At 73.1% G+C, this 56,002-nt stretch carries 54 protein-coding genes (2 of these 54 only partly in view); 17 read left to right on the forward strand and 37 right to left on the reverse strand.

Annotated features, from left to right (window positions below; all coding sequences use genetic code 11):
• A protein-coding gene (locus AB0I79_RS35500; RefSeq protein ID WP_357882815.1) for a VIT1/CCC1 transporter family protein crosses the window boundary here: on the forward strand, window positions 1-693 show its 3' portion. It extends 30 nt beyond the left edge of the window; only the last 693 of its 723 coding nucleotides appear in the window; its start codon lies off the left edge, out of view; its stop codon occupies window positions 691-693.
• Window positions 694-778: 85 nt separating this feature from the next.
• On the opposite strand, the gene AB0I79_RS35505 is transcribed toward AB0I79_RS35500, so the two are convergent.
• The 6 genes from AB0I79_RS35505 to AB0I79_RS35530 form a co-directional block, all read right to left on the reverse strand.
• On the reverse strand, window positions 779-1,405 hold the full coding sequence (locus AB0I79_RS35505; RefSeq protein WP_357882818.1) for a LysE family translocator: 627 nt from the start codon (window positions 1,403-1,405) through the stop codon (window positions 779-781).
• The gene (locus AB0I79_RS35510; RefSeq protein WP_357882821.1) at window positions 1,402-1,941 is read right to left on the reverse strand and encodes a hypothetical protein; all 540 of its coding nucleotides are present in this window, start codon (window positions 1,939-1,941) and stop codon (window positions 1,402-1,404) included. The genes AB0I79_RS35505 and AB0I79_RS35510 overlap by 4 nt, the downstream gene beginning before the upstream one ends.
• Window positions 1,942-1,948: 7 nt before the next feature.
• Window positions 1,949-2,302: a spore germination protein GerW family protein gene (locus tag AB0I79_RS35515; RefSeq protein ID WP_357882824.1), complete on the reverse strand. Its 354-nt coding sequence runs from the start codon at window positions 2,300-2,302 to the stop codon at window positions 1,949-1,951.
• A 58-nt stretch (window positions 2,303-2,360) separates the two neighbouring features.
• Window positions 2,361-3,728 (reverse strand): glucose-6-phosphate dehydrogenase, encoded by a 1,368-nt coding sequence (gene zwf / locus AB0I79_RS35520; protein ID WP_357882827.1) that lies wholly within the window; start codon window positions 3,726-3,728, stop codon window positions 2,361-2,363.
• A 1-nt stretch (window position 3,729) separates the two neighbouring features.
• Window positions 3,730-5,361, reverse strand: coding sequence for a glucose-6-phosphate isomerase (gene pgi / locus AB0I79_RS35525; RefSeq protein WP_357882830.1), 1,632 nt, complete (start codon window positions 5,359-5,361; stop codon window positions 3,730-3,732).
• 108 nt (window positions 5,362-5,469) lie between these two features.
• Window positions 5,470-7,176: an IlvD/Edd family dehydratase gene (locus AB0I79_RS35530; protein WP_357882833.1), complete on the reverse strand. Its 1,707-nt coding sequence runs from the start codon at window positions 7,174-7,176 to the stop codon at window positions 5,470-5,472.
• A gap of 53 nt (window positions 7,177-7,229) precedes the next feature.
• Here AB0I79_RS35530 and AB0I79_RS35535 point away from each other — a divergent pair, with 53 nt between their 5' ends.
• Window positions 7,230-9,527 carry a phosphoketolase family protein gene (locus tag AB0I79_RS35535; protein WP_357882835.1) on the forward strand — a complete coding sequence of 766 codons (2,298 nt, stop codon included), beginning with the start codon at window positions 7,230-7,232 and terminating at the stop codon, window positions 9,525-9,527.
• 39 nt (window positions 9,528-9,566) lie between these two features.
• On the opposite strand, the gene AB0I79_RS35540 is transcribed toward AB0I79_RS35535, so the two are convergent.
• From AB0I79_RS35540 to AB0I79_RS35550, 3 genes are all read right to left on the reverse strand, one after another.
• The gene (locus AB0I79_RS35540; RefSeq protein WP_357882838.1) at window positions 9,567-10,565 is read right to left on the reverse strand and encodes a PAS domain S-box protein; all 999 of its coding nucleotides are present in this window, start codon (window positions 10,563-10,565) and stop codon (window positions 9,567-9,569) included.
• Between the two features lie 140 nt (window positions 10,566-10,705).
• A complete protein-coding gene (locus AB0I79_RS35545) occupies window positions 10,706-11,125 on the reverse strand; it encodes an ATP-binding protein (RefSeq protein WP_357882841.1) in 420 nt (139 codons plus the stop codon).
• 94 nt (window positions 11,126-11,219) lie between these two features.
• Window positions 11,220-11,864 (reverse strand): response regulator transcription factor, encoded by a 645-nt coding sequence (locus AB0I79_RS35550; RefSeq protein WP_357882844.1) that lies wholly within the window; start codon window positions 11,862-11,864, stop codon window positions 11,220-11,222.
• Window positions 11,865-12,228: 364 nt separating this feature from the next.
• On the opposite strand from AB0I79_RS35550, the gene AB0I79_RS35555 reads away from it, so the two are divergent.
• The 4 genes from AB0I79_RS35555 to AB0I79_RS35570 all read left to right on the forward strand — a co-directional run bounded on the left by AB0I79_RS35555 (window position 12,229) and on the right by AB0I79_RS35570 (window position 16,600).
• Window positions 12,229-12,711, forward strand: coding sequence for a cation:proton antiporter regulatory subunit (locus tag AB0I79_RS35555; RefSeq protein WP_357882847.1), 483 nt, complete (start codon window positions 12,229-12,231; stop codon window positions 12,709-12,711).
• A gap of 8 nt (window positions 12,712-12,719) precedes the next feature.
• Window positions 12,720-13,883, forward strand: coding sequence for a cation:proton antiporter (locus AB0I79_RS35560; protein WP_357882850.1), 1,164 nt, complete (start codon window positions 12,720-12,722; stop codon window positions 13,881-13,883).
• Window positions 13,884-13,911: 28 nt separating this feature from the next.
• Window positions 13,912-14,529, forward strand: coding sequence for a pentapeptide repeat-containing protein (locus AB0I79_RS35565; RefSeq protein ID WP_357882853.1), 618 nt, complete (start codon window positions 13,912-13,914; stop codon window positions 14,527-14,529).
• Window positions 14,530-14,695: 166 nt separating this feature from the next.
• Complete coding sequence (locus AB0I79_RS35570) at window positions 14,696-16,600, forward strand: hypothetical protein (protein ID WP_357882856.1); 1,905 nt, start codon at window positions 14,696-14,698, stop codon at window positions 16,598-16,600.
• A 200-nt stretch (window positions 16,601-16,800) separates the two neighbouring features.
• Here the strand turns inward: AB0I79_RS35570 and AB0I79_RS35575 are convergent, their stop codons facing one another.
• Window positions 16,801-17,658, reverse strand: coding sequence for a helix-turn-helix transcriptional regulator (locus AB0I79_RS35575; RefSeq protein ID WP_357882859.1), 858 nt, complete (start codon window positions 17,656-17,658; stop codon window positions 16,801-16,803).
• Window positions 17,659-17,760: 102 nt separating this feature from the next.
• Here AB0I79_RS35575 and AB0I79_RS35580 point away from each other — a divergent pair, with 102 nt between their 5' ends.
• Together AB0I79_RS35580 and AB0I79_RS35585 are read left to right on the forward strand one after the other, a co-directional pair.
• On the forward strand, window positions 17,761-18,363 hold the full coding sequence (locus AB0I79_RS35580) for an NAD(P)H-dependent oxidoreductase (protein ID WP_357882862.1): 603 nt from the start codon (window positions 17,761-17,763) through the stop codon (window positions 18,361-18,363).
• Window positions 18,363-19,355 carry an aldo/keto reductase gene (locus AB0I79_RS35585; RefSeq protein ID WP_357883346.1) on the forward strand — a complete coding sequence of 331 codons (993 nt, stop codon included), beginning with the start codon at window positions 18,363-18,365 and terminating at the stop codon, window positions 19,353-19,355. Before AB0I79_RS35580 ends, AB0I79_RS35585 begins: the two co-directional genes overlap by 1 nt.
• A gap of 64 nt (window positions 19,356-19,419) precedes the next feature.
• Here AB0I79_RS35585 and AB0I79_RS35590 read toward each other — a convergent pair whose 3' ends face one another.
• The 3 genes from AB0I79_RS35590 to AB0I79_RS35600 form a co-directional block, all read right to left on the reverse strand.
• Window positions 19,420-20,421 carry a hypothetical protein gene (locus AB0I79_RS35590; RefSeq protein WP_357882865.1) on the reverse strand — a complete coding sequence of 334 codons (1,002 nt, stop codon included), beginning with the start codon at window positions 20,419-20,421 and terminating at the stop codon, window positions 19,420-19,422.
• Window positions 20,411-21,022 carry a copper resistance protein CopC gene (locus AB0I79_RS35595; RefSeq protein WP_357882868.1) on the reverse strand — a complete coding sequence of 204 codons (612 nt, stop codon included), beginning with the start codon at window positions 21,020-21,022 and terminating at the stop codon, window positions 20,411-20,413. Before AB0I79_RS35595 ends, AB0I79_RS35590 begins: the two co-directional genes overlap by 11 nt.
• A 314-nt stretch (window positions 21,023-21,336) precedes the next feature.
• Window positions 21,337-21,936, reverse strand: a complete 600-nt coding sequence (locus tag AB0I79_RS35600) for a hypothetical protein (protein WP_357882871.1) — start codon at window positions 21,934-21,936, stop codon at window positions 21,337-21,339.
• A gap of 161 nt (window positions 21,937-22,097) precedes the next feature.
• On the opposite strand from AB0I79_RS35600, the gene AB0I79_RS35605 reads away from it, so the two are divergent.
• Entirely contained in the window at window positions 22,098-22,388 is a 291-nt protein-coding gene (locus AB0I79_RS35605) for a hypothetical protein (RefSeq protein WP_357882875.1), read from the forward strand.
• On the opposite strand, the gene AB0I79_RS35610 is transcribed toward AB0I79_RS35605, so the two are convergent.
• The 6 genes from AB0I79_RS35610 to AB0I79_RS35635 all read right to left on the reverse strand — a co-directional run bounded on the left by AB0I79_RS35610 (window position 22,378) and on the right by AB0I79_RS35635 (window position 29,251).
• Window positions 22,378-23,427, reverse strand: a complete 1,050-nt coding sequence (locus AB0I79_RS35610) for an acyl-CoA desaturase (protein WP_357882878.1) — start codon at window positions 23,425-23,427, stop codon at window positions 22,378-22,380. The two genes, AB0I79_RS35605 and AB0I79_RS35610, sit on opposite strands and share 11 nt — an antisense overlap.
• Before the next feature lie 265 nt (window positions 23,428-23,692).
• Window positions 23,693-24,832 (reverse strand): FAD-dependent monooxygenase, encoded by a 1,140-nt coding sequence (locus tag AB0I79_RS35615; RefSeq protein WP_357882881.1) that lies wholly within the window; start codon window positions 24,830-24,832, stop codon window positions 23,693-23,695.
• A gap of 26 nt (window positions 24,833-24,858) precedes the next feature.
• The gene (locus tag AB0I79_RS35620) at window positions 24,859-26,451 is read right to left on the reverse strand and encodes an MFS transporter (RefSeq protein WP_357882884.1); all 1,593 of its coding nucleotides are present in this window, start codon (window positions 26,449-26,451) and stop codon (window positions 24,859-24,861) included.
• A 94-nt stretch (window positions 26,452-26,545) separates the two neighbouring features.
• Entirely contained in the window at window positions 26,546-27,946 is a 1,401-nt protein-coding gene (locus AB0I79_RS35625; protein ID WP_357882887.1) for an FAD-binding oxidoreductase, read from the reverse strand.
• A 67-nt stretch (window positions 27,947-28,013) separates the two neighbouring features.
• Window positions 28,014-28,268 carry a hypothetical protein gene (locus AB0I79_RS35630; RefSeq protein WP_357882890.1) on the reverse strand — a complete coding sequence of 85 codons (255 nt, stop codon included), beginning with the start codon at window positions 28,266-28,268 and terminating at the stop codon, window positions 28,014-28,016.
• 65 nt (window positions 28,269-28,333) lie between these two features.
• Window positions 28,334-29,251 (reverse strand): hypothetical protein, encoded by a 918-nt coding sequence (locus AB0I79_RS35635; protein WP_357882893.1) that lies wholly within the window; start codon window positions 29,249-29,251, stop codon window positions 28,334-28,336.
• 240 nt (window positions 29,252-29,491) lie between these two features.
• Here AB0I79_RS35635 and AB0I79_RS35640 point away from each other — a divergent pair, with 240 nt between their 5' ends.
• A complete protein-coding gene (locus tag AB0I79_RS35640) occupies window positions 29,492-31,189 on the forward strand; it encodes an exo-alpha-sialidase (protein ID WP_357882896.1) in 1,698 nt (565 codons plus the stop codon).
• Between the two features lie 121 nt (window positions 31,190-31,310).
• Here the strand turns inward: AB0I79_RS35640 and AB0I79_RS35645 are convergent, their stop codons facing one another.
• The 4 genes from AB0I79_RS35645 to AB0I79_RS35660 form a co-directional block, all read right to left on the reverse strand.
• Window positions 31,311-32,219 carry a PRC and DUF2382 domain-containing protein gene (locus tag AB0I79_RS35645; RefSeq protein ID WP_357882899.1) on the reverse strand — a complete coding sequence of 303 codons (909 nt, stop codon included), beginning with the start codon at window positions 32,217-32,219 and terminating at the stop codon, window positions 31,311-31,313.
• Window positions 32,220-32,356: 137 nt separating this feature from the next.
• Window positions 32,357-32,899, reverse strand: a complete 543-nt coding sequence (locus AB0I79_RS35650) for a DUF4142 domain-containing protein (protein ID WP_357882902.1) — start codon at window positions 32,897-32,899, stop codon at window positions 32,357-32,359.
• A 164-nt stretch (window positions 32,900-33,063) separates the two neighbouring features.
• Window positions 33,064-34,278 carry an alpha/beta hydrolase gene (locus AB0I79_RS35655; protein ID WP_357882905.1) on the reverse strand — a complete coding sequence of 405 codons (1,215 nt, stop codon included), beginning with the start codon at window positions 34,276-34,278 and terminating at the stop codon, window positions 33,064-33,066.
• 384 nt (window positions 34,279-34,662) lie between these two features.
• Window positions 34,663-34,938 carry a hypothetical protein gene (locus tag AB0I79_RS35660; RefSeq protein ID WP_185106123.1) on the reverse strand — a complete coding sequence of 92 codons (276 nt, stop codon included), beginning with the start codon at window positions 34,936-34,938 and terminating at the stop codon, window positions 34,663-34,665.
• Between the two features lie 112 nt (window positions 34,939-35,050).
• On the opposite strand from AB0I79_RS35660, the gene AB0I79_RS35665 reads away from it, so the two are divergent.
• Window positions 35,051-36,037: an acetylxylan esterase gene (locus tag AB0I79_RS35665; protein WP_357882908.1), complete on the forward strand. Its 987-nt coding sequence runs from the start codon at window positions 35,051-35,053 to the stop codon at window positions 36,035-36,037.
• A gap of 103 nt (window positions 36,038-36,140) precedes the next feature.
• On the opposite strand, the gene AB0I79_RS35670 is transcribed toward AB0I79_RS35665, so the two are convergent.
• Entirely contained in the window at window positions 36,141-36,428 is a 288-nt protein-coding gene (locus AB0I79_RS35670) for an iron-sulfur cluster biosynthesis family protein (RefSeq protein ID WP_357882911.1), read from the reverse strand.
• Between the two features lie 139 nt (window positions 36,429-36,567).
• Here AB0I79_RS35670 and AB0I79_RS35675 point away from each other — a divergent pair, with 139 nt between their 5' ends.
• Window positions 36,568-37,806: a methyltransferase domain-containing protein gene (locus AB0I79_RS35675; RefSeq protein ID WP_357882914.1), complete on the forward strand. Its 1,239-nt coding sequence runs from the start codon at window positions 36,568-36,570 to the stop codon at window positions 37,804-37,806.
• On the opposite strand, the gene AB0I79_RS35680 is transcribed toward AB0I79_RS35675, so the two are convergent.
• The 4 genes from AB0I79_RS35680 to AB0I79_RS35695 form a co-directional block, all read right to left on the reverse strand.
• Window positions 37,803-38,258, reverse strand: a complete 456-nt coding sequence (locus AB0I79_RS35680) for a pyridoxamine 5'-phosphate oxidase family protein (RefSeq protein WP_357882917.1) — start codon at window positions 38,256-38,258, stop codon at window positions 37,803-37,805. The two genes, AB0I79_RS35675 and AB0I79_RS35680, sit on opposite strands and share 4 nt — an antisense overlap.
• Window positions 38,259-38,347: 89 nt before the next feature.
• Window positions 38,348-42,358 (reverse strand): hypothetical protein, encoded by a 4,011-nt coding sequence (locus AB0I79_RS35685; RefSeq protein WP_357882920.1) that lies wholly within the window; start codon window positions 42,356-42,358, stop codon window positions 38,348-38,350.
• Window positions 42,359-42,473: 115 nt separating this feature from the next.
• Window positions 42,474-42,980 (reverse strand): isoprenylcysteine carboxylmethyltransferase family protein, encoded by a 507-nt coding sequence (locus AB0I79_RS35690; protein WP_357882923.1) that lies wholly within the window; start codon window positions 42,978-42,980, stop codon window positions 42,474-42,476.
• A gap of 72 nt (window positions 42,981-43,052) precedes the next feature.
• Entirely contained in the window at window positions 43,053-44,021 is a 969-nt protein-coding gene (locus AB0I79_RS35695; protein WP_357882926.1) for an NAD(P)-dependent alcohol dehydrogenase, read from the reverse strand.
• 59 nt (window positions 44,022-44,080) lie between these two features.
• Between AB0I79_RS35695 and AB0I79_RS35700 the strand changes: the two genes are divergently transcribed.
• A complete protein-coding gene (locus AB0I79_RS35700; protein WP_357882929.1) occupies window positions 44,081-44,734 on the forward strand; it encodes a helix-turn-helix domain-containing protein in 654 nt (217 codons plus the stop codon).
• 264 nt (window positions 44,735-44,998) lie between these two features.
• Window positions 44,999-45,190: a DUF1918 domain-containing protein gene (locus AB0I79_RS35705; RefSeq protein WP_357882932.1), complete on the forward strand. Its 192-nt coding sequence runs from the start codon at window positions 44,999-45,001 to the stop codon at window positions 45,188-45,190.
• Window positions 45,191-45,192: 2 nt separating this feature from the next.
• Here AB0I79_RS35705 and AB0I79_RS35710 read toward each other — a convergent pair whose 3' ends face one another.
• Window positions 45,193-45,717, reverse strand: coding sequence for a hypothetical protein (locus AB0I79_RS35710; RefSeq protein ID WP_357882935.1), 525 nt, complete (start codon window positions 45,715-45,717; stop codon window positions 45,193-45,195).
• Window positions 45,718-45,875: 158 nt separating this feature from the next.
• On the opposite strand from AB0I79_RS35710, the gene AB0I79_RS35715 reads away from it, so the two are divergent.
• From AB0I79_RS35715 to AB0I79_RS35725, 3 genes are all read left to right on the forward strand, one after another.
• On the forward strand, window positions 45,876-46,421 hold the full coding sequence (locus AB0I79_RS35715) for a GNAT family N-acetyltransferase (protein ID WP_357882938.1): 546 nt from the start codon (window positions 45,876-45,878) through the stop codon (window positions 46,419-46,421).
• Window positions 46,422-46,483: 62 nt separating this feature from the next.
• Window positions 46,484-47,257, forward strand: a complete 774-nt coding sequence (locus AB0I79_RS35720; protein WP_357882941.1) for an SDR family oxidoreductase — start codon at window positions 46,484-46,486, stop codon at window positions 47,255-47,257.
• A gap of 58 nt (window positions 47,258-47,315) precedes the next feature.
• Window positions 47,316-47,903: a DUF4142 domain-containing protein gene (locus tag AB0I79_RS35725; RefSeq protein WP_357882944.1), complete on the forward strand. Its 588-nt coding sequence runs from the start codon at window positions 47,316-47,318 to the stop codon at window positions 47,901-47,903.
• A gap of 126 nt (window positions 47,904-48,029) precedes the next feature.
• Here the strand turns inward: AB0I79_RS35725 and AB0I79_RS35730 are convergent, their stop codons facing one another.
• The 8 genes in view from AB0I79_RS35730 to AB0I79_RS35765 are tightly spaced (at most 13 nt apart) and all read right to left on the reverse strand, a layout consistent with a single transcriptional unit that may run on beyond the window.
• A complete protein-coding gene (locus tag AB0I79_RS35730; protein WP_357882947.1) occupies window positions 48,030-49,451 on the reverse strand; it encodes an aldehyde dehydrogenase family protein in 1,422 nt (473 codons plus the stop codon).
• Complete coding sequence (locus AB0I79_RS35735; protein WP_357882950.1) at window positions 49,448-50,734, reverse strand: P1 family peptidase; 1,287 nt, start codon at window positions 50,732-50,734, stop codon at window positions 49,448-49,450. The genes AB0I79_RS35730 and AB0I79_RS35735 overlap by 4 nt, the downstream gene beginning before the upstream one ends.
• 13 nt (window positions 50,735-50,747) lie before the next feature.
• The gene (locus tag AB0I79_RS35740; RefSeq protein ID WP_357882953.1) at window positions 50,748-51,926 is read right to left on the reverse strand and encodes a M20 family metallopeptidase; all 1,179 of its coding nucleotides are present in this window, start codon (window positions 51,924-51,926) and stop codon (window positions 50,748-50,750) included.
• Complete coding sequence (locus AB0I79_RS35745) at window positions 51,923-52,723, reverse strand: ATP-binding cassette domain-containing protein (RefSeq protein WP_357882956.1); 801 nt, start codon at window positions 52,721-52,723, stop codon at window positions 51,923-51,925. The genes AB0I79_RS35740 and AB0I79_RS35745 overlap by 4 nt, the downstream gene beginning before the upstream one ends.
• Complete coding sequence (locus AB0I79_RS35750; protein ID WP_357882959.1) at window positions 52,692-53,606, reverse strand: ABC transporter ATP-binding protein; 915 nt, start codon at window positions 53,604-53,606, stop codon at window positions 52,692-52,694. Before AB0I79_RS35750 ends, AB0I79_RS35745 begins: the two co-directional genes overlap by 32 nt.
• A complete protein-coding gene (locus AB0I79_RS35755; protein WP_357882962.1) occupies window positions 53,593-54,426 on the reverse strand; it encodes an ABC transporter permease in 834 nt (277 codons plus the stop codon). Before AB0I79_RS35755 ends, AB0I79_RS35750 begins: the two co-directional genes overlap by 14 nt.
• A complete protein-coding gene (locus AB0I79_RS35760; RefSeq protein ID WP_357882965.1) occupies window positions 54,423-55,361 on the reverse strand; it encodes an ABC transporter permease in 939 nt (312 codons plus the stop codon). Before AB0I79_RS35760 ends, AB0I79_RS35755 begins: the two co-directional genes overlap by 4 nt.
• Window positions 55,358-56,002, reverse strand: partial view of an ABC transporter substrate-binding protein gene (locus tag AB0I79_RS35765; RefSeq protein ID WP_357882968.1) — the end only. It continues 852 nt past the right edge of the window; the window shows 645 of its 1,497 coding nt (coding positions 853-1,497); its start codon lies beyond the right edge, outside the window; its stop codon occupies window positions 55,358-55,360. The genes AB0I79_RS35760 and AB0I79_RS35765 overlap by 4 nt, the downstream gene beginning before the upstream one ends.

The raw sequence follows: 56,002 nt of genomic DNA on the forward strand, positions 1-56,002 counted from the left end.
CCCGAGCACCACCACAGCCACCGCGACGTGACCGGCGGCTGGCTGCGGCCGGCGGTGTTCGGGGCGATGGACGGGCTCGTGTCGAACTTCGCGCTGATCGCCGGTGTCGTGGGCGCCGCCGGGGCCGGGCAGGGGGCGGTGCTGGCGGGGTTCGCCGGGTTGATCGCGGGCGCGTGCTCCATGGCCGCCGGCGAGTACACCTCCGTGAAGTCGCAGACCGAGCTGATGCGTGCCGAGATCGCCGTCGAGCGGCGGGAGCTGGCCAGGAACCCCGTGGGCGAGCAGGCCGAGCTGGCGGCGCTCTACCGGTCGCGCGGGCTCGACCCGGAGCTGGCCGAGCGGGTGGCCGCGGGGTTGTCGGCCGATCCCGAGCAGGCGTTGCGGGTGCACGTGCGCGAGGAGCTGGGCGTGGACGTCGACGACCTGCCCTCCCCGTACGTGGCCGCCGCGTCGTCGTTCGGCGCGTTCGCGGCCGGGGCGCTGGTGCCGCTGGCGCCGTTCCTGTTCGGGGCGTCCGGGCTGATGGTGGCGGTGGTGCTGAGCGTGGTGGCGCTGTTCGGGTTCGGGGCCGCCGTGGCGGTGATGACCGCCCGGCCGTGGTGGCTGGGCGGGCTGCGCCAGCTCGCCCTGGGCGTGGGGGCGGCCACCGTCACGTTCGGCCTGGGGCACCTGCTGGGGGTCACCGTGTCCTAGTCACGTCGGCTTGGGGCACCCGCTGGGGGCGCGGTTCCCTCGTCACGTTCTGCCCGGGGCACCTGCTGGGGTCACCGTCTCCTGATCACGGGCGGGTGGAGGTGGCCAGCTTGACGCCGAGGCCGATCAGGGCGGCGCCCGTCAGGCCGTCCACCGTCCGCCGGACGGCGGGCCTGGCGAACACCTTGCGCAGGACACCCACCACGTTCGCCACCACCAGGAACCACGCGACCGTGCCCGCCAGCGCCACCCCGCCGAGCGCCGCCACCGAGACTCCCGCCCCGAGGAACTGCGGCACCAGCGCCACGAAGAACAGCGCCGCCTTCGGGTTGAGCACGTTCGTCAGCAGCCCCTCGGTGAACGCCGCCCACGAGCCGCGCCCGCCCGGGTCCGGGACGTCCAGCCGCAGCGCCCCGCTCCCGCGCCAGGCCGCCCGCAACGACCTGACCCCGAGGTAGAGCAGGTACGCGGCCCCGGCCACCTTCACCACCGTGAACGCCACGGCCGAGGCGGCCAGGAGCGCCGCGACACCGGTGGCGGCGGCCACCACCCAGGCGAACACCCCCACCGCGATCCCCGCCGCGGCCGCCATGCCGTGCGCGCGGCCCGAGACGACCGAGCGCCGCACCACCACCGCGAAGTCAGGGCCGGGCGACATCGCCCCGAGCAGTACAACTCCACCGAAAGCCGCGATCTGCGCCATACCTGTCATGGCGGCCACCTTACGAGCACCCGGCCCTCCGGGATCAACGCCGACCGCTCCCACGTCCAGGTCGGCACCGTGATCACCTCGGCGTCGCGCTCCAGCGGGATCGGCGTGTCGAGCAGGGCGGAGTGCGGCGTGAGCGGGAGGCCGCCACGCGGGATGACGACGCTCTCCAGGGGCGTGCGCAGGGCCGGGCCGTCGGGCTCGTCCCGGTCGCTGCGCACCCAGGTGGCCTGGCCCGAGAAAGAGGTGAACGCCAGCGCGCCGTGCGGGGCGGCGCTCGAGTGGCGCAGCATGCCGGCGGGCAGCCAGCCGTGCTGCCCCGGCAGATACGTGATGCCCGAGACGTGCAGCTCGCCCGCCAGCAGCACGAACTCCTCCCCGGCCAGGTAGTGGCCGCGCTCGGGCCGTGCCCAGCCGGGAGGGAAGCGGACGAGGGTGGCCGAGCCGCCCAGCCTCGCCAGCCGGACCGGCAGGTTGGAGCCGGGGACCAGGAAGGGGTGTCCGGGCAGCTCGGCGTCGTCGAGCAGATCGATCAGCACGGTCGCGTCAGCGCCTGCGGCGGCGCTTCTTGAAGATGGTCCGCAGGGTCAGCAGCAGCACGACCGCCACGAGCTGACCTCCGATGACGATCCGGTTGACGTCGACGGCGGGCCGCCACAGGGCGTCGCCGTTCTTGAGCACGAACACGCCGGCCGGCGTGGCGCCGAAGCCGAAGCCGCCGCCGCTGCCTCCTCCCTCCTCACCCTTCTCGCCCTTGCCCTGGCCCTGACCTCCGCCGCCGCCCTGGGCGACCCTGGCGACGGGGATGACGACGATGTCGCCGTGCTGGATCGGCTCGCCGAAGACGCGCTTGACGGTCGCGGCGTCCTTCGACTGTTCCACCAGTCCCATGATGTCCATCCCCCCATCGTCACCCCGGGACGCCGCCCCGTCTAACGCCCCGGTGAGGGGCCTGCGGTCAGTCGAACGTCGTGGAGATCTCGTGCCAGCCGCCCGGCGCGATCTCCGCCGCCGCCTCCGGCCCCCACGACCCCTTCTCGTACGGCAGCGGCGCCTCGTCGAGGCCGAGCACCGGCTGCACGATCCGCCACGACTCCTCCACCAGGTCGAACCTGGCGAACCTGCGCGGATCGCCGCTGACCGCGTCGAGCAGGATGCGCTCGTAGGCCGCCTCCATGGGCCCGAGCACCTTGGTGAAGTCGACGCTGACCGGCACCGGCCGGGCGTGCTGCTTGCCCGGCTCCTTGGCCAGCAGGTCGAACGTCACCCCGGCGTCGGGCTGCAGCCGGAACCGGATGAGGTTGGGGCTCTCGGGCGCGCCGCCGTCGCTGAACATGGTCACCGGCGGCCGGCGCAGCTCGGCGACGACCTCCAGGTCGGTGGTCGGCAGGGCCTTGCCGGAGCGGATGCACCAGGGCACCCCGGCCCAGCGCCAGTTGTCGATGTAGGCGCGCAGGGCGACGAACGTCTCGGTGGTGGAGCCGGGGCGCACGCCGTCGGTGTCGAGGTAGCCGGTGTACTGGCCGCGTACGACGTCGGCGGGGTCGATGGCCTGGACCGCGCGCAGCACCCGCCACTTCTCGTCGAGCTGGGCCCGGGCGTCGGTGGACGGCGGCGGGTCCATCGCGAGGATGGCCAGGAGCTGCAGCAGGTGGTTCTGCACCACGTCGCGGACGGTGCCGTTGGCGTCGTAGAAGGCGCCGCGGTCGCGTATGTCGAAGTCCTCCGCCATGGTGATCTGCACGCTGCGGATGTGGGACCGGTTCCAGATGGGCTCCAGCAGCATGTTGGCGAACCGGAACACCATCAGGTCCTCGACCGGCTCCTTGCCCAGGAAGTGGTCGACGCGGCGCAGGTGGTCCTCGTCGAAGTGGCGCAGCAGCTCGCCGTTGAGCTCGCGCGCCGAGCCGAGGTCGTGCCCGAACGGCTTCTCCACCACCAGCCGCGCGTCGCGGTTGAGGCCGACCCCGGCCAGCCCCTCGGCGACGGCGGCGAACAGCACCGGCGGCACGGCGAGGTAGTGCACGAGGAAACCCTTGCCCGAGGTCTCCTCGCGCAGCCGCTCGAACGTGGCGGGGTCGCGGTAGTCGCCCGTCACCAGCCGCAGGTTGCCCGCCAGCTTCTCGAACGCCGCGTCGCGCACGCCGCCGCAGGCCTCGCGGGCGTGCTCGCGCAGCCCGTCGAGGTCCAGGTCGGTCTTGGCCACGCCGATGACCGGCAGGTCGAGCCGGCTGTCGGCGGTCAAGCGGTAGAGCGCGGGCAGCAACATCTTGCGCGCCAGGTCGCCCGTGATGCCGAACAGGACGAGCGCGCCCGCCTGCTCCATCTCAGACGCGCCTTCCGCGCAGCTCCCGGTACCTGCGGATGAGCTGCTCGGTGGAGGTGTCGGGGAACGTGGCCGGCGGCTCGTCGGAGGTCAGCGCGGGCGCCAGGTCGAGCGCCATCTTCTTGCCCAGCTCGACGCCCCACTGGTCGAAGGAGTCGACGCCCCAGATCGTGCCCTCGACGAACACGATGTGCTCGTAGAGCGCGACGAGCTGGCCCAGCGTGGACGGGGTGAGCTTGGGCGCGAGGATCGTGGAGGTGGGGCGGTTGCCCGGCATCACCTTGTGCGGCACGATCTCGGGCGCGGTGCCCTCGGCGGCGATCTCCTCGGCGGTCTTGCCGAACGCCAGCGCCGTGGTCTGGGCGAAGAGGTTGGCGGTGAGCTGGTCGTGCATGCCCTCGCGGTCGTCGTGGGGCTCGGCGAAGCCGATGAAGTCGGCCGGCACGAGCCGGGTGCCCTGGTGCAGGAGCTGGTAGAAGGCGTGCTGGCCGTTGGTGCCCGGCTCGCCCCAGAAGATCTCGCCGGTCCTGGCCGTGACGGGGGTGCCGTCGGCGCGTACGGACTTGCCGTTGGACTCCATCGTGAGCTGCTGCAGGTAGGCGGGGAAGCGGTGCAGCCGCTGGCTGTAGGGCAGGACGGCGCGGGTCTCGGCGTCGAAGAAGTCGGTGTACCAGATCCCGAGCAGGGCCATCAGCACCGGCATGTTGGCCTCGAACGGGGCCGTGCGGAAGTGCTCGTCGATGGTGTGGAAGCCGGCCAGCATCTCGCGGAACCGCTCGGGCCCGATGGCGATCATCAGGGACAGGCCGATGGCGCCGTCGTAGGAGTAGCGGCCGCCCACCCAGTCCCAGAAGCCGAACATGTTGTCGGTGTCGATGCCGAACTCGGCGACCTTGGCGGCGTTGGTGGAGACGGCCACGAAGTGCTTGGAGACGGCGTCCTCGCCGAGCGCCTCGACCAGCCAGCGGCGCGCGACCCTGGCGTTGGTGAGCGTCTCCAGCGTGGTGAAGGTCTTGGAGCTGACCACGAACAGCGTGGTCGCGGGGTCGAGGCCGGCGAGGTTGCCGGTGATGTCGGCCGGGTCGATGTTGGAGACGAACCTGGCCGCGATGCCGGCGTCGGCGTAGTCGCGCAGCGCCTCGTAGGCCATGGCGGGGCCGAGGTCGGAGCCGCCGATGCCGATGTTGACGACGGTCTCGATCGGCTTGCCGGTGGCGCCCTTCCACTCCTTGGAGCGCACCCGGTCGGAGAAGGCGCTCATCTTGTCGAGCACGGCGTGCACGTCGGCCACGACGTCCTGGCCGTCCACGACCAGCTCGGCCTCGCGGGGCAGGCGCAGCGCGACGTGGAGGACGGCGCGGTCCTCGCTGACGTTGATGTGCTCGCCGGAGAACATGGCCGCGATGCGCTCGCGCAGCCCCGCCCGCTCGGCCAGCGCGGTGAGCAGGCCGACGGTCTCCTGCGTGGCGCGGTGCTTGGCGTAGTCGAGGTAGAGGTCGCCGGCGGACACCGTCATGCGCCGCGCCCGGCCCGGATCCTCCGCGAACAGCTCACGCAGATGCCTGCCCGCCAGCTCCTCGTGGTGCTTGCCCAGGGCCGCCCACTCCTGGCTCTGGGTGATGTCGCCGTTCACGCGTTTCCTCCTCGCGTCGCCAAACCGATCATGCCTCGTTCCATCGTCCCGTAACTGCCTACCCCCCGCGGTTGATTCCGCGCATGGCGGAGCGGACTCTTTAGACGCTCAGTGGGATTCGCGGCCCACGTGGTCACCGCTGGAGCCGGCGAGGAAGTCCAGGTCGGCCCCGCGGTCAGCCTGCAGGACGTGCTCGGTGTAGAGGCGCTCCCAGCCGCGCACGGGCCTGGCGTGCCCGGTCATGACCGGCTCGCGCGCGTTCAGCTCCGCGTCGGGGACGTCCACGTCCAGGCGGCGGGCCGCGACGTCGAGCACGATCGGGTCGCCGGTGCGCACCCTGGCCAGCGGCCCGCCGGCCGCGGCCTCGGGCGCGGTGTGCAGCACGACCGTGCCGTACGCGGTGCCGCTCATGCGGGCGTCGCTGATGCGCACCATGTCGCGTACGCCCTTCTCCAGCAGCTTGGCGGGCAGCGGCAGGTTGCCGACCTCCGGCATGCCGGGATAGCCCTTGGGCCCGCAGCCGCGCAGGACCAGCACCGAGGTCTCGTCCACGTCCAGGTCGGGCGAGTCGAGCCGGGCGTAGACGTCCTCGACGCTGTCGAAGACGACGGCGCGGCCGCGGTGGCGCAGCAGCTCCGGCGAGGCGGCGGCGGGTTTGATCACGGCGCCGGAGGGGGCGAGGTTGCCGCGCAGCACGGCGATGCCCGCGTCGGGCAGCAGCGGGTCCGAGCGGCGCCTGATGACGTCCTCGTCCCAGATCTCGGCGCCGTCGAGGTGCTCGACGAGGGGGCGCCCGGTGACGGTGATCGCGCCGGGGTCGAGCAGGTCCTCGACCTCCTTCAGCACGGCGGCCAGGCCGCCCGCCCTGAACAGGTCGTCCATGAGGTGACGGCCGGCCGGCTGGAGGTCCACCAGCAGCGGCACGCCGGAGCCGGTGCGGTCGAAGTCGTCCAGGCTCAGCTCGACGCCGAGCCGCCCGGCGATGGCCAGCAGGTGGACGACGGCGTTGGTGGAGCCGCCGACGGCGGCCAGGGTGACGATGGCGTTGAGGAAGGAGCCCCTGGTCATCACCTGGCTGGGGCGGCGGCCCTGCTCGACCAGCTCGACGGCCAGGCGGCCGGTCTCGTGGGAGCGTTCGAGCAGGCGGCTGTCGGGGGCGGGGGTGCCGGCGGTGCCGGGCAGGGTCATGCCGAGCGCCTCGGCCATGCAGGCCATGGTGGAGGCGGTGCCCATGGTGTTGCAGTGGCCGCGGCTGCGGATCATGGACGACTCCGACCGCAGGAACGCCTCGCGGGAGAGGGTGCCCGCGCGCACCTCCTCGCTGAGCCGCCACACGTCGGTGCCGCAGCCCAGCGGGGCGCCGCGGAAGTGGCCGGTCAGCATGGGGCCGCCGGGCACCACGACGGCGGGCAGGTCCACGGAGGCGGCGGCCATGAGCAGCGACGGGATCGTCTTGTCGCAGCCGCCGAGCAGCACCACCCCGTCGATGGGGTTGGCGCGCAGCATCTCCTCGGTGGCCATGGCGGCCAGGTTGCGCCAGAGCATGGCGGTGGGGCGCACGTTCGTCTCGCCGAGGGAGACGACGGGCAGGTTGAGCGGCACTCCCCCGGCCTCCCACACGCCGTGCACGACGCTCTGGGCCACCTCGTTCAGGTGGGAGTTGCAGGGGGTGAGGTCGGAGGCGGTGTTGGCGATGGCGATGTGCGGCTTGCCGCCCTCGAACGCCTCGGGCGGCAGGCCGCGCCGCATCCAGGCTCTGTGGATGTAGGAGTTCCGGTCGTTTCCTGCGTACCAGCGTGAACTCCTGAACTCCATGTTCGGCACCTTATCGGGGATTCATCCCGCCCTGTCGAGGAATCAGCAGGGGCATGGACCATATAGACGCGTACTGGCGGGCGGCGAACTACCTGTCCGTCGGGCAGATCTACCTGCTGGACAACCCCCTGCTCACCGAGCCGCTGCGGCCGGAGCACATCAAGCCGCGCCTGCTCGGCCACTGGGGTACGACGCCGGGCCTGAACTTCTGCTTCGCGCACCTCAACCGGGTGATCCGCGAGCGGGACCAGGACATGATCTACATCGCGGGCCCGGGTCACGGCGGCCCGGCGGCGGTGGCCCACGCGTGGCTGGAGGGGTCGTACTCCGAGCGGTATCCGGACGTGTCGCAGGACGTGGAGGGCATGCGGCGGCTGTTCCGCCAGTTCTCCTTCCCCGGCGGCGTGCCGAGCCATGTCGCGCCGGAGACCCCGGGCTCCATTCACGAGGGCGGCGAGCTGGGGTACGCGCTGGCGCACGCGTACGGGGCCGCCTTCGACAACCCCGACCTGGTCGTGGCGTGCATCATCGGCGACGGCGAGGCCGAGACCGGCCCCTTGGCCGCGAGCTGGCACTCCAACAAGTTCCTGGACCGCCGCCGCGACGGGATGGTGCTGCCCATCCTGCACCTGAACGGCTACAAGATCGCCAACCCGACCGTCCTGGCCCGCATCCCCACCGACGAGCTGATCAAGCTGATGGAGGGGTACGGTTACCGCCCCCACCTGGTCGGCGCCGATCACGAGGAGATGGCGGGCACGCTGGACACCGCGTTCGAGGAGATGGCCGCGTACAAGGCGGGCGACGCCGACCGCCTGCCGATGATCATCCTGCGCACGCCGAAGGGCTGGACCGGCCCGAAGGAGGTGGACGGGAAGCCGGTCGAGGGGACGTGGCGCGCGCACCAGGTGCCGCTGGCCACGGTCAGGGAGAACGCCGGCCACCTGGCGATGCTGGAGGAGTGGATGCGCTCGTACCGGCCGGAGGAGCTGTTCGGCTCGGACGGCAGGCCGGTCGAGGACGTGCTCGCCACGGTGCCGCGCGGCGCGCGCAGGATGAGCGCCAACCCGCACACCAACGGCGGTGAGCTGCTGGAGCCGCTGCGGCTGCCGGACTTCCGCCGGCTCGCGGTGGAGGTCAAGGCGCCGGCCGAGCAGGCGAGCGAGCCGACGCGGGTGCTGGGCGGGTTCCTGCGGGACGTGATCGCCGCCAACCCCCGGACGTTCCGGCTGATGGGGCCGGACGAGACGGCCTCGAACCGGCTGTCGGAGGTGTTCGAGGTCACCGACAGGGCCTGGGACGCCGAGATCCTGCCGACGGACGAGAACCTGGGCACGGGCGGCCGGGTCATGGAGGTGCTGAGCGAGCACCTGTGCCAGGGCTGGCTGGAGGGCTACCTGCTGACCGGGCGGCACGGGCTGTTCAACTGCTACGAGGCGTTCATCCACATCGTGGACGCCATGTTCAACCAGCACGCCAAGTGGCTGGAGTCGTCGCAGAAGATCCCGTGGCGGCGGCCGGTGGCGTCGCTGACGTACCTGCTGTCGTCGCACGTGTGGCGGCAGGACCACAACGGGTTCAGCCACCAGGACCCGGGCTTCCTCGACGTGGTGGTGAACAAGAAGGCCTCGGTGGTGCGGGTCTACCTGCCGCCGGACGCGAACACGCTGCTGTCGGTGGGCGACCACTGCCTGCGCTCCAGGGACTACGTGAACGTGATCGTGGCCGGCAAGCAGCCGGTGCTCGACCTGTTCACGATGGACGAGGCCATCGCGCACAACACGCGCGGGCTCGGCATCCTGCCGTGGGCCTCCACCGACGAGGGCACCGAGCCGGACGTGGTGCTGGCCTGCGCCGGGGACGTGCCGACCCTGGAGACGCTGGCCGCCGCCGCGCTGCTGCGCGAGCACCTGCCCGAGCTGAAGGTCCGCGTCGTGAACGTGGTCGACCTGATGCGGCTGCAACCACCGTCCGAGCATCCGCACGGCATGCCGGACGCCGAGTTCGACACGCTGTTCACCACGGACAGGCCGATCGTCTTCAACTTCCACGGCTACCCGTCGCTCATCCACCAGCTCACCTACCGGCGGCACGGCCACGCCAACATCCACGTGCGCGGCTACAAGGAGGAGGGCACCACGACGACGCCGTTCGACATGTGCATGCTCAACGACATCGACCGCTTCCACCTGGTCATGGACGTGATCGACCGCGTTCCCGGGCTCGGCAGCAAGGCCGCGCACCTGCGCCAGCGCATGAGCGACGAGCGGCTGCGCGCCCGCGCGTACACGCGGGACCACGGCGAGGACCCCGCCGACATCAGGTCGTGGACCTGGCCGGGCACGTCCTGAACACCGGCCGGGAACACCGGCCGGGGCCCGGGCGGCCGGCTAGGCCCGGGGCACGGCGGGAACCCAGAACTCCACCGTCGTGCCCGCGCCAGGCGGGCCGTCGATGGTCCACCAGCCGCCCGCCGCCTCGGCACGCTCGCGCATCTCGACCAGCCCGTAGTGCATCGCCTCGCCGTCCTTCGAGGTCAGGCCGGCGCCGTCGTCCCTGACGCGGACGTGCACGCCCCGGCCGAGCGAGACCAGCTCCACGCTGACCCGGCCGGCCCCGGCGTGCTTGCGCACGTTCGTCAGCGCCTCCTGGCAGATGCGGTAGACGGTCACCACGGCCTCGTACGGCGGCTCGGCGTCCAGGCGGTGGCTCAGGTCGAAGGCCACGCCGCCGCCCGGCATCGTCTCCCGCAGGTAGGCGTCCAGGCTGGCCACCAGGCCGTCGCCCGGCGGGTGCAGGTCGAAGGCCAGCTCGCGCAGGCGGCGTACGGCGGCGTCCACGGCGTCGTGGAGCGCCCGCACCGCGCCGGCGTGCTCCTCGGGCAGCTCCTGCTCCCACATCCGCAGCCGCATGCCGACGCTGACCATGGCCTGGATCGTGTCGTCGTGCACGTCGGAGGCGATGCGCCTGCGCTCCCGCTCCTGCGCCTGCACCAGGCGGGACAGCAGCATGCCGCGCTCGTCCAGGGCTCTGGCCATGCTGCGCCGCTCGGTCAGGTCGCGTGTCACCTTGCCGAAACCGCGCAGGTCGCCGCTCTCGTCGAACAGGGCGGTGATGACCACGCTGGCCCAGAAGCGGGTGCCGTCCTTGCGCACCCGCCAGCCCTCCTCCTCCCACCGGCCTTCGGTGGCGGCCTCCTGCAGGCCCCTGGCGGGTTTGCCCTCCGCCACGGCCTCAGGCGGGTAGAAAACGGAGAAGTGGGTGCCGATGATCTCCTCGGCGGTGTATCCCTTGATACGTTCGGCCCCGATGTTCCAGCTCACGATCACGCCGCGAGGATCGAGCATGAAGATGGCGTAGTCACGGATGCTCTGGACGAGCAGCCGCATATCCTCCTGCGATTGGTCATGCGCGGGCATACCGCAGCCTTGCACGACATGACCGTAGCGCCAAACCCGATCAGCGCGATCGAGTCCGGCTCCTGCCTCGTCAAGCCCCTCGCGACCTCTTCACGCCTCTTCAGGCCTGTTCAGGCTTCGGAGGGGCTCGCCTGCACCGGAGCGAACCGCGCGGCCAGCTCGCACCACACCACCTTGCCGCTCTCGCCGGGCGAGATGCCCCAGCCGGTGGACAGCAGCCTGACGACGTGCAGCCCCCAGCCGCTCACCGGGCCGGGCTCGCGGGTCTGCGGGAGCGCCACCCCGGTGTCGCCCACCTCGATCCGCACCCGTGACGTGCTCGCTCTCACCCTCAGCACCGGCGGGCCGTCTCCATGGACGAGCGCGTTCGTCACCAATTCGGAGACCACCAGCAGGACGTCCTCGTGACGCCCCTGATAGCCGCTCTCCCCTAGGACCGTTCCCGCCAGGCGGCGTGCCACCGTGATGCTGCCCATCTCCTCCGGCAGATGAGTGTCCACCTGATAACGCTCGGCCTCCTCACTTTCCACGCATCTACTCTCGGGGAGCCGCGTGGCTGGTCACGAGACGCAAGCGCTCCAGGCCACGTGGTGCACCTGTGGGACCCCGACTAGTGCAAATGCGTCAATCCAACAGCCCGTCCCTCCGGGCCAGCGCCACCGCCTCCAGCTTGGAGCGGGCGCCCAGCTTCTCCAGCACGTGCTGGACGTGGTTGCGCGCCGTGTTGCGGGCCACGCCCAGGCGGTCGCTGATCTCGTACGTGCTGGCGCCCTCGGCCAGGAGCAGCAGCGTCTCGCGCTCGCGGGCGGTCAGCGCGGACCCCATGTGCCCGGCGCGGCCGGTCAGCCGGTCGAGCACGCCGGGCAGCAGCCCGGGCGCGAACACCACGCCTCCGGCGGCCACCTCCCGCACGGCCGACTCCAGCTCGCCCAGCCGCGACGACTTCACCACCAGCCCGGCCCCTCCTGCCGCCACCACCCGGGCGGCCACGGACGCGGTCGCCTCCCCGGTCAGCACGAGCACCCGGGCCTTGGGCGCCACCGCCGCCAGCCGCCCGATCGCGGCCACGCCGTCGCCGTCGGGCAGCCTGCGGTCGAGCACCACGACGTCGGGCTGGCACCTGCCGGTGTCGGCCAGCGCGGCCGCGACGGTGCCCGGCTGGGCGACCACCTCGATGTCGGGGGCCCTGCCCAGGGCCAGGCCGATGGCCTCCGCGACCATGGCGTGATCTTCCACGAGAACCAGCCGGATAGGAGGGGCGGTCGGCATGGTGCGTTGTCCCTTGTGGTGTTGCCTGCTTGCCGGAGGGTGCCTGCGCCGCGACCTCACCGGTCCGGGCAGCCAGGGGCAGTCTTGCACGTATGCGACGCCCCCGCAGGGGGACCATGGCACGCCGGTCGCGTCCGAGGCGTCCGGGAGTGAAGTGCCGCAAGTGACCGGCCCGGGCCGTCCGGAGCGGCCGGCTTTCCCGACCCGGGCCCGGCGCGGGGCGGGGCGGGGCGGGGCGGTCGGGGCGAGGGGTGTGCCGTGCGGACCGCAAGATGCAGCATGGCGGGCAATTGACCCAGAACAGACCGGGGTATGACGTTGGTAGGGTTATCCGGAAATGTGCGGATTGGGACGGGTGGGATAGGTGGAGGTCGAACAAACAGCACTGCCGGGTATCGGGCTACGACACGATTTCACCACCCGAAAAGGACAACGGGTAGGCGTCGTGTCCCACCGCACCGGCCGCCGGGACCTGGTCATCTACGACAAGGAAGACCCGGACGCCGTCTGCCAGACGGTCAAGCTCAACGACGAGGAGGCCGACGCCCTGGCCGAGCTCCTGGGCGCCCCTCGGATCGTGGCCCGGCTGAACCAGCTGCACCAGCAGGTCGAGGGACTGGTCAGCGTGCAGCTCCCGATCCCGGCCGGCTCCCCCTACGCGGGCCGCCCCATGGGTGACGCCCGCGTGCGGACCCGTACGAGCGCCTCCATCGTCGCGGTGGTACGCAGCGGCCAGGTGTTCGCCAGCCCCGGGCCCGACTTCCTCTTCAGCGCCGGCGACATCGTGGTCGTCGTGGGCGGCGAGGAGAGCACCACAGAGGTCGCCGACATCCTGGCGAACGGGTAGGGCCGCGGGTGCACCATACCGCGATCATTTTCCTCGAGTTCGGTGCTGTCCTTCTCGGCCTGGGGATCCTGGGCGCGCTGGCGCTGCGCGTGGGCATCTCCCCCATCCCGCTCTACCTGATCGCCGGCCTGGCCTTCGGCACCGGCGGCGTGCTGCCGCTGGCAACCAGCACGGACTTCCTCGAGATCGGCTCCGAGCTGGGCGTGATCCTGCTGCTGCTCACGCTCGGCCTCGAATACAACGCCGACGAGCTGGTCACGAGCCTGACGGGCAACGCCCGCGCGGGCATCGTGGACCTGGTGCTCAACGCCGCCCCCGGCGCCGTCTGCGCGTTACTGCTCGGCTGGGGCCCCGTCGCGGCCGTGGCGATGGCGGGCGTCACCTACGCCACCTCGTCCGGCATCACCGCCAAGGTGCTGTCCGACCTGGGGTGGCTCGGTAACAGGGAGACGCCGACGGTCCTGTCGCTGCTGGTGTTCGAGGACCTGACGATGGCGGTCTACCTGCCGGTCCTGACCACCTTGTTGGCCGGGCTCAGCTTCGTGCAGGGGGCGGTCTCGGTGGGCATCGCGCTGCTGACGGTGAGCGTGGTGCTGGTCGTGGCGCTGCGGTTCGGGCGGTTCATCGAGGCGTTCGTGCGCAGCCCGAACTCCGAGGTGCTGCTGCTCAAGGTGGTCGGGCTGGCGCTGCTGGTGGCCGGTCTGGCGCAGCAGCTGCAGGTCTCGGCGGCGGTGGGCGCGTTCCTGGTGGGCATCGCGCTGTCGGGTCAGCTCGCCGAGGACGCGCACGCGTTGCTGGCGCCGCTGCGCGACCTGTTCGCGGCGGTGTTCTTCGTCTTCTTCGGCCTGCAGACCGACCCGGCGAAGATCCTTCCGGTGGCCGGGCTGGCCGCGCTGCTGGCCCTGGTCAGCATGATCACCAAGCTGCTGACCGGCATGTACGCGGCCAGGCGCGCCGGCATCGCCAAGGCGGGCCAGGCTCGGGCGGGCATCGCGCTCATCCCGCGCGGCGAGTTCAACATCGTCATCGCGGGCCTGGCGGTGGGCGCGGGCGTGCATCCCGACCTGGGCGCGCTGGCGGCGGCGTACGTGCTCATCCTGGCGGCGTTCGGCCCCCTGGCGGCCAAGCTGGTGCAGCCCTTCATCACCGCCATCGCCAAGCGTGCCGCCTAGGGGCGGCCGGATCCGCTAGTTTGTTCGCATGGCAGAGCGCAGGCACGGAATCCAGGCGCCCCCTACGGAGACCACGATCAGGTCCGCCGACTGGGACGGCCGCGAGATCGACGGCGAGAGCCACCAGCGGGTCCTGTTCCAGGACGTGGACATGACCGAGCTGGTCGACCACGGCTCGTCGTTCGAGGAGTGCCAGTTCAGGAACGTGCGGTTCAACGTGTCGGTGCACGAGGACGCGCGCTTCCTCAACTGCACGTTCTCGCGCTGCTCGTTCTTCGACGCCACCTTCAGCGGCTGCAAGCTGACGGGCAGCATGTTCGACGGCTGCACGTTCGGGCTGCTGAAGGTGACGGGCGGCGACTGGTCGTACGTCGGGCTGCCCGGCGCCGACCTGCGCGGCAGCGCCTTCCACGGCACCCGGCTGCGCGAGGCCGACCTGACCGGGGCCCGGCTGGAGGGCGCCGAGCTGCGGCGGGCCGACCTGTCGGGCGCGTGGCTGCACGGGGCCGACCTGACGAGATGCGACCTGCGGGGCAGCGATCTCAGCACGCTCGACCCGCGCGAGGTGACGCTCAAGGACGCGGTCATCGACGCGTTCCAGGCGACGGTGGTGGCGGGCGCGCTGGGCTTCGACGTGCGGGAGTGACGGCACCGCGGGCGTGCCCGGACTCGACGCGCGGGAACGACGACACCGCGGCGCGCCCGGCTCCGACGTGCGGGGACGACGGCAACGCGGGCACGCCCGGCCTCGACGTACAGGATGGACGACCTCGCAGATTCGCGGAGGGGTGCGATTGCAGCAGGATGGGCGTGTGCCGAACGCCGAACTCACCGCCGCCGAGCAGGCCGTGGCCGCCGCCGTCCGCCGCGGTCACGACGTGGACCTGCGCTCCGGCGATCCCGCCCGCGACTGCCCCGACAACGCCGCCGCCTGGGGCGCCGACCGCACCGTACGGGCGGAGGTGCTGGCGGAGTTGCTGCTCGGCGAGTACACCGACCCCGCCGACAAGCCGGCCCTGCGCCTGTCGGGGGCCCGCATCACCGGCCTGTTACACCTGGCGTTCGGCGAGATCGACCTGCCGCTCACGTTCCGCGACTGCGCCTTCGACGAGACCCCCGACCTGTACCAGGCCCGCACCCGCTTCCTCAGCTTCGCCGGCTCCACCCTGCCCGGCCTGATCGCCTCCAACCTCCAGGTCGAGGGCGACCTGCGGCTGACCGGCTGCCACGTCACCGGCGAGCTGCGCCTGCGCAGCGCCCGCATCAGCAGCAACTTCTCGCTGAACGGCGCGCGCCTGGAGCCCGCCGCCGGCGCCGCGCTCAACGCCGAGCACCTCGACGTCGGCAGCAACCTGCTGGCCCGCGACGGCTTCACCTGCGACGGCGAGATCATCCTCACCGCGGCCAGGATCGGCGCCGCGGTGAACTTCGAAGGCGCCCGCCTGCGGGCCCCGGGCGGCCTGGCGTTCGGCGGGTCGAACCTGGTCGTCCAGGTGGGCCTGTTCGCGCGGGAGGTGCACGCGGAGGGCGAGTTCTCGCTGCGGTTCGCCCGCGTCTCCGGCCCGCTCACCCTGCGGCGCTCGGTGCTGCGCAACCCGGGCGGCCTGGCCCTGCACGGCGGCGGGCTGAACGCCGAGAGCGGCCTGTACCTGTCGCTGATCGAGACCGAGGGCACCGTCTGGCTGGAGGGCGCCGCCGTCGGCCGCGCGCTCAACCTGGACGGCGCGCGCCTGCGCGCCCCCGGCGGCGTGGCCCTGCGGGGCGACCGTATCGCCGTGGACGGCGCGCTGCTGGCCCGCGAGGGCATGTCGGCCGAGGGGGAGATCAGCCTGACCGACTCCTCGGTGACCGGCCCCGCGCACTTCAAGGGCGCCACGCTGGTCAACCCCGGCGGGACGGCCCTGTCGGCGAACGGCATCACGGTCGGCAAGGTGCTCAACCTGTGCGAGGGCTTCTCGGCTCGCGGCCGGATCCGGCTGACGTACGCGCAGGTCGGCAGCCGCCTGTGCTTCGACGACGCCACGCTGGAGGCGCCGGGCGGCAAGGCGCTCACCTGCCGCCGGCTGGAGGCGCGGGAGCTGGCGATGCGGACGGCCAAGCCGGTGCGGGGCGCGGTCGACCTGCGGCACGCCCGCATCGGGGTGCTGCAGGACGACGCCGCGGTGTGGCCGGACGAGCTGTGCATGGACGGGCTGTCGTACGAGGTGCTGGAGCCCATGCTGCCGGCCGCCGAGCGGCTGGGCTGGCTGCGCCGGGACCCTGACGGGTACCTGCCGAACGCCTACGAGCAGCTCGCCGCGATGTACCGGCGGCTGGGCAGCGAGGCCGACGCCCGCGACACGCTCCTGGCCGGGCAGCAGCAGCGCCGCGACACCCTGCCGGGCTACGCCAGGTTCTGGGGGCTGCTGCAGGACGTCACCGTGGGGTACGGCTTCCGCCCGCTGCGGGCGGCCGGCTGGCTGGTGGCGCTGCTGGCGGTGGGCACCGTGGTGTTCGGGATGGCCGAGCCGCCGCCGTTGAAGCGCGGGGAGGCGCCGGAGTTCGACTCGTTCGTCTACAGCCTCGACCTGCTGCTGCCGATCATCGACTTCGGGCAGGAGAAGGCGTTCAACCCCGGTGGGGGCACGCAGTGGCTGGCGTACGGGCTGATCGCGGCGGGCTGGGTGCTGGCCACGACGATCGCCGCCGGGCTGACGCGCACCCTACGGCGCGCCTGAGCCGATCGCCGGCCACGACCTCCTCTCTGCGCGGCACGCTCAGAGCAGCAGGTTGATGACGATCGTCAGCACCACCGACAGGACCAGCGATATGAGGATCATCGCCAGGCAGCCCATCCAGCCGCCCAGCGGTCTGACCTCCCAGTTCCCCCGCCTCATGCCGGTCCGCTACCCGGGCGGGCGCCGCTCATGCAGCGGGCTCAGGCGCTGACCGCGCGCAGGGCCCCCGGATGGCGGCCGGTGAGGCGGTCGAGGGCGGCCGCGGTCTCGGCGTCGGCCGGCAGGTAGACGAGGATCCGCTGGTCGTCGCCGAGCAGGTCGAGCGGCTCCCTGGCCAGCCGCAGCTCACCGGCCCGCGGGTGCGCCATGCGCTGCACGGGCGCCATGCGCGGCGGCCCGGCGGCGGCGGCCAGGCGCCCGGTGAACGCCTCGCCCGCCGCGAACGAGAGCACGTCGACCAGCTCCCCCGCCCACGGGTCGTCGGGCCCGGCCTCGTACTTGAGCGCGGCGGCCTGCTCGTCGGCCACCTTGTCCCAGTCGGGGAAGGCGATCCTGGCCCGCACGTCGGCGAACACGTACCGGGTCAGGCTCGGCGGCTCGTCGTCCAGCAGCCCGATGGGGCCGAAGAGCCGCTCGAACCCGGTGGTGCGGGCGATCACCTCGCCCAGCCGGTTGAACAGCGCGGCGGGCGCGGGCTCCAGCCGTTCCAGCAGCGCGCGCACGGCCGGGCGCACGGTGCGGGCGGGCGCCTGCGAGGCGGCCGGGCACAGCGCGATGCCGCCGCTGGTCACCTTGGCCAGGTGGCGCAGGTGGATGCGCTCGTCGGGCGTCATGCGCAGGGCGTCGGCCAGCGACACCAGCACCTGCACCGACGGGTTGCGGTCGCGGCCCTGCTCCAGCCTGGTCAGGTACTCGACGCTCACCCCCGCCACCGTGGCCAGCTCCGACCTGCGCAGCCCGGGTGTGCGCCGCCGGCCGCCGTCGGGCAGGCCGACATTGGCCGGCTTGAGTGCTTCGCGGCGGGCGCGCAGGTAGGCGCCGAGCTCGTTCTCGCTCACGGCCCGAGTCTACGGATCGTGCCCGCGCTTATCGTGGCCCTGCCGGGGCCAGTCTGACGGCGGCCTTCCTCGGCGCGCGGCGGGACGGCAGGGTTGGTGCCCATGACGCAGATGACATTGGCGGTGATCACGGGCAGCGTCCGCGAAGGACGGTTCGGCCCCACGGTCACCCGGTGGTTCACGGAGCAGGCGAGCGCGCACGGGCTGTTCGGCCTGGACGTCATCGACCTGGCCGGCACTCCGCTGCCGGCCGAGCTGCCGTCCTCCTTCGAGGCGCTGGCCGACGTGGACGGGCGCGCTCCCGAGCTGCGGCGGCTGGCCGGGCGGCTGGCGGCGGCCGACGCGTTCGCCGTGGTGACGCCCGAGTACAACCACAGCTTCCCCGCCTCGATCAAGCATGCCATCGACTGGCATCCGACGCAGTGGCAGGCCAAGCCCGTCGCGCTCGTCTCGTACGGCGGCTACGGCGGCGGGCTGCGCGCCGCGGAGCACCTGCGGCAGGTCTTCAACGAGATGCACGCGGTGACGATCCGCGACTGGATCAGCTTCGACCAGCACTGGACGCGCTTCGACGCCGACGGCCGGCTGACCCGCGACCCCGAGGGCGCGCAGGCCGCCGCCAAGGTGCTGCTCGACCGGCTCGGCTGGTGGAGCGGCGCGCTGCGCCAGGCCAGGCTGGCCGTTCCCTACCAGGCGGCGGCATGATGCGGTACCGGCTGCTGGGCCGTACGGGGCTGCGGGTCTCGGAGCTGTTCCTCGGCGCGATGACCTACCGCGAGGTCTCGCCCGAGGTGCGGCGCGTCTTCGACCTGTACGCCGAGTCGGGCGGCAACGTCGTGGACACGGCCTCGATGTACGGCGAGAGCGAGAGCGTGGTCGGCGAGCTCCTCCAGGGCCACCGTGACCGCTTCGTCCTGGCCACGAAGTACACGCCCACCCGTGACCGCACCGACCTCAACGCCGCCGGCAACCACCGCAAGAACCTCGTCCTGTCGCTGGAGCAGAGCCTGCGGCGGCTGCGTACCGACTACATCGACCTGTTCTGGGTGCACGTGTGGGACCGGCACACCCCGATCGAGGAGACGATGCGGGCGCTGGACGACGTGGTCCGGTCGGGGAAGGTGCTCTACGTGGGCATCTCCGACGCGCCGGCGTGGGTGGTGAGCCGGGCCGACATGCTGGCGGAGTGGCGGGGGTGGACGCCGTTCGCGGGGTTGCAGGTGCCGTACAGCCTGCTCAAGCGCGACATCGAGCGGGAGCTGCTGCCGATGGCGCGGGCGCTGGGCATCAGCGTGGCGGCGTGGGGGGTGCTCGCGCACGGCGTGCTGTCCGGCCGGTACGCCGAACCGGGGGCGGCGGCCTCGCGCGTGTCCCCCGAGTCGATCAGCGAGCGGGACCGGGCCGGGGTGCGCGCCGTGCTGGAGGTGGCGGGCGAGCTGGGCCTCACGGCCTCGCAGGTCGCGATCGCCTGGGCGCTGCGGCGCGGCGTGCATCCGATCCTCGGGACGAGCAGCGCCGAGCAGCTCAAGGACAACCTGGGGGCCTCGGACGCGGCCCGGGCGCTGCCGGAGGAGGCGATGCGGCGGCTGGAGTCGGCGGTGGCGTTCGACCTGGGCTTCCCCGGCGACTTCGTCGGCGAGGTGGACCGCAGCCCGGACATCTACGGCGACGCCCTCCCCCGGCTCGACGGCCGCTGACCCCGGCCGCTGACCCCGGCCGCTGACCCCGGCCGCTGACCCCCGGCCGCTGTCCCGCCCGGGGTCAGCAGAGGGCCATGGCCGTCTGCCACAGGCCCGGCAGTGCCGCGAGGACCCGGTCGCCGCGGCGCCGCCGGGCGGTGAACGTCTCCGCCCCCAGGTCGGCCAGCAGCTCGTGGAACTCGTCCGCGTACTCCGGGGGGAGCCCGGCCGCCGCCCGCTTGGCCAGGCATCGCGCGTACGTGGCCACCAGCCAGAAGACCGCCTCCCTGTGCAGGCCGCGCTCGATGAGCTCCATGCTGCCGTCGATGGCGGCCGGCCGGGCGGCGGGGGAGATGTCGGAGTCGAACCGGTAGCCGGGGGCCCGCACCGAGGCGGTCGCGTCGAACGCCTTGGCCAGCGCCGCCAGGTGCCGCCGCACTCGGCCGGCGTCGAGGCGGGCGCAGCCGAGCAGGTCGAGCAGGTGCTCGTGGAAGTCGAGCCGCCCGTGCTCGGCGAGCAGCTCGCGGACGGCCGCGTACCGGCGGCGGACGGTGGGGTTGCGCAGCCCGGCCACGAGCAGCACGTGCGCGGTCACCCCCGTGCCGAACAGCCAGGCGGCGACCTGGTCGGGCAGCGGCGCGGACTCGTCCATGCCGTTGATCCACCCCCGCACCCGGTCCATGGCGTTGGTGCAGCGGGCGAGGATCCAGGGGCGTTCGGCGAAGTCGCGGGAGACGACCTGCTGGAGCTCGGTCAGCTGCCCGGACGGGTCGGCCAGCACGCACGGCAGGTGGAAGCTGCCCGCCAGGTGGTAGTCGCTCAGCACCTCGTGCGAGGAGCCGAGGGGGGCCGTGGAGGAGACCTCCAGCAGCACCCCCTTATAAGGAAATTTCCCGATGTGTCCGATGCGATCGGCCGGCTCCGCGACCACCATGACGTCCACGTCGGACGTGGGCGCCAGCTCCTCCCCCGGGTCGGCCCACAACGCCGACCCGGTCAGGAACGCCCCGCCGAACCCCGGCAGCCCGGCGCCCTCTTCCCGCACCCACTCCCGCGCGACCTTCCTGGCCTGCTCAATCCGCATCCACTTCCTCCCGATCGGGCCTCCGGCGCGAGCTCCTGAACAGCACGAACGCGCCCAGCACCACCAGCACCGCCAGCCCGCCCCAGATCCAGCCGGGAACCCCGGCCGGCTCCGCGGACCGGCCCGCGGCCGGCTCCGCGACCGCCGCGGAAGGCTGCGCCGCCCCCGTGCCGGGAGCCGCGCTGGACGGTGTGACCGCCGCCGAACCGGCGGGCGAGGCCGATGCCGATGCCGAAGATGATCCTTTCACGCTGAAGGGAATTTCGCCCTCAATGGGATGTCCGTCGGAGGAAACGACACGCCAGGCGATCACGTACGAGCCGGGCGCGAGCGGCTCCGGCACGTCGGCGGACACCAGCGGCCCGTCGAGCCGAGGCTTGCCGAGCGCGACCTCCTTGCCGGTGGCGTCGTGCAGCACGACGAACGGAAACTTCACGCTCGCGCTGTACTCGAGCTCGATCTCCTCGACCGAGGAGACCTCCGCGTTCTTGGCCGGCGAGCTGCGCTTGAGCGTGTCGTGGGCAAAGGCGGGCGAAGCGGGCAGAGTGAGCAGCAGGGCGCAGGCGAGCGCGGCTGTTGCGGCCTTGCGGAAAAGTGCCATGACGGGTCTCCAGAATGATTTTCCGGACGACCGCGCCCGTGGCGCCGGACGTCCGGACACAGGCAAGGACGAAAGGAACGGCGGGCGTCGAAGCCGCCCAGAAGGGCAACGGCACCGCCCGAAGGACGACGACGCCGCTCAACGGGCCACGACGCCGCTCGAAGGACGACGGCGACGCTCAACGGGCCACGACGCCGCTCGAAGGGCGACGGCGACGCTCGAAGGGCGACGGCGACGCCGGCCGAAGGACCACGACGCCGACCGAAGGGCGCCGGTGACGCCGGCCGTAGCGCGACAGCGACGCCGGCAGGGCGTCAGTGACGCGCCGCCCAGGGTGGCCCTCGCCTGCTGATCGTGCCGGAGACCGTCCGGCCGGTGCCCGTGGGAGCGCCGGGCGTCAGCGGCCGCCACCTGAGCGGCCGCACCCCGGCCCCCTCCTCCACGGGAGCGGTGACGAGCAGCCGGACGGCCGGGCGCGGCGCCCCGTACAGGCGGATCATCAGCCACAGCGCGCTCTCACCGCGATGCAGCCACCACGCCGTCAGCCCCGCCACCACGAGGTGGACCAGCACCATGCCGGGCGCGGGATGCCCATGCGCGGGGTCGAGCGCAGGGTCGAGCGCAGGGCCGGGCGCGAGCCGTTCGAAGAGCTGGTGCAGCACCGTCTGGGTGAAGACGGTCGCGGCGAGCACGGCCGCGAGCCCGCGCTCGCGCCCGTCGACCAGGTACGCGAGACCGAGCGCGGCCAGCACCCCGGCCAGGTAGCCGCCGAACGGCACGAGACCCCCGCCGCCCAGCGCGTGCCCGCCCGCCGACACGGCGCCGCAGACCGTCGCGAACACGACGGCCCGCGACAGCCTCAGCCCTGCGGACGCCACCGGCGACACCACCGGCGACACCGCCGGCGACACCATCGGCGACACCGCCGGGGACGCCACCGGGGACGCCGCTGCGGGCGCCCCCGACGCTGCCGGGCGCGGCGCGAAAGACGACGGGGTGGACACAGCCGCCATCTTTTCACAAGGTTCCTGGCCCGCCGAGGTTCGAAGGGCGCGTGTGAGGGCAGCGGACTTCGATGGACATCGCCACGAGCGCCGGCCAGGACCTGGAACGAACGGTCCGCCGGGAGCTGATGGACGCGGGCTTCACCGTCGAGCCGTCGCTGATGTCCGCCGACGGCGGGCTCGGAGTCTGGCACGACCCCACACGCGGGGTGGTCGTCACCTGGGGTACCTCAGCCGACCAGCTCGTCCGGCACGCGACCATCCGCTTCGCGGTCCTGCTCGCGCTGCGGACGGTCCTGGTCGAGGCGGGCCATCAGGTCAGGGAGGACTTCAACGGTCTGGAGCTGGTCGTCACGGCCTGACCTCGCGCAGCGGACGGCCGACCTCGTGCAGGTGGCGCAGGGCCTGCCCCCATGACTCCAGCAGGCCGCACTCGACGTAGTCGACGCCGAGCGAGGCGCAGTAGTCGCGCACGATGGGCTGCGCCCTGCGCAGGTTCGCGGTGGGCATGCTGGGGAACAGGTGGTGCTCGATCTGGAAGTTCAGGCCGCCGAGCGCGGTGTTGACCAGGCGCCCGCCGCGCACGTTGCGGGAGGTGAGCACCTGCTTGCGCAGGAAGTCCAGCTCGTCCTCGGCGGTGAGCACCGGCATGCCCTTGTGGTTGGGCGCGAACGTGCAGCCGAGGTAGACGCCGTAGCAGGCCTGGTGCACGGCCAGGAACAGCAGCGCCATGGGCAGCGGCAGCACGACGAACACCGCCGCCAGGTACGCCACCACGTGCGCGGCCAGCAGCGCGCCCTCGATCCCCCGGTTCTTCAGCGACGGGCGGCGCAGCGCGCGGAAGCTCGACACCTTGAGGTTCACGCCTTCGAGCGTGAGCAGGGGGAAGAACAGGAACGCCTGCCAGCGCCCGATGAACCTGGGCAGCCCCCGGCTGGCCTCGGCCTGCCGCTGCGACCAGATGAGGACGTCGGGCGATACGTCGGGGTCGTGCTCCTCGTGGTTGGGGTTGGCGTGGTGGCGGGTGTGCTTGTCCATCCACCAGCCGTAGCTGAGCCCGACGGCCAGGTTGCCCACGATCAGCCCGGCGATCCTGCTGACGCGCCGGGAGCGGGAGATCTGCCCGTGCGCCAGGTCGTGGGCCAGCAGCGTGACCTGGGCGAAGGCCACCGCCATCAGTACCGCGACGCCGAGCTGCCACCAGGAGTCGCCGACCGCGGCGAACAGTGCCCACGTGCCTCCGAAGAGGGCGGCCACCAGGCCGATCCGCATGGCGTAGTAGCCGGGCCGCTTGTCGAGCAGCCCGGCTTCGGCGATGCGCCGCGAGAGCCGAGCGAAGTCGCTCCCCCGTTGCGTTCCTCGCTGTTCCGGGGCCGGGTGGGAGGTCTCTGCCACAGTCACGTTTCGTCTCCGATGCCGAGGAGTGGATGATCCCTTCTCAGCATCGCGGGAAACGGCGGCCTCGCGAACCCCCGCTGTCACCCTTCCTCGCGGTAGTGCACGCCCTACCAACCGCTGCCGCGGAGGGGTGGTGCACGCGCTACCGGACCGGTCCCGCGGAGGGGCGTCCCCGCCGCCTGGGGATCGGGCCGGCCCATCGCACTCAGCGTGGCACTGGACGACGGCTCTCACCTGGTGGGGAATGGCGGGCGGCGGGGGCGCCGGCTCAGGCGAGCTGCAGGGCGGGCATCGGCCCTGGCGCCGCGGCCTCGCCGTGGACGTGCAACTCCGGGCGGAAGGCCGCCAGGTACGCCTCGCGGTCGCGGAAGGTCGCGGCCAGCGCGTCGCCGTAGTCGATGAGCTGCCGGTGGGCGTGCCTGCGCGGCTCGTACCGGGCGTGGAGCAGCCGGTCGAGCAGCGTCGCGTCGTCGCCTGCCGCGCAGATGACGTCCGCCAGGATCTCGGCGTCGTGCAGCGTGTAGCTCATGCCCATGCCGGTCATCGGGTGGCAGGCGAAGGCCGCCGAGCCGAGCAGCGCGGCGTTGCCCTTGTGGTACGCCTCCACGCGCAGCGACGACACCTTGATCCGCTGCCAGGTGGCAGGCTGCAGGAAGTCGAACGCGTCCGAGCTCTCGGTCACGAACTTCTTCAGCTCGTCGAGCAGCGCGGGGATGCCGTCCTGGAAGATCTCCTTGTCGTCCTCGGGCGGTAGGCCGACGAACACGCGGGCCTGGTCCCTGTTGATCGGATAGAGGTAGGTGAGCCAGCCCTCGGAGCTGAAGTAGAGCCGGTTGAGCTGGGCGACGCTGGCGCTCAGCGGAACGGTCGCCACCCGCATGAGCAGCCGCTCGTACGGCACCGTCCGCTGCTCGATGCCCAGCGCCTGGCGCACGGCGGACTTGGTGCCGTCGGCGCCGATCACCACCCCGGCCCGCAACCGCCGCCCGTCGTGGAGCATGAGCTCTTCAACGCGGTCCTCGCCTACCGCGATGTCGGCGATGCCGGCGTCGAACCAGAACTCGACGCCCTGCATCGCGCAGGAGGTGTAGATGAGCTCGACCAGCTCCCGGTAGGGACGGATGAGGAAGCCGCCGTCGGGGAAGCGGCACTCCTTGATGGGGTCGCCGTCGTGGTAGTAGCGGATGATGTCGCGTCGCAGGCCATGGCGTTCGACGAGGTCGGTCAGCCCGTGCCGGGCCAGCACCCGCAAGCCGGGGGGCTTGAGGAAGTCGGCGCCCGCGCTCGGGACGGAGGGTCCCTGCTCGATGACGACGACGTGCAGGCCGCGGCGGCCCAGCAGCAAGGCCAGGAAGCAGCCGCCGAGCCCGGCGCCGACGATGGCTACGTCGCAGGATGTGGTTGCCATGACGAGAGCCCTTCTGAATGGTTGAACTAGTTCGTGTGCCCGCGGGTGCCGGCGAGGGGGCCGGGTTCGATTGTTCGCGGCCGCGGGACCGGGTCCATGTAGGGGTCTGCGGGGGGTGTGCGGGTCTCGACTGGCAGCAGCGCGTCGGCCTCCGCCGCCACGGTGGCGAGGGTCATGCGCAGCTCGAGCAGCAGCCGGCGGGGCACCTTGACCATGACGTCGTCCGGGTCCGGCCGCAGCCGGGTGATCTTGGTCAGGGCCAGCGCTCCGATCAGCACAGAGATGGCCACGCACAGGGCGAGTGCGCCGGCCAGGCCCGCGAAGGGGCCGGTCATGAACGGGTGGTCGATCACGACGGACACGACGGCGATGCCGACGGCGCCGCCGACCATGCGGGCCATGGTGGCCGCGCCGACGGCGGAGGCGTACTGGTGGGGGCGGGCGGCCAGGGTGGTCGCGACGGAGGTGCCGGGCGCGAGCGCGCCGACCCCCACGCCGACCACGACGCTGGCGACCAGGCCCCACACGGTGGGACCCGCCTGCGTCAGCACGAGCACGCAGGCGCCGCCGCACAGCAGCGAGCCGGCGTAGATGAGGCCGTACGCGCCGACCCGCTTGACGATCTTTCCGGCCAGGAAGCTCGTCACGACGACGGCCACCGACGTGGGGGTCAGCCACATGGCCACTTCGAGCATGGGGTAGCCGAGGTGCAGCAGGTACAGCGGCTGCACGGTGAGCAGCCCGTACGACAGCGCGCCGAACCCCCAGGTGGCCAGCCAGCCCCAGACGAACCGGGGCCGCCGCCACAGGGCCAGGTCGATCGCGGGCAGGCGATGGTGCCTGGCCTGCGCGAACGCGCCGCCGAGCAGGGCCAGCGCGGCCAGCGCCAGCCACACCACGTCCATGCCCCAGGCCATGGCCTTGGAGATGGCCAGGACCACGACGGCGATGCCGGCAGCCAGCAGCCAGGCGCCGAGCACGTCCGGCATGCCCTTGGCGGGGGCGCGCCGGCCGGACGGGAGCGCCACGCAGGCGATGAGCAGCGCCACGCCCATGATGACGTCGGGGACGAACAGGGCCCGCCAGCCGACGGTGGCGGCCAGCCAGCCGCCGCCCGCCTGCATGAGCAGGCAGCCCAGCCCGGAGGCGGAGCTCCACAGTGCGATCGCGCCGCGGCGCTGCGACTCCGGCAGCTCGCCGAGCAGCAGCCCGAGGCTGGCCGGGATCATCGCCGCGGCTCCGGCGCCCTGGACGGCCCGCGCGGCCAGCACGTACGACCAGGGCTCCACGGTGACGGTGGCGATGCCGCCCAGCACGAACACCACGAGCCCGACCGCGAGCACGCGGCGGCGGCCGAACAGGTCGGCCCAGCGGCCGGCGGTGGCCAGCAGGGCGGCGATCGGGATGAACGCGGCGCTGGTCAGCCAGACCAGGTCGCCCAGCGGCATGGCGGCGCCGGCGGGCGTGTACCGCAGCACCCCCACTGCCAGGGTGGTGGCCGTGGTGTCGGCCATCACCGTCAACATGACACCCGCACCGACCAGGCGCAGCATCACGCCGTGACGCCGGTCGGCGCCGGTCGTGCCCGTCCCCCGGACGGCCGCTGGTGACGAACGCACGTGTCCTCCTATGTGAGCGTCGGCTCGTCTCCGCTCCGCGCACACTCCGGCGGTGCGAGGGGCGGAGCTGACGTGAGTCTCCGAGGTAGCGGGGTCAGGCGCCGTAGCGGCCGGGCGAGATCATGCCGTCCGGGTCGAGCGCCGTCTTGAGCCTGTGCAGCATGCCGAGGCCGGCAGTGCTGGTCTCGGACCAGACGTCGGCGGCGGCGTGATCGATGTCGGAACGGTAGATGGCGCAGCCGTGCCCGCGCAGCACGCAGTTGCCGTCGTTGCGGAGCTGGTGGGCGCGGTAGGGGGCGTCGGGCGCGCCGCGTTCGAAGAAGATCTGGATGACGCCGTTGGCCAGGTGCTTGCCGACCAGGTTCCACTCCACCATGAGGGCGGTGGTGTGGCGGTTCACGGCGGTCTGCATGGCGGCGAGGATCTGGTCGGTCCTGCGGGCGTGCATGGGCATCAGCGGCAGCAGCGCCAGGAAGCCCATCGCGCCCTCGTCGATCCGGTCGCACGACGTCACGCCGAGCGCGTTGTGCACGCCGCGGCAGGTGGGGATGCCCTGGGCCATGAGCGCCCGGGGGTAGAGCGGGTCGTCGGGGCCGACCTCGGCCGCGTCCACCACGCGCAGCGCCTCGGCGCCCTCGACCTCGATGAGCGCCTTGCGCAGCAGCTCCTCGGCCAGCTCGACCGTGGCGTCGCTGCCCATGAGCGGCCCGAGGATGGTGAACAGGCTCGGGTCCACCCCGGCGGGCAGCATCCAGTCGCCGTGGTCGGGCACGAGCGACAGCTCGCGCACGCGCAGCAGCCCGTCGGCCGGGTTGCCGCGGCGCAGGAAGTCGGTGACCGCGCCGAGCGCCACGCCGACCTGGTCGCGCGGGATCCGGCCGTGCACCAGCCCGATGGTCTCCGGGCGCGGCACCAGCGACACGGCCATGGCGGTGACGATGCCCAGGTTGTGCTGCACGAACGTCTGCGTCAGGTCGGGTCCGGCGACCCGCCCGTGATAGCGCCCCGCCGGGTCCAGCCCGCCGGTGGTGACCACGCTGCCGTCGGCCAGCACGGCCTCCAGCCCCGCCACGTCGTGGACGCGGGAGCGGACGCAGCCGTCGCCGCGGTCGAGGGCGTTGCCGACGACCGAGGTGTCGGCGCACGAGGCGGTGACGTTCAGCATCCACGGGGTGTCGCGCAGCACCGCGGCGAGCTGCCGCTGGGTGACGCCCGGCTCGACGACCGCGAAGCCGGCCTCCAGGTCGAGGCCGCGGATGCGGTTCATGCCGCCGAGGTCCACGACCACGTTGTCGTCGGTGACCGGCATGGCCGAGCCCATGCCCCAGTTCCTGCCCGTGCTGATCGGGTAGAGGCGGCGGCGGTCGGCCATGGCCTGCCGTACGAGTGTGCGGACCTCGTCCAGGCTGCGTGGCGTCTCGACGCCCGCCACGGAACGCGGCTGGTGGCCCCCGACGTCACGCGACCTCAGCTCCGGTCGCGATAGTCCTTGCATGACTCTCCTCAAGGGGTGAGATTCGCTCTTCTGGCTCCCTGCGTCGGAGCCGCTGTGGGGGCACACGTCAGACGGTGTGCTGGAGCAGGTCGTCGATCGAGCCGATGGCCTGGTTGGACAGCTCCCTGATGCCGAGCAGGCGCTGCTCGACGTGGACGTTCTCCTCCGGGGGCGCCTCGGGGAGCGGGGCGGTGCCGGGGAAGTCGAGCGTGCCGCGGGGGGCGGTCTGCGCGGGCACCTCGTGCAGGCTGTACGGGTGGCGCCGGACGTGGTCGGTGTGCTCGCGACGGGAGCGGGCGGGCAGGTGCGGGGGGGTTCGCATGGAGCTCTCCTACCGGGCTCGAACGGGGTTTTCCTGGCGACCGCTCGCCGTTGAGCGGCTGGTGGTCAGCGCGCGCCCTCCTCGGTCTCCTCGAAGCCGGGGTAGCCGGCCCGTGGAGCGACGGCCGCGGGGGTGGCCGCAGGGGTGGTTCGTGGCACGCCGTGGTTGATGACGCTCGCGGCGATGCGGCGCTCCGCCAGCCCCATGTGGGGACGGCCTGCACCGGTGGAGCCCGGCCGGGCGCCGGCCGAGCCTGTGATCATGGAGCTGGCGTGCACCCAGCGGCGCGACTCCGCCAGCACCTCACGCTGCGCGCGGCCCAGGTCCGAGTGCCGCGCGTAGTGCTCGCAGACGGCCCGCGCCAGCACCCGTGCCATCACGAGGTGCTCCTGGCAGGCGCCCGCGATCTTCGCTTCCAGGCCGGCGACCTGGGCGAGGAGCAGTTGCAGGTGCGGCAGGGCCGAGCTGCGCTCGAACCCGTCGATCTCGGCCAGCCGCTCCGGCCAGCGCAGCCGCCGCTCGATCGAGGCGCACACGGCGCTCACCACCTGGGCGGCGGGTTCGTCGTCCGGAGCGCGGCCGTCGAGCTGGACGGCGCGCTGCGCGGTCGGCTCGAAGTCGGTGAGCCGGCGCAGCCCGCTCTGCAGCAGGCGGATCCGGTTGTGCAGGCACGCGGCGCTCCAGCCGAGCACCAGCAGGCGGTCGGCGTCCGCCTCGCAGTGCCAGCCGACCAGTGCCACCTCGCGGGCCATGCGGTGGTGCAGCACCCATGACTCCTGCTCGCCCACCGGCACCGGCGTGTCGATCCATACTTGCAGGCCGCCGGGGGGCAGCTCCGCGACCCCGACGTCCATGCCCTCGGGCGCGACCCTGGCACAGATCCGCCGTACGACGCGTTGCTGGGCGGCTGCCTCCGGCGCCATGGGCGCCGGGCCTGGCAGCACGCGTTCCTGGGCCACTCTCGCCCTCGGCTCGATGCTCATCTGGGCCACCTCCTGACCCGACCTACGTAAATTGACACTTAATAGTGCCGTCCCGATCGTCGTTATGCGGGGGTTTCCTGTCAACTGCCACTTAACCGAGATGGCATGGATCGCCGGCCGCCCGAGAAGGCCGAGTCGTGAACCCACGACTTCCCGCAGGTGAATACGCGGTTACGGGGCGTGGATGATCTAGAGTCCGTACGTGCGGCAGATCGCGGACGACGGGCGAGGAGCGGGCCGATGGCGGTGACCAGAGCCATGGTCGCGGCCCTGTCGGTGGCCGCCGGGCTGCCCGCCTACCACGGCCCGGCGCAGGCCGGGGGCGGTTACTGTGTGCTACCTGATCGCCCCATCCAGTCCGGCCCTTACCTCGTGGCCACTGCTTCCTTCCTAGACTGGATTCATCCCAATCCGCCGCCGGCCGAGCCCGAGCCGGAGGGCGCGGAGCGGCTCGACTTCGCCGGGTTCCCGAACGTGTCGGCCCTCGACGTGACCGGCCCCCGCGGCCGTCCCGAGACGAAGGTGATCGCCACCTTCACCACGAACGTGGACAAGGTCGTCACCCTCACCAACGCCGCCGCCGTCTCGGAGGACGGCGGGCGCACCTTCGGCCCGGCCGGCCAGACGCCGCTGCGGGAGTCGCCGATCGAGCTGCACGACGGCCGGTTCTTCGCCACGGAGTACTACCTGGCCAGGACAGGCCCGCACACGGCGCTCCTGGGCGTGCTCACCTCGTCCGCGCTGGAGGACGGCGAGAGCTGGCTGCGCTCGGAGGCCGTCCTGACCACGCCCGGCGACCTGCTGCCCGGCGGGGCCGCGCACGGGGCGCCGATCCAGCTCGCCGACGGGACGATCCTGATCACGGCGTACGCGCGCTACAGCGGCACCGGGGCGTACCAGTCGGAGGTGTACGCCAGCCGCGACGGCGGGCGCACGTTCGAGCGGCGCGGGGTGATCGCCGAGCCCGAGCCCGGGTTCGCCTACAACGAGGCGGCGATCGAGCAGGCGGTGGACGGCAGCCTGGTGGCGGTGCTGCGCCGCGACGGCGGCAGGTACTCCACGCTGCACCAGAGCCGTTCCGCCGACGGCGGGCACACCTGGGAGCCCGTGCGGGAGCTGCGCCTGGCCGGCTACGACTGCGTGGTGCGCGGGGTGGCGCCCCGGCTGCTGCTGATGCCCGGCGGCGCGCTCGTGCTGAGCGCGGGGCGCCCGGACAACTGGCTCACGGTCTCGCCCGACGGCCTCGGGCGGGAATGGCTGGAGCCGCGGGTGACCTACCACAACCGCGACGGCATCGTGGACGTGCGCGGCTCCTCCGGCTACACCGGGCTGGCCGCCGTCGGTCCGCACCGGTTCATCCAGGTGTTCGACAACTGCAAGCTGGCCGGGGTGCGGCCGGACGGGCTGCTCGACGAGACGGCGTGCCCGGCCCACGGGCGGTTCGAGTACGGCGGCCGGTACGCGGTCAAGCGCCTGCTGTTCGACGTCGCCACCCCCGGCGTCCGCCTGGACCTGGCCGCGCTGCGCCGCCGCGGCGCCCTGCGCGTCTCCACCGACATGCGCTGGACGAGCCCCCGGCGGCCGAGGACGCGTCCCGGCGGCGCGCTGGACGGCAGCACGGGCTACTGGTCGAGCGCCGTCGCCCGGGGCAGCGGCCACTACGTGCTGCACCTGGACCGGCCTTACCCGCTGGCCAGGATCGGCCTGAGCCTGCGTCCCGGGCATCCGGCGAGCGCGCGCGTGTACGTGTCGGGAAACGGGCGCTCCTGGGGCGAGCCGGTCGTGACGATCAAGGACAGGATCGATCACGCGCTGCGCTACGACGAGATCGGCCGCACCGCCCGGCACGTCAAGATCGTCACAGAGCCCTCGGCGGGCTGTGATCCGGAAATAGGCCGCAAGTGCGCCGTGCTGAACGAGGTCGAGCTCTATTCATGAATGCCCTCGGCGGCCCGGACGACAAAGTTTTCTGCCAGTTGGGTAACGCGGTCAGGCCGGGGAAATTCGCATACGCCCGCGGGGGCCCGATCCGGCGCCCCCGCGTGACTCCTGCGAACCCTTACCGCCCCGGCGGCATGTCGCCGCGACGGCCGTAGGGCATGTCCTTGTCGTCCCTGTTCATGTCCTCCTCGTCGATCTCCACCCGCTCCTTGCGGATCTTGCCCTCGACGATCTCCTCGTGCTGGACGTCCTGCTTGCGCACGTGGATGCGCTCGACCGGCTTGGTCTCCTTGCCGACGACGGCGCGCTCCTCGTGCAGGATCATCTCGCGGTCCTCGGCCTGGATCTCGTGCGTGCCGGTGGTCTGGCCGTCGCGGATGGGCTCGCGCTCGACCACGACCTCCTCGTGCGAGAGCGGGATCGTCTGTTGGACGTCCTCGGTCTCGACGTACTTGTGCAGGCGTACGCGGCCTGTCTCCCTGCTCTCCTTGCCGACGTGCAGCTGCTCCTCCGACCGGGTCATCTCGATGTCGCGCTCGTCGGTGACGCCGCCCATCCCGCCGGCCATGCCGGCACGTTCGCCGGTCAGCCCGGCCCGCTCACCGGCCATACCGGTGCGCTCGCCGGCCAGGCCGGTGGGCTCGCCGGTCAGTCCCTCCCGCGCACCTGTGACCGGGCCCCTCGTACGGGCCTCGCCGGCGCGCTGGCGCGGGATGTCGGTCGGCTGCATGCCGTAGTAGCGGTAGAGGTCGGCCTCCTCCTTCAGGGACAGGCGGTCGTCCACGTCGATGTTCGGCGCGCCCTTGATCATCTCCTTGTCGAAGGGGACCCGGATCTCGTCGCCCGAGCGGCGGGAGTTGGCCAGCGGGACGAAGGTCTGCTTCATCCCGAAGAACCCCGTGCGTACGGTCACCCACTCCGGCTCGCCCGAGCGATCGTTGAGGTAGATCTGGCCCACCTTCCCGATCGACTGTCCGTCCGACCCCACCACATGGCATTCGAGTAGGTGGCGGATCTCTGTTTGCATAGCCACGACGATCCCCCCGATGTGTCCGTCCTGGTTCAAAAGGGACAAATACCCTAAATCGCCACATAACCACACACAGGTAGGGAACGTTTCGCTCTATTTCCTGGAAACGGCTGGGGATCTGCCTGGCCGGCGGATCAGCTCTCCTGGGCCTTCTCCAGGGCGTCCAGATGTTGCTGCAAGGACTGCTGAGCCGTGCCGGCCAGCGCCTTCACCGTCTGGTTGGAGCCCTTGGAGACCTCAGTCCTGGTGGCCGCCAGCGCCTCCTTGTGCGCCTTGATCATGCCGGACAGGAAGTCCTGGTCGAAGTCCTGCCCCGTGGAGTGGCGCAGCCGCACCACCTCGGCCCGCTGCGCCTTGGACGGGGAGGTGGGCAGCTCGATGCCGAGCTGCGTGGCCGCCTGGGTGACCTTGGAGCCCAGCTTGGTGTGGTCCTGGACGAGCATCTTGCCGACGGCCTTGACCTGCTTGGTGGTGCCCTTGCCCATCGCCAGCCGGCCTGCCTGCACCTCGGACAGGTTGCCCTGGTGGATGGTCCGCATCCAGGTCTTGTCCTGCTCGGACGGCTGGGTGTCGGTCCGCGCGGGCACCGCCGCGGTGTTCGGCGCCACGTCGGCGGCGCAACCGGTGAGAACGGCCAGCGTCGCGGCGGCCAGCGGCAGGGTCAGACTCGTGCGCATGAGGATTCCTAGGACAAGGTGATACGACTCCGATACAGAGAGTAACCATCATGGAGCCGATGACCTGGCATTCGCCCTGCTCAGGCGCGTCAGAGGACCGGCCCGCCGTTAACAGGACCGCCGATACGGGACCGCCGATACGGGACCGCGCCAGGAGACCGCCGTCATGGGGTCGCGGTTACGGGGCCGCGGTAGCCGGGCGGTGGGTCGTCGGCCGCGTAGGCGTTCGGCTCGCCGCCCGTGAGGAACGTGCGCAGCACCGCGAGGTAGGCGTCGGTGCGGCCGGGAGGGGCGCCGTCGCCGACGTAGGCGAGGCCGGCGTTCGGGAGCGCGCGGCGGTAGGCGATGGCGTCCGCCCAGGGCTCGGCGTCGCAGGCGCCCTTGACGATCAGCACGGGCACGGTGATCCGCACCAGGTCGTTCCTGAGCGAGGCGGGCGTGGCGCGCCCGGCCAGGGCGACGTACCCCCCGTAGCCGGGGCCGGGCGGGGAGGCGGAACACGCCGGTGCGGCCTGGCGGCGGAGGAGAAGCGCGAGGTGGGCGTCCAGTTCGCGGTCGCCGGCGAAGGCGCGGGCGGTGGCCGGATCCACCCGCAGCAGCGCCGAGACCGCCAGCGTGCGGGGGTGCGGCAGCGCGGCGGGACCCAGGGGGACGGCCGAGGTGGCGAGACGGGACGAGGCGCGTGCGGGGGCGAGGCCGGTCGGCGAGTACAGGACCGCTCTGGCCACCCGGCCGGGATGCGCCGCCAGGTACGCGGCGGCGAGCTGGGCCCCGTGGTCGCGGGCGACGAGGTTGAGGCGCTCGGCGCGTACGGTCCGGCGGATCGCCTCCAGATCGGCCACGTCCCGCGCCAGGCCGTACCCCTGGGGGTCGGCCAACCGGGCCGAGCGCCCGGCGCCGAGCTGGTCGTACACGAACACCCGGAAGCCCGCGGACACGAGCCGTCCGTAGAACGCCGAGTCCCCCTCCAGGTCCCCCACGCCCGGGCCGCCGTGCAGGAAGACCACCGGCTCGGGCCGGGTGACCCGTTCGGGCGCGATCCGCACGTACGCCAGCCGCGACCCCGTGGGCAGCCGCCACTCGCGCTGCCCCGCCACCGCGGCCGGGGCGGGCGGCACGGGGAGAGGGCTCAGCGTGACGGCGGAGACCTGCCACACCACCGCCGCCTCCACCCCGAGCACCACCGCCGCCCGCGACCAGCGCCCCCACGCCACCTGCGGCCTGGGCACGCACAGCAGCAGCCCGAGGAAGAGCACCGACGCGAACACCGCCAGCCCCACCACGGCGAACACCTCGGGACCGGCGCCCACCAGCGCCACCCCCGCCAGCGCGGCCAGCCCCGCGACCGGCGACAGCGCCACCACCAGCCCGCCCGCCACCACCCGCCCGGCCAGCCGCCGAACCCCACGCCCGATCCCACGCCCGATCCCACGCCCGGCCCTGCGCCCGGTCCCACGTCCGGCGGCAGGTCGACCGGCCGGCTGCCCAGCCCGGCGCTCGGCTCTGGGCCCAGTCCAGTGCTCCGCCCTGGGACCGGCCGGGCGCCCTGGGGAGGTGCGGGCGGAAGGTTCCGCGGAGGACGATGTCCCGCCGGACGAGGCCGCCCGGGCGGGCTGCGCCCCGGCGGTCGGGGGCGCAGCGGCGGGCGCCCGGTCCGAAGGGGCCCGGTCCGAAGAGGCCCGGGCGGGTGAGGGGCGACGGCCGGAGGGAGGCTTGGCGTTGGAAGCCACAAAAGGGACGTTAGTGCACACTTCCCTCCCGAGTCAGGGAAGTGACCGACCCAGACGCAACCGGATGCGATCGCCCCGCCGTACGGACTCGCGCACGGTCCACACGCGCTCGTCGATGACCGTGCCCCTGGCCGTCATGTAGCCGCCCATCCTGAGCACCGGCCGTCCCGTGTCGTCGCGCAGCAGTTGCGCCCGCGACTCGGAGTCGTCGCCGAACAGCACGAGGAAGTCGTGCGTGCCGGCGGGGGCGTCGAGGATCAGGCCGGGATACAGGTGCGAGTGGGGGACCTCGATGACATGCTCGCTCACGCGTCAACGTCTACCCAGATTTCACGCTTCAAGCTTAAGCCGGTCCGGGATAGCGCTTTCCGCCGACATGGGGTGAAATATCAGCAACCTTTCTACAGGCTGGAGTACCACTGTGCCACTGTTCGACCTGCCGCTCGATCAACTCCGCGAGTACCGCCCCGACCGTGACGAGCCCGCCGACTTCGACGCGTTCTGGTCCGCCACCCTGGCCGAGGCCAGGGAGTTCGACCTCGCGGCCGAGTACGTCCCCTACGACCTGCCGCTGGCGGGCGTGGACGTGTTCGACGTGTCGTTCGCCGGGTGGGGCGGGCACCGGATCAACGGCTGGTTCCTGCTGCCGCGCGGCGTCGACGGGCCGGTCCCGTGCGTGGTGCACTACATCGGCTACAGCGGCGGGCGTGGGTTCCCCAAGGACCACCTGCTGTGGCCCGCCGCGGGGTACGCGGTGTTCGTGATGGAGACGCGCGGCCACGGCGGCGCGAACGTCGGCAGCCCCGGCACCACCGGCGACCCGCACGGCAGCTCGGGACCGCAGGCGCCGGGCATGATGACCAGGGGCATCCTCGACCCCGCCGACTACTACTACCGGCGCGTGTTCACCGACGCCGTCCGCGCGGTGGACGCGGCGGCGGCGCATCCGGCCGTGGACGCGGAGCGCGTCGTGGTCGCGGGCGGCAGCCAGGGCGGTGCCATCGCCCAGGCCGCGGCGGCGCTGCACCCGGGCGTGCGGGCGGCGCTGATCGACGTGCCGTTCCTGTCGCACTTCCGGCGGGCAGTGGAGATCACCGGGCGTGATCCGTACCAGGAGCTGGTCAGGTTCCTGGCCACCCGGCGGGACGCAGCCGAGCAGGTGTTCCGCACGCTGGCCTACTTCGACGGGCTGAACTTCGCGGCCCGCGCCACGGTGCCCGCGCTCTACTCGGTGGCGCTGATGGACGACGTCTGCCCGCCGTCCACGGTGTTCGCCGCCTACAACCACTGGCAGGGCCCGAAGGAGATCACCGTCTGGCCGTGGAACAACCACGAGGGCGGTGGCGGCTACCAGTCGGAGGAGCAGGTGCGTTACCTGCACAAGCTCCTCGGCGAGGGCCAACGCTAGGAATGGCTGAGGGCCAGGGAAGAGCCCAGGCCCGCGACAGGGCGAGGGCTGGGAGCGGGCCGCCGCGCCGGAGTGCCCATCGGCTCCGGCGCGGCGGCGCGCGTCAAACGGTCTGCTCGGTGACCAGGAACGACACGCTCCCCTGGTCATCGGCTCCGGCGTCCAGGGACTTGTCGTCCAGCACAGTCGCAGCCACCGGGTCGAGGTAGACCCTCGCCCCCTCGTTCTCGACCACCGCGTCCGCCGGTTCGGGGGCGGTGGCCAGGGTGAGGGTGAGCGAGCTGGCGCCCTCTCCCTGAGACGAGATGCGAATCCCGCTCTGAGTCGGCTCGGGCGCATTCGCGGTCAGGTCGCGAATGGCCTGGGCTGCGTTGGCTGTCAGGGTGAGCACTACGGCTCCTCCTCACGGTCGACGTTCAGGAGTTGGCTGCCCTTCCCTCCGCTTTCGGCCTCAACCCTCCTTGGCGTTTTCTTTACCAAGAATCCCTGGCGGGCCGTCTCCGGCCTCCGCCTGCGGGAACAATGGACCCATGGACTTCGCGGCGCAGAGGCAGGCCCTGGTGGCGCACCTCAGGACGGCCCAGGCCGTCAGCGAGCCCGTGGCCGAGGCCATGCTCGCGGTGCCTCGCCACCTCTTCGTGCCCGGCGTCGAGCCGGAGGCGGCCTACCGCGACGAGCCCATCGTGACCAAGCGCGACGCCGAGGGCCGGCCGATCAGCTCGTCCTCGCAGCCGGCCATCATGGCGACCATGCTCGGCCAGCTCGGCGTGGAGCCGGGGCACCGGGTGCTGGAGATCGGCGCGGGCACCGGCTACAACGCGGCGCTCCTGGCCCACCTGGCGGGGCCCGGCGGGCGCGTGGTGGCCCTGGACATCGACGAGGACACCGTGGAGCAGGCCAGGCGGCATCTGGACGCGGCCGGGGTGACGGGGGTCGAGGTGCTGTGCCGAGACGGGGCCGGCGGCCATCCCGCCCTGGCCCCGTACGACCGGCTGATCGCCACGGTCGGCGTGTGGGACCTGGCGCCCGCCTGGCTGGCGCAGCTCGGGCCCGGCGGGCGGCTGGTGGCGCCGCTCGACCTGCGGGGTGTGCAGGTGTCGGCGGCCATGGAGCGCGACGGCGAGCGGTGGGTGAGCCGGTCGGTGGCGCCGTGCGGGTTCATGCGGATGCGCGGGTCGCTGACGGGGACCGAGACGCTCGAGGTGCTGCGCCGGGATCCCGAGCTGCTGCTGATGCTGCCCGAGGCGCGCGAGGTCGGCGACGTGCCCGCGGCGCTGGACGCGGTGCCCACCGAGATCACGGTGCGGCGCGAGGAGGCGGCGCCGCCGTTCACCGTCGCCATGGGGGTGGCGCTGTGGCTGGCGCTGCACGAGCCGCGCTGGTGCGTCGTGAGCGGCGACCTCGGCGGCGGTCCCGGCCTCACCCCGGGCATCGTGCAGCCCGACGGCATCGCGGTGCTCGCCGCGCAGGGCTCGCTGATCGCGCGGGGCCACGGCGCGGGCGGGGCCAGGCTGGCGGCGGAGCTGGCCGCGCACGTCAGAGCCTGGGACGCGGCCGGCCGCCCCGAGGCGAGCGCCCTGCGCATCGAGGCCTACCCCGGCGACCCGGCCTCCCGCAGGAAGGCGGGCGGCCCGGCCACCGGCGGCACGGCGGGCGGCCCGGGCGGCCGCGACGCGACGCCCGCCGACGAGCCCGAGCGCGGCGCGGTCACCGGCGGCACGGTCGTCATCGGCAAGCGGCACACCACCCTGGTGGTGGGCTTCGGCTAGACGGTCCAGGCTCCGTCGCGGATGAGGTCGCGCCCGGCGAGCTCGTTCGACTCGCGCCAGGCCTGCAGCCGCCGCGGCGTGATGTGGAAGTAGTGGTAGCCGTCCGCCTCCTTGCGCGGGTCGAAGCCCGCCTTCTCCGCGAACGCGTCACCGAGCTCGTCGGAGATCTCGGTCGCGGGCGTGGCCCTGGCCGTGCCCTCGATGAGCACGACGTCGCGCACCAGCCCGATCGCCACCCGCGTCCGGCCGCCGGTCAGCAGGTTGCGGGCGGTGGGGCTGGCGCTGGCCGTGGAGATGACCAGCGCGGCCCCGTCCCACAGGAACGACAGCGGCACCATGTACGGCACCCCGTCGGCCCCCGCGGTGGCCACCCAGGCGTCCACGTCGTGCTCCAGGCGGTGCAGGGTGTCCCGCTTGCGCTGCTCGGCGGTGCGCGGGGTGGGCTGGGACATCGGGCCTCGCTTTCGAAGGTCACAGGGCTCTGATCGCCCTCGTCATTATCGAGGATGATCAGGGGACGAATGTGACACGCGGTTCCGGACTACCGGTCGTCCGGGCGCGGCGAGCCGCCGCCGGCCGCGCAGGAGCCCGCCTTGGCGCCGGCCACCTTCCACTCCGCCCCGGGGAACGGGCTCATGAAGTGCGTCAGCAGGTCCACCGCGTAGTCCGGCACCTGCCCGCCGGGGTCCAGCAGGGAGAGCATCTGCGGCCCGTCGGCGCCGCGCAGCGTGATGGTGCCGCGCTCGGCGCCGGCGGCGAAGCCGGGTTTGGCGTCCACCGTGACGCAGGCCAGGCTGATCCCGGCCGCCCTGATCTCCTGCTTGGCTCCGATCCGGCGCATCCGCTGGTCGTAGCGGCGCAGGGCGAGCGAGGTGGTGGGGCCGATCCTGACCGATTCGCGGAAGGCGTCCTCGCCGATCTCCCTGCTCAGCCTGACGTCGAGCCTGACGTCGGGCCGCAGGTTCACGCCCTTGGCGGCGACCTTCACAGTGCCGTAGTGCCCCTCGAAGCCGGGCGCGACGTAGCCGAGCGCCGGGGGCGCCTTCATGCCGAACGGGACCTTGCCGGGCCGGATCCGCAGCCACGACATGCGGGCGATGGACAGGGAGAGCTGCTCGATCGAGCTCTGCCCGAGCCCGAACTGCCCGCCGACGTGGTAGGTGAGGAAGCCGGTCGTGTACGGGACCTCCTTGCTCACCGCCATCTTCTGGGCGGCCACGGGGTCCACCCTGAGCCCGGCGCGCAGGGCGATGCGGCCGGTGGGCACCGGCCGCGAGACCAGGTCGAGCGACTGGTCGGGGTTGAGCCGGATCGTGGTGTCGGCGGCCAGGTCCCTGACCGTCACCGACACGTCCCCGAGCCGCCCCGACGGGTCCACCAGGCCGCCCTCCACGCCGAGGTGCCCGTCGAGGGTGCTGGCGCCGCCGGGCGCCTTGTAGGTGACGGCCGGCACGCTCAGCCCGGCGGCCGAGGCGTCGGCGTCCACGCCGAAGACGGCGGGCACGTCGGAGAAGCGCAGCTCGCCGGTGCCCTTGCCGGGGAGCGTGACCTTGGCGGTGAGGTGCTTGACGGCCGCGGAGTTGTTCACGCGGATGCGCGTCCTGGCCCCGTACGTGCCCTGGACGGTCACCGCCGCGGGCACCGGGTCGATCGCCACGTGCCCGCGCAGCCCGCCCGCCTCGGCCCGCACGTCGAGCGCGCCCAGCGTGGCGGCCGGCTCGATCCGGTACGAGGCCTGCACCGCGTTCCCCTGACCCACCCCGAACGGCCCCACCGACATGCTGGTGATCTTGGAGGGCAGGCCGGTCAGCGTGGCCCTGGCCTTGATCGGCACAGGCGACAGGACGCTGCTGGCCAGGTACACGCCGAGGCTGCGGCGTTTCGGGCGGAACCCGGAGAACGCGAACGTCTTGCCGGTCAGGTCCACCGTCACCTGGTCGGGCAGGCCGGTCACGTCCAGGTATCCCTGCAGGCCGAAGCAGCCGCGCTGCGGCACGCAGAAGGGGCCGGGCGCGCAGCCGGGCCTGCCGGCCGCGCACCCGCCGTCCACCAGCGACACGCCGCCGGCGATCGCGGGCGCGGCCCGCATGCGGTCCAGCGCGGCTGCCGTGCCGAGCCAGGCGCGGGCGCGCACGTCCAGGCGCGAGCCGGAGTAGGTGAGCTTGCCGCCGGCCGAGGTGACGGCCAGCCGTCCCGGCACGGGCCCGACCGTGCCGGCGATCCCGAAGCGGGTGTCGCCCTGCCGGACGTCGGCGTCCACGGCGAGGGTCTGCGTGGCCGAGCGGAAGTCGGCGGTGAAGCCCTGCGCGGCGGGGGTGAACTCGACGTGCGAGAGCCGGTTGACCAGCACGCTGGCGTCCAGGTCGCCGGTGGCCTGGTCGTAGTGGGCCGCCAGGTGCGGCCCGGAGGGGGCCTTGGCGCCGTCGTGGTTGGTGAAGGCCAGCGCGGCCGTCCGCACGGGGCCCGACAGGCCGCGGAAGCGGTACGAGGCCGCGTTCCACGAGGCGTCGAACTTCGCGGGCACGCCGGTGACCTCGGCGGCGGCTCTGGCGTACCGGTCGCCGAGCTTGGCTCTGGCCAGCGCGGACACCCGCTCGACCGGCCCGTCGGAGACCCAGCTCAGGGTCCTGGCCCCGGTGTCGGCGACGAGCTCGGCCCGCTTGCGCACGCCCTTGACGGTGGCGCGCAGGTCCTCGCCGGTCGCCCGGGTGACGTGCGCTTTATTGACATAAATCCGCACCTCCTCGAGCGTGGAGGACGTGGCGACCTTGACCGTCGAGCGCTCGCCCAGCTCCCACGACGCCTTCACGTCGTCGTGCACGCCGAGCACGGTGCCGTCCACGGTGGGGCCCGACCTGAGGTTGGTGTAGGCGGCCCGCAGTTTCTCGATCACGCCGCTGGCCTGGTAGACAGCCTTCCGCGCGGCGGGGTCGAGCGTGACGTCCACGGTGGCGGGCGTGTTGGAGATCTCCATGCGGGCCACGTGGGTGCGGTCGATGCTGGCCGCGCCCACGAACGAGCGGCCGCCTGCGCCGACGGCGAGGTGGACGCGCGGCGCGGCCCCGTAGGTGACGTCGAACCCGGACAGCCCCGTCAGCAGCGCGGAGACCCCCACGGCGGCGCCGTCCTTGATCATGGTGACGTGGCCGCCGCGCGGGGTGGAGACGGCACCCCCGTCGCGTTGCAGGACGACGGCGAACCTGCCGATGGGCGAGCTGGTCGAGTGCGTGACGCGGTGCGCGGCCAGGTCGTTGACCAGGCGTACCCTGGCGGGCAGCGCGCTGAGCTCGGCCTTCAGCACGGTCTTGGCCGCGGCCCGGTCGAAGTAGCGCAGGCTCGCCTCGCCCGCCCGGCCCGAGCCGGTGGCGACGGAGAGGGTCTGCTTGCCGTTCGCGGTGCCGTACCTCGCGGTGAAGGACGGCGGGAGGCGCCGGAGCTCGACCTCGGTCACCCTCGACAGGCTGCCATCGCGGTAGGAGAGGTCGTGCACGTGGGCGCGGGCGACGGATGACGGTCCGGAGAAGCGCACCTCGCCGCCCGACAGCCGCACCTCGGCGCGGGTGGGCATGCGGTCGAGCACGGCCCGGGTGAACCGGCGGCCCGTCACGGCCACCGCCTCCACCTCGGCGGGGGCGGAGGCGCTGACGTTCAGGGTGGGGGTGTCGAGCGCGGCGCTGACGGTGAGCTCGCTCGTGGCCGGCGTCTGGCGCAGGCTCACGGCGCTGCGCCCGGTCAGCCCGGCCACGACGGCGGCGCTCTGCCCCGGCTCCTTGCGCTCGACGACGGCCTTGATCCGCTTGCCCGCCAGGTCCACGGTGAACGTGCCCCGGTCGGCGGCCGACAGCGACGAGCCGCGGCGCAGGCCGTCGAAGCCGACCGAGACCTTGTCGTCGTACTCGGCCCAGACCTGCGCTTTCACGCTCTGCCTGGACAGCCGCTTGACCGCGAACGTGATCCCGGCCGAACCTTCACCGGGGTCGGCGGCGGGCACCAGGTCGGCGGCCAGGTCGGGCTTGGCGTCGCCGGTCACGTCGGCGGCCACCGGCACGCCGACCGGCTGCCGGATCGAGCAGGCGACCGGCACGGCGTCGCTCTCGACGCAGAGCCGGTACGTCAGCCCCGGAACGGCCTTGCCGAGCCCCTCGAACGTCCTGGCGATCGCGGCGAGCGGCTTGCTCAGGTTGAGGGGCTCGGCCTGCGACGTGTCCGGCAGCACGTCCCGCACGTCGGGCGCCTGCCTGCCGAACCCCTGCGCCTCCTGGACGGCGGTGGCCGCGGAGGTGATCTCGTCGCTCAGCTCCGGGCCCGCGGGCGTGGTGACCTCGGGCGCCTCCGGCCCGACCCGCTCGTTCCCCGCGGGCCGGAGGGCCAGCGAGGCACGCTGCGGCACAGTGACGGTGGCGGCCGGCGGCTCCTGCACCGCGGGCACGGGCCGCACCTGTACGCGCGGATGAACGGGCTGGGCCTGGGCCCCGGCTGCGGACGGCACGCCGGCGAGGACCGTGCCGGCGATGGCCGTCGAAGTGAGCACGCGCATGAGGGCGTGCGGCATGAAACGTTCTCCCCCGGACCTGTCTATTTCATCCCATCAGAAACATAGGTCACGAGACGACCATATTTCCTCACTGGGCGTCAAACAGGATCCGACATGGGGCCCCAATTTTCTGTCAAGGCCGGTACGGGCGCAGCCGCGGCCACCACCCCGGCACGTGGGCGCGGTAGGCCTCGTAGTCGGCGCCGAACTTCCTGCGCAGGTGCGGCTCCTCGTACCAGTGGACGAAGGAGTAGACCGGGATCGCCAGGACGGCGGCGTAGACCAGCAGCCAGGCATCCCCGAAGAGCATGGCCTGGCCGATGACGGCCGCGAAGATCGCGACGTACATGGGATTGCGGACGTACCGGTAGAACCCGCCGACGACCAGCCGGTCGGGCGGCGCGACCGGGATCGGCGTGCCGAACCCCTCGACGACGAACCTGACGAAGGCGTTGACCACCACGGCCAGCCCCGCGAGCACCAGGAGCGCGCCGAGCGCCCTGAGCGGGATCATGACCGGATCCGGGAAGGGGGCGCGCGAGCGCCATCCGCCGATCCAGTACGGGACGAGCACGGCGACGACTCCTGGACCGGCGGCGAAGAAGGTGGCGCTGACGGCGGCTGCGGGCGTTCTGCGCATGGCATCGCTCCTAATTCATTGTGTGATGAGTTTAGGAGGCGCAACGCGGCCATGTCAACACCTGTTGGCACTTCAGGCGATCCGGATGACGACCTTGCCCCGGACGCCGCCCGCCTCCAGCGCCCGGTGCGCCTTGGCGACGTCGTCCAGGGGGAACACCGTGTCCACGACCGGGCGGACGGCGCCGCTCTCGACGTACCGGGCGAGGTCGGCGAAGAGCCGGTGGGAGGGGTTGCCGCTGAAGGCCCGCACGCGTCGCCCGCCGTGGACGGCGGAGACCGCGATGTACGCCAGGGACGCGGCGACCCTGCTGGGGTCGAAGGCGATCGCCACCATGCGGCCGGACCGCGTCAGGAGGCGGCGGTAGGCGGGGTGATCGGTGCCGACGGTGTCCATCACCACGTCGAAGGTCCCGAGGTCCGCCGGGGAGGTGGTGGCGTAGTCGTGGGCCTCGTCGGCGCCGAGCTCGCGTACCAGGCCGAGGTTGCGCGCGCCGGCGAGCGCGGTGACGTGGGCGCCGAGGGCCTTGCCGAGCTGCACCGCCACGACGCCCACGCCGCCGCTGCCGCCGCGCACCAGCAGCCGCTCGCCGGGCCGGAGCCGCGCCTTGTCGCGCAGCGCCGTGATCGCCGTCGTGCCCACGGGCAGCGCGGCGGCCTCCACCAGGTCGAGCCCCGCCGGGGCGAGGGACAGCTGACGGGGCCTGACCGTCAGGTACTCGGCGTTGCTGCCGAACGTGCGGCCCAGCACGCCCCACACGCGGTCGCCGACCCGCGGGCCCGCAGTCCCCTGGCCGAGGGCGGCGACCTCGCCGGTGAAGTCCAGGCCCATGCGCTTGGGCCAGCCGCGCTGCATCAGCCCCGTCACCGGCCGCACCTTGCCGGCCCGGCCGTGCAGCTCGCCGCCGTTGACGCTGGCGGCGTGCACGCGCACCAGCACCTCGCCGGGGGCGGGGACCGGCCTGGGCACCGTGCCCACGTACAGGACCTCCGGGGGGCCGTACCGGTCGAACACGGCCGCGCGCATCTCGTTCGTCTCCATGTGAGTGAAGCTAGCGCGCTAAATGGAGGATGCCGTCCACTTAGGTTAATGTGAGAAACATGCCTGCTCATCCCTCTCAGATGGAGCCCGCCGAGGCGATGCGCGCCGACGCGCGGCACAACCGCGCGCGCATCCTGGACGCCGCCCGCGAGGCGTTCGCCACGCGCGGGCTGGACGTGCCGATGGCCGCCATCGCGCGGCGCGCCGGGGTGGGCGTGGCCACGCTCTACCGGCGATTCCCCTCCCGGGAGTCGCTGATCACGGAGGTGTTCGGCGACGAGCTGGCGGCGTGCGCGTCGGTCGTGGACGAGGCGCTGGCCGATCCGGACCCGTGGCGGGGGTTCTGCGCGGCGATCGAGAAGGTGTGCGCGATGCAGGTCGCCGACCGGGGGTTCACCGACGCGTTCCTGACGGCGTTCCCGGACGCGATCGACTACGAGCGGACGCGGGCGCGGGCCGAGCGGGGCTTCGCCGAGGTGGTCCGGCGGGCCAAGGCCGCCGGGCGGCTGCGTGCCGACTTCGACCTGGCCGATCTGACGCTGCTGCTCAAGGCCAACTGCGGCGCCGCCACCGGCACGGCGCAGACCGCGGCGGCGGCGTCACGGCGGCTGGTGGCGTACCTGCTGCAGTCGTTCCGCGCCGAGCACGCCGAGCCGCTGCCACCACCGCCGCCCCTCACCCTCGGCCACCTGCACGCCCCGGCCGCCCGCTGACCGCGCGGGCGCGGATCGACGCGGCTCTCGGGGGCGCTCCCCCCTTCCGGGCGCCGCCGCCCGGTCCAGGTGCGGGTGAAGCCGAGGAAACGGGCGAAGCCCTGCGCGGGCCCCGGGAGGCCGAGCAGGTGCACCTCCACGCCGCGCGCCACCGCCATCAGCGCCGCCAGCAGGCCGATCCGCCGCGCTTCCCGGAGAGGCCGGTCTGGTGCAAGGTGGGAGGGAACCTCGCGGTTGCCAGAGCCCAGCCAGAGAGGAATCCACATGCACGCGAACGCCGGTGACCTGCTGATCATCCACGGTCACGTGGTCGGCCAGGGAGACAGGAAGGCCGAGATCGTCGAGGTGCGGGGCCCTGACGGCACTCCCCCGTACCTCGTGCGCTACGACGACGGCCACGAGCAGCTCGTCTACCCCGGGCCCGACTCCTTCGTGGAGCCGGCCGAACCGGAGTAGGTTCAGTGCGCCAGCGACCGCAGGGCCGCGACGGCGTCCCGGCCTGAGCCGGCCGCGATCTCCTTGCCGTCCCGGTCGCGGGCGATGGCGGTGATCCCGTCCACCGGGCCGCGGGCCAGCGTGATCGTGTGCCCCCGGGCCAGCAGTTCGTCCGCGTCGGGCCCGCGCCGGGCGCCGGGCCGGTCCAGCAGGCGCGGGGCCGCGATCAGGGCGGCGACCGAGGTGCGGTGGCGGGTCAGCAGCACGGGCCCCTCGTCGTACGGGCCGGCGGTCTGGCGTACGAGGTCGCCGAGCCTGGCGCGGGCCGTCGAGAGCGAGACCACCGGCAGGCCGCTGAGCAGGCCGTACACCTCCGACAGCGGGATCAGCGCGGCCCACTCGTAGCGCTCGCGGGTGATCAGCGTGGTGGTGCCGCTCCTGGCGGCCCTGACGAGCGAGCCCCACTGGGCGCGCGCCTCCTCCACGCCGACGGGGGCGCCGTAGCGATCCCGCAGTGCTTCGTAGGCGGCCGGATCCGTGTTGATCATGACAGAATCGTAAGCCGCCTTACAAAACTTCGGCAACTCGTTTCACGGATCCGGCGACGCGGGCGGTCTTGATCGCCTGGACCAGCATGCGGGGCCCGGCCGGGCACGCGGGCGAAAACCGGTCGAAAGGGCCCGGCGCCACCGACTAGGGTGCCCCGGTGCACACCTACCTGGAGACCGAGCGGCTGACCCTGCGCCGCTTCGCCGAGTCCGACGCGGACGACCTGTTCCACCTGCACAACGACCCCGAGGTGATGCGGTACCTCAACGGCGGCAAGCCCACCCCGCGCCGGGTGATCCTGGACAGGACCGTGCCCAGGTTCGTCAACGGCGGCTTCTTCGCCGCCGTTGAGCGGCGGTCGGGCGAGTTCCTCGGCTGGTTCCACCTGCGCCCGGCCGAGGGCGGGCCCGAGGAGGAGCCCGAGCTGGGATACCGGCTGCACAAGGCGGCCTGGGGCCAGGGGTACGCCACCGAGGGCTCGCTCGCCCTGATCGACAAGGCGTTCGCCGAGCTGGGCGCCCGGCGGGTGTTCGCCCAGACGATGGCGGTGAACCTCGGCTCGCGGCGGGTGATGGAGAAGTGCGGGCTGCGGTTCGTGCGCACCTTCCGCCTGGACTGGCCGGAGCCCATCGAGGGCTCCGAGCACGGCGAGGTCGAGTACGAGCTGCTGCGCGCCGACTGGGAGGCCGCCCGCCGGCGCTGAGCCGGCTCGCCGGTCGAGCACAGCCTGGTGCACTGGTCGGACCAGTGGTTAGGGTGCGTCGTATGGGATATGACGCGCTGTTCCGCCTGGACGGGCGGCGGGCCGTGGTGATCGGCGCAGGAAGCGGGATCGGCAGGGAGGCGGCGCTGGCGCTGGCCGCGCACGGCGCCTCGGTGGTGTGCGCCGACCGCGACCTGCCCGCCGCCCGGGAGACCGCCGCGGGCTGCGGCGGGCCTCCTGGCGGGGACGCCCGGCTGGTCGACGTGCTGGACCCCGGGGCGGTGCGCGCGCTGGCCGCGGACGAGCCGGCCGACGTGCTGGTGTTCACCGCGGCCACGAACGTGCGCAAGCGGCTGCTCGACTACTCGGGCGAGGAGTTCGACCGGGTGGTGGGGCTGAACCTGCGGGCCTCCTTCGACGTGGTACGCGCGTTCGGCGCGGGCATGGTCGAGCGGGGCCGCGGCTCGATCATCGGGTTCGCCTCCATCAGGGCCTCGGTCACCGAGCCGGGGCAGGGCGTGTACTCGGCCACGAAGGCCGGGCTGGTGCAGCTCCTGCGCACGGCCGCCGCCGAGTTCGGCCCGCACGGGGTGCGGGTGAACGCCATCGCGCCCGGCGTGGTGGAGACGCCGCTGACCAAGCAGATCAAGGAAAATCCCGGCTGGTACGCCGCCTACGCCGCCAAGAGCGCCCTCGGCCGGTGGGCCACGGCGGACGAGCTGGCCGGGGCGGTGGTCTACCTGGCAGGCGACGCGGCGAGCTTCGTGACGGGCTCCGTGTTGTACGTGGACGGCGGCTGGACCGCCGTGGACGGCCGATTCGATCCGCCGAATTGAGCCGAATACTTCCGTCCGAATAGGGCAGCGGGCACGGGTCCCAGGAAAGGAGGGACCCATGAGAACAGCACGGAAGTTAGCACCCGCGGGCCTCGCGGCCGTGCTGGCACTGACCATGACCCCGACCGCCGCCCAGGCCCAGGCCCAGGCGGCAGCCCAGGACGTCTCCCGGACGGCCGGGCGTACCGTCGCCGACGTCAGCACGTCGAGCGCGGCGCTGCACGCCTCGCCCCAGGACATCGCGTACCTGAGGGCGGCGCACCGCGGCCACCTCGCCGAGATCGAGGCGGGCAAGGCCGCGTTGCGCAAGTCCCGTGACCGGGACGTCCGCGGCATCGCCTGGCGGCTGATCCGCGACCACCGCAGGCTGGACGCACGCCTGCGCGGGGTCGCCGACCGGCTCGACGTCCGTATCCCGAGTTCCCCCACTGCCGAGCAGCGCCGCGACCTTCGTGCGGTGCTCTCCAGGTCCGGTCACCGCTTCGACCGCGCCTGGCTGCGGCTCCAGGAGGACGCGCACGAGCGTGCGCTCTGGCTGGGGCAGCGGGAGCTGCGGCGCGGGCACTCCCAGTGGGTGGAGGACCTGGCGCGCGACAGCGCCCCGGTGATCCGCCACCATCTCCGCATGGTTCGTGCCGAGATGTAGCCCACGTCCCCTGATCTGACCGGTCCAGCCGGTCGGCAGCCGTGCCCGGACCCGGTGCCGCCGAGAGAGGTCTCCTCGACTCGGGCGGCCCGGGCTCCGGGCACCGGGCGTCACGGGCACCGGGCGTCACGGGCGGATGATCGCCATCCTGGTGACGGTCAGCTCCTCGATCGCGAACCGCGGCCCCTCCCGTCCCGCCCCCGAGTCCTTCACCCCTCCGTACGGCATGTTGTCGGCCCTGAACCCCGGCACGTCGTTGACCACCACCCCGCCCGCCTCGATCCGCTCGATCGCCGCGAACGCCGTGGCCAGCGAGCGCGTGAACACCGCCGCGTGCAGGCCGTACCTGGACCTGTTGACCGCGGCGAAGGCGGCGTCGAGGCCGGGCACCTGGCGCACGCACACGACCGGCCCGAAGATCTCCTCGTCCCAGGCGGCGGCCCCGTCCGGCACGCCGGCCAGCACCGTCGGCGCGATGGCGCGCCCGTCGCTGTGCCCGCCCGTGACCACGTCGGCCCCGGAGGCGGCGATCCACTCCAGCACGCGGTCCGCGGCGGCCTGGTCGATCAGCGGGGCGACCCGCGTCCCCGGCAGCCGGGGATCGCCGACGGCGACGCCCTTGACCCGCTCGGCCAGCAGCGGCAGGAACTCCGCCGCCGCGGGCTCCTCGACCAGCACCCGCTGCACGGAGATGCACGCCTGGCCGGAGGCGTAGTAGCCGCCGCGCACCACCGCGTCCGCGGCGGCCTCGAGGTCGGCGTCGGCCGCGACCACGAGGGCCGCGTTCGAGCCCAGCTCCAGCAGCACCTTCGTCGGGGCGGCGGCCCGCGCGATGGCGTGGCCGGCGGCGGCGGAGCCGGTGAACGACACCGCGCCGATCCGCCGGTCCTCCACCAGCGTGCGGCCGACCTCGACGCCGCCGGTGACGACCTGCACGGCGGCGGGGGGCAGCGCGTCCCTGAGCAGGTGGACGAGCCAGAGCGTGGCCAGCGGGGTCGCGGGCGCCGGCTTGACGATCACCGGGCAACCGGCCGCCACCGCCGGGGCGATCTTGTGGGCGGCGAGCAGGAGCGGATAGTTGAAGCCGGTGATGCCGACGACGACGCCGATCGGCCGGCGCGTCCAGAACCCGATCAGGCCCTCGCCGGACGGCAGCAGGTCGAGCGGCACGGTCTCGCCGTGCAGCCTGGCGACCTCCTCGGCGGCGGTGGCGAGCGTCAGGAGCGTCCTGGCCACCTCGACCCGGCAGTCCACCAGCGGCTTGCCGGTCTCGAGCACGAGCAGCCGCTCGAACTCCTCCCGCTTGTCGCGCAGGGCGTCGTGGGCGCCCATGAGGGCGGCGCGGCGGGCGTGCGAGGGCAGCGCGGCCACGGCGGGGGCCGCGGCGAGCGCCTCGTCCACGGCCCTGGCGGCGTGCGCGGCCGTCCCGAGCGGGGCGGCGGCCACCGTGGAGCCGTCGTAGGGGAAGATCACGTCGGTGGTGCCGGCGCTCTCCACCCAGCCGGCGCCGATGGGCAGGCCGGTGGGCCAGCTCTGGTCGAAGGTCATGGTCGGCTCCGCAGTGCGCTCGGGAAGACGTCGAGGTAGGCCGGTGCGCCCGGGCGCCCGGTGGCGGCCAGGACGGCGTGCGCCACGGCGCGGCTGAACGCGTCCGCCGCGGCGGCGAGGATGTCCTGCAGCGCGTCGTGGCCGGGGGCGGGACGGGCGCAGGTGGCCAGGCCGAAGATGGTGTCGCCGTCGGTCATGGTGTGGGCCGGCCTGATGGCCCTGGCCAGGCCGTCGTGGGCGACCGCGGCCAGCTTGCCGCACTGGGCCTTGGTGAGGGTGCGGTCGGTGGCCACGACGCCGATCGTGGTGTTGAAGGAGGGCGTGCCGGCGGGGCTCCAGGCGCCGGCCTCCTCCGGGGCCGGGGGGACGAGGTGGTCGAACTCGCCCGGCAGGCCGTATCTGGCGCCCGAGAGGGTGGCGTCGCGGTGGTCGAGGACGGATCCGACGGCGTTCACCACGGCGAGGGCGGCCACGGTGGTGCCGTCGGTGAGCACGGCGCTCGCGGTGCCCGTCCCGCCGGCCAGCCCGCCCGCCATGGCTCCGGTCCCGGCCCCGACCGACCCTCTCGCCGGTCCAGCGTGACACGCGACGCCGCCGTCCCTCCTCCCGCCGTCCGGGGCCGGGGTCCCTTCGGTGAGAAGGGGGAGAGAAGCGGAGGCACCGCCGCCCGCGACTGCCTCGCCGTCGGAGGCCGAGGTCCCTTCGGGAAGGGGAGCGGGAGAGGCTGAGGTCCCTTCGGAAAGGGGAGCGGGAGAGGCGAAGGCACAGCCGTCCGGGGCTGACGTCCCTTCAGGGAGGGCGGGAGAAGCGGCGGTGTGCGGGCCGGGGGCCGGGCCGCCGGAGGTGGCGGCGTCGTAGGCGGCGGCGCCCAGGGCGGCGTCCGGGACGGCGCGGAAGGCGCCGCCGCGGCCCAGGTCGAAGATGACCGCCGCCGGGACGATCGGCACCACGCCGCCCTCCACCGGGAACCCCACGCCCGCGTCCGCCAGCCGCGACATCACCCCGCACGCGGCCCCCAGCCCGAACGCGCTCCCGCCCGACAGCACCACGGCGTGCACCCGCTCCACCAGGTTCCGCGGATCCAGCAGCTCCGTCTCCCGCGTCCCGGGTGCGGCGCCCCGCACGTCCACCCCCGCCACCGCGCCGCCGGCGGGCGCGAGGACGACGGTGGTCCCGGTACGGAAGCCGCCCCCGACGAGCCGGGCGTGCCCCACCCGCAGCCCCGCCACGTCCACCAGCGAGTTCGTCGCCCCGGCCCGCGTGGGAAGGTCCCTTCGCGTCACGAGCCCCGCCGCATCAGTAGTCCCCGTTCAGGAAGCGCCTGGCGGCCTCCGCGAACACCCGCGTGCACCGCACGATCTCCGACACCTCCACGAACTCGTCGGCCTGGTGCGCGATCCACTTCCCGCCCGGCCCGTACACCACCGACGGCACCCCGCCCCAGTGGGTGAGCACGGTCCCGTCCGTCGTGCCCGGCACCCCGCCGTACACCGGCTCCTCGCCCGTCACCGCGCGATGGGCGGCGGCCAGCGCGGCGACGACCGGGTCCGAGCGCGGCACGTCCACCGGCGGCCGGTCCACCAGCACCGACACCTCCACCGAGATCCCCTCGGCGCGGGCCAGCGCGGCCACCCGGTCGGCGATCTCCTTGTGGTCGGCGCCCGGCACGGTGCGCACGTCCACGAAGACGGAGGCGACGGCCGGGATCACGTTGATCTGCTCCTCGGAGCCGGCCCGCAGCACGGTCGGCGTCACGTACACCTCGCCGAGGTGCTCGTGCGCCGGATGGCGCCGCTGCAGCTCCTCCTGCAGCGACCGCAGCCCGGTCAGCAGGGTGCCGGCGGCGGCGATGGGGTTGCGGCCGTGCTGGGGCATCGCGCCGTGGGCCATCCTGCCGGTGAGGTCCACGCGCAGCCGCAGCGCGCCCTTGGCCACGGCGCAGATCTCGCCCGCCTCGGGCTCGGCGACGATCGCCCCGTCCACGTCCGAGGCGAGCCCGGAGGAGACGAAGTGGTGCGCGCCGAGCATCAGGCCCTCCTCGTCGGCCAGCGCGCACACCTTGACGCGGCCCGGGAACGTTCCCGCGAGCTGCAGGGCGCGGGTGGCGTAGAGGGTGGCGGCCAGGCCGGACTTCATGTCGGCGCTGCCCCGCCCCCACAGCTTGCCGTCGCGGATCTCCCCGCCGAACGGGTCCACGGTCCACGAGGACAGGTCGCCCTCGGTGACGACGTCCGTGTGGCCCTCGAACATGAGCGTCGGCCCCGGCCCGCCGCCGCCCTCGACGACGGCGACCACGTTCGGCCGGCCGGGCGCGGCCTCGTACACGACGGGGTCCCAGCCCCACTCCCGCATCCGCGCCTCGACGAGCTCGGCCGCGGGCCGCTCGCAGCGGCCGCGCGCCGGGTCGTTGGTGCTGGGGATGCGGACCAGCGCCTGCGTGAACTCCACCACTCCATCGGCGTCGACTTCGATCACAGCAGTCCCTCCAGTGTCGGTACGGCCGCCAGCAGCGCCTGCGTGTACGGGTGGGCGGGCGCGGCCCAGACGTCGTCCACGGGCCCGGTCTCCACGATCTCGCCCTGGCTCATCACCGCGACCGTCTCGCACACGTGCCGCACCACGGACAGGTCGTGCGAGACGAACACGAGCGTGAGCCCCAGCTCGTCCACGAGGTCGGCCAGCAGGTTGAGTATCTGCCCTCGCACGGAGACGTCCAGAGCGCTGACCGGCTCGTCGGCGACCAGCACCTTCGGCCGCGGCGCGAGCGCGCGGGCGATGGCGATGCGCTGCCGCTGCCCGCCGGAGAACTGGTGCGGGAACCGGTCGGCGGCCGTGGCGGGCAGCCCGACCGCGTCGAGCAGCTCCGCCACCCGGTCACCGGCGGGCAGGCCGAGGGCGGCCAGCGGCTCGGCGACGAGGTCGCGCACGCGCATGCGCGGGTCGAGCGAGCTCATCGGGTCCTGGAAGACGATCTGGAGGTTCTCGCGCAGAAAGCGCAGCCGGCGCTCCGGCCTGCCGGTGATCTCCTGGCCGTCGAAGCGGATGGTGCCGCTGGTCGGCTGGTCGAGGGCGCAGAGCAGGCGCAGCAGGGTGGACTTGCCGGAGCCGGACTCGCCGACGATGCCGTAACGCTCGCCGCGCCGCACGGTCAGGGAGACGTCGCGCAGGGCGTGCACGGCGGCTCCCGGCCTGGTGAGCGAGGTGCGGGGGCGGCGGTAGACCCGGTTCAGCCCGCTCGCCTCAATCAGCGGGGTGCCAGCATGCGTAGGCATGGCCGTCTCCTGTCAGCGCCGGAGTCGTCTCGCAGGTGGGGGTGGCGTGCGGGCAGCGGTTACGGAAGACGCAGCCGCCGGGGAAGCGGCCCGCCGGTGGCACGCTGCCGGCGATGGTGGGCAGGCGGGTGCCGCGCGGGGTGAGCCTGGAGGCGGCCAGCAGGCCCTGCGTGTAGCGGTGGCGGGGCCGGGTGAAGACCTCGCGGAGCGGGCCCGACTCGACGACGCGGCCGCCGTACATGACCAGGACCCGCTCGCACATGGAGGCGACCACGGCCAGGTCGTGGGTGATGAACAGCAGCGCGGGCGCGACCTCGGCGATCAGGTCGAGCATCTGCTTCTGCACGGTGACGTCGAGCGCGGTGGTGGGCTCGTCGCAGATGAGCAGCTCGGGGCCGTTGGCCAGGGCGATGGCGAGCATGACGCGCTGGCGCTGGCCGCCGGAGAGCTGGTGCGGGTACGCGCGGGCGATCTGGCCGGGCTCGGGCAGCCGTACGCGCTCCAGCAGCTCGATCGACCGCTCGCGGGCCTCCTGGCGGGAGCGGCCGTGCAGGGTCATGACCTCGGCGACCTGGGCGCCGATCCGCATGAGCGGGTTGAGCGCGGTCATCGGCTCCTGGAAGACCATGGACAGCTCGCGGCCCCGCAGGCTCTTGAGCCGGCTCTCGGGCACGCCGACGAGGTCGCGGTCGCCCAGCCTGGCCCGGCCGGTCGCGGTGACGCCCTCGGGGAGCAGGCCCATGAGCGACAGCGCGGTGAGCGACTTGCCGGAGCCGGACTCGCCGATCAGCCCGACCCGCTCGCCGGGCTCGATGGTGAACGACACCTCGCGGACCAGCTCGACGGTGTCCGCGCGCACCCCGAGGCTCTCAACCTTCAGCACGGATCCTCCTGAGCCTGGGGTCGAGGTGGTCGCGCAGGCCGTCGCCGAGGAGGTTGAAGCCGAGCACGGCCACGGCGATCGCGATCCCCGGCCACAGCGCCAGGCGGGGGGTGGAGAAGAGCAGCTCCTGCGACTCCTGCAGCATGCGCCCCCACGACGGGATCGGCGGGCGGGTGCCGAAGCCGAGGAACGACAGCGCCGCCTCGGCCAGGATGGCGATCGCGAACGACACCGACGCCTGCACGATCAGCACGGAGCCGATGTTCGGCAGCACGTGCCGTACGGCGATGGCGGGCCGGCGCCGCCCGGCGGCCCTGGCGGCCAGGATGTAGTCGGTCACCATGACCTGGAGCGTGGCGGCGCGGGCCACGCGGGCGAACGCGGGCACGGTGGCCACTCCGATGGCGATCATCGCGGTGAGCGTGCCGGGCCCGTACACCGCGCCGAGCATGACGGCCAGCAGCAGCGCGGGGAAGGCGAACACGAGGTCGTTGACCCGCATGATCAGCTCCGACAGCCAGCCGCGCGGCGTCATCCCGGCGACCACGCCGAGCGGGGTGCCGATGACGGCGGCGATGCCGACCGCGACGACGCCGACGTAGAGGGTGGTGCGGGCGCCGACCATGAGCTGGCTGAAGGTGTCGCGGCCGAACTTGTCGGCGCCGAGCAGATAGCCGTCGCCGGGCTCGCGCAGCTTGCGGGCGGCGTCCACGAGCGTGGGGTCGTGCGGCGTCCAGAAGAACGAGACGACGGCGGCCAGGGCGACGAGCCCGACGAGCGTGCCGCCGGCCAGCAGCGCGAGGTTCGGCCTGCCTCTCATCGCAGCCTCGGGTCGAGCAGGTGGTAGGTCACGTCGACCACGAAGTTGATCAGCAGCACGGCGGCCACCAGCACCATCACCACGCCTTGGACGAGCAGCAGGTCACGCCCGGCGACGCCGTTGAGCAGCAGGTCGCCGAGCCCGGGGATGACGAAGACCCGCTCGACCACGACCGCGCCGATGAGCAGCGTGGCCAGTTGCAGGCCGAGCACGGTGACGACGGGGACGGAGGCGTTGCGCAGCCCGTGCCGCCACAGCGCGCCGGTGCTGCCGCGGCCCTTGGCGCGGGCGGTGCGCAGGTAGTCCTCGCGCATGACGTCGAGCACGGCGCTGCGCACGTAGCGGGTGAGCACGGCGCCCTGCACCAGGCCGAGCGACAGCCACGGCAGCAGCAGGCTCCGCAGCCACTCCCCCGGGTCGTCGGCGATGGGCACGTAGCCGCCGGACGGCAGCACCTGGGCCTGCACCGCGAACACGAACACCAGCAGGATCCCGGCCAGGAAGGCGGGGACCGCGATGCCGAGCTGGCTGACCGCGCTGATCGCCGCGCCCAGGGGATCGCGGTGGTGCACGGCGGCGAACGTGCCCAGCGGCACGGCCAGCACCAGGGCCACGGCCATGCCGCCGAGCACGAGCACGGCCGTGACGCCGAGCCGGTCGGAGATCTGCGGGCCGATGGGGGCGCTGGTCACGTACGAGGTGCCGAAGTCGCCCTGCGCCAGCCCGCCGAACCAGTCGAGGAACTGCACGCCGGGCGGCCGGTCGGTGCCGAACTGGCGGCGCAGCTCGGCCACCGCCTCGGGGGTGGCGTTGACGCCGAGCGCGATCTCGGCCGGGTCGCCGGGCAGCAGCGCCATGAAGGCGAACACCGCCACGGCGGCCACGGCGGTGCTCGCGAGCAGCACCGCCAGCCGCTTGACGAGGTACAGGATCACTGCTTGGCGAGTCCGGTGAAGTCGAAGGACTCCGCGATGGCGTTCTTCGGCAGCCCGGTGACGCCCTTCTTCGCCACGATCAGGTTGGGGAACAGGAAGAGCCAGTCGGCCGCGGCGTCCTGCGACAGCAGCGTGGCGGCCTGCTTGAGGTCGCCGGCCTGCTCCTGCTCGGTGCCCGCGTCGGCGGAGGCGAGCAGCTCGCCGAACTCGGGATTGTCGTACCGGAAGTAGTACGACTTATCGGCGAATATGCCCATGTCGCGGGGCTCGACGTGGTTGATGATGGACAGGTCGTAGTCGCCCTTGGTGAACACCTGGTCCAGCCAGCGCGCGGGGAACTCCAGCGGCTCGATCTCGGCGTTGATCCCCACCTGGGCGAGCTGCGACTTGACGACCTGGGCGCTGTTGACCGCGTACGGCAGGTTGGGGATGCGCATCTTGACGTTGTACGTCTTCCCGCCCAGCAGCTCCTTGGCCTTGGCCGGGTCGTACGGGTAGTCGCCGGTGCGGTCCTCGTACCAGGGGTCGGTGGGCGGCACCATCGAGCCGATGAGCTGCCCGCGCCCGGCCCAGGCGGTGTCGAGCAGCGCCTTGTGGTCGATGGCGTGCCGCACGGCCTGTCTGACCTTCTTGTCGTCGAA

The sequence above is a fragment of the Nonomuraea sp. NPDC050202 genome (assembly GCF_040656115.1).
GTDB lineage: Bacteria > Actinomycetota > Actinomycetes > Streptosporangiales > Streptosporangiaceae > Nonomuraea.

Coding starts and splice junctions, on each gene's coding strand:
- AB0I79_RS35625 (WP_357882887.1), bottom strand. CDS start 27,946: ATGCAAGGACTATCGCGACCGGAGCTGAGGTCGCGTGACGTCGGGGGC.
- AB0I79_RS35685 (WP_357882920.1), bottom strand. CDS start 42,358: ATGCCGCACGCCCTCATGCGCGTGCTCACTTCGACGGCCATCGCCGGC.
- zwf (WP_357882827.1), bottom strand. CDS start 3,728: ATGGAGCAGGCGGGCGCGCTCGTCCTGTTCGGCATCACGGGCGACCTG.
- AB0I79_RS35515 (WP_357882824.1), bottom strand. CDS start 2,302: ATGGACATCATGGGACTGGTGGAACAGTCGAAGGACGCCGCGACCGTC.
- AB0I79_RS35530 (WP_357882833.1), bottom strand. CDS start 7,176: ATGGAGTTCAGGAGTTCACGCTGGTACGCAGGAAACGACCGGAACTCC.
- AB0I79_RS35730 (WP_357882947.1), bottom strand. CDS start 49,451: ATGACCTTCGACCAGAGCTGGCCCACCGGCCTGCCCATCGGCGCCGGC.
- AB0I79_RS35565 (WP_357882853.1), top strand. CDS start 13,912: ATGGCAGAGCGCAGGCACGGAATCCAGGCGCCCCCTACGGAGACCACG.
- AB0I79_RS35550 (WP_357882844.1), bottom strand. CDS start 11,864: ATGCCGACCGCCCCTCCTATCCGGCTGGTTCTCGTGGAAGATCACGCC.
- AB0I79_RS35535 (WP_357882835.1), top strand. CDS start 7,230: ATGGACCATATAGACGCGTACTGGCGGGCGGCGAACTACCTGTCCGTC.
- AB0I79_RS35755 (WP_357882962.1), bottom strand. CDS start 54,426: ATGAGAGGCAGGCCGAACCTCGCGCTGCTGGCCGGCGGCACGCTCGTC.
- AB0I79_RS35680 (WP_357882917.1), bottom strand. CDS start 38,258: ATGTCCCAGCCCACCCCGCGCACCGCCGAGCAGCGCAAGCGGGACACC.
- AB0I79_RS35605 (WP_357882875.1), top strand. CDS start 22,098: ATGGACATCGCCACGAGCGCCGGCCAGGACCTGGAACGAACGGTCCGC.
- AB0I79_RS35690 (WP_357882923.1), bottom strand. CDS start 42,980: ATGCGCAGAACGCCCGCAGCCGCCGTCAGCGCCACCTTCTTCGCCGCC.
- AB0I79_RS35720 (WP_357882941.1), top strand. CDS start 46,484: ATGGGATATGACGCGCTGTTCCGCCTGGACGGGCGGCGGGCCGTGGTG.
- AB0I79_RS35650 (WP_357882902.1), bottom strand. CDS start 32,899: ATGCGCACGAGTCTGACCCTGCCGCTGGCCGCCGCGACGCTGGCCGTT.
- AB0I79_RS35615 (WP_357882881.1), bottom strand. CDS start 24,832: ATGGCAACCACATCCTGCGACGTAGCCATCGTCGGCGCCGGGCTCGGC.
- AB0I79_RS35585 (WP_357883346.1), top strand. CDS start 18,363: ATGCGGTACCGGCTGCTGGGCCGTACGGGGCTGCGGGTCTCGGAGCTG.
- AB0I79_RS35745 (WP_357882956.1), bottom strand. CDS start 52,723: ATGCCTACGCATGCTGGCACCCCGCTGATTGAGGCGAGCGGGCTGAAC.
- AB0I79_RS35595 (WP_357882868.1), bottom strand. CDS start 21,022: ATGGCACTTTTCCGCAAGGCCGCAACAGCCGCGCTCGCCTGCGCCCTG.
- AB0I79_RS35635 (WP_357882893.1), bottom strand. CDS start 29,251: ATGAGCATCGAGCCGAGGGCGAGAGTGGCCCAGGAACGCGTGCTGCCA.
- AB0I79_RS35540 (WP_357882838.1), bottom strand. CDS start 10,565: ATGCGGCTGCTCGTCCAGAGCATCCGTGACTACGCCATCTTCATGCTC.
- AB0I79_RS35705 (WP_357882932.1), top strand. CDS start 44,999: ATGCACGCGAACGCCGGTGACCTGCTGATCATCCACGGTCACGTGGTC.
- AB0I79_RS35505 (WP_357882818.1), bottom strand. CDS start 1,405: ATGACAGGTATGGCGCAGATCGCGGCTTTCGGTGGAGTTGTACTGCTC.
- AB0I79_RS35725 (WP_357882944.1), top strand. CDS start 47,316: ATGAGAACAGCACGGAAGTTAGCACCCGCGGGCCTCGCGGCCGTGCTG.
- AB0I79_RS35600 (WP_357882871.1), bottom strand. CDS start 21,936: ATGGTGTCGCCGGCGGTGTCGCCGGTGGTGTCGCCGGTGGCGTCCGCA.
- AB0I79_RS35645 (WP_357882899.1), bottom strand. CDS start 32,219: ATGCAAACAGAGATCCGCCACCTACTCGAATGCCATGTGGTGGGGTCG.
- AB0I79_RS35640 (WP_357882896.1), top strand. CDS start 29,492: ATGGCGGTGACCAGAGCCATGGTCGCGGCCCTGTCGGTGGCCGCCGGG.
- AB0I79_RS35700 (WP_357882929.1), top strand. CDS start 44,081: ATGCCTGCTCATCCCTCTCAGATGGAGCCCGCCGAGGCGATGCGCGCC.
- AB0I79_RS35580 (WP_357882862.1), top strand. CDS start 17,761: ATGACGCAGATGACATTGGCGGTGATCACGGGCAGCGTCCGCGAAGGA.
- AB0I79_RS35710 (WP_357882935.1), bottom strand. CDS start 45,717: ATGATCAACACGGATCCGGCCGCCTACGAAGCACTGCGGGATCGCTAC.
- AB0I79_RS35590 (WP_357882865.1), bottom strand. CDS start 20,421: ATGCGGATTGAGCAGGCCAGGAAGGTCGCGCGGGAGTGGGTGCGGGAA.
- AB0I79_RS35695 (WP_357882926.1), bottom strand. CDS start 44,021: ATGGAGACGAACGAGATGCGCGCGGCCGTGTTCGACCGGTACGGCCCC.
- AB0I79_RS35675 (WP_357882914.1), top strand. CDS start 36,568: ATGGACTTCGCGGCGCAGAGGCAGGCCCTGGTGGCGCACCTCAGGACG.
- AB0I79_RS35630 (WP_357882890.1), bottom strand. CDS start 28,268: ATGCGAACCCCCCCGCACCTGCCCGCCCGCTCCCGTCGCGAGCACACC.